Source organism: Dankookia sp. GCM10030260, from assembly GCF_042666655.1.
In the GTDB taxonomy this organism is placed as follows: Bacteria; Pseudomonadota; Alphaproteobacteria; order Acetobacterales; family Acetobacteraceae; genus Paracraurococcus.
In genome coordinates this window covers 1-48,223 of the sequence record NZ_JBHTDE010000017.1, presented here as the reverse complement: position 1 = coordinate 48,223, position 48,223 = coordinate 1, and the positions used below count along the sequence as shown (strand labels likewise).

At 67.6% G+C, this 48,223-nt stretch carries 45 protein-coding genes and 1 pseudogene; 20 read left to right on the top strand and 26 right to left on the bottom strand.

Annotated elements, in window-relative coordinates; genetic code table 11:
• Positions 1 to 328: 328 nt before the first annotated feature.
• The 5 genes from ACFQS7_RS27135 to ACFQS7_RS27115 all read right to left on the bottom strand — a co-directional run bounded on the left by ACFQS7_RS27135 (position 329) and on the right by ACFQS7_RS27115 (position 5,607).
• Complete coding sequence (locus tag ACFQS7_RS27135) at positions 329 to 550, bottom strand: YdcH family protein (protein WP_380070281.1); 222 nt, start codon at positions 548 to 550, stop codon at positions 329 to 331.
• A 285-nt stretch (positions 551 to 835) separates the two neighbouring features.
• On the bottom strand, positions 836 to 2,164 hold the full coding sequence (locus ACFQS7_RS27130) for a GAF domain-containing protein (protein ID WP_380070280.1): 1,329 nt from the start codon (positions 2,162 to 2,164) through the stop codon (positions 836 to 838).
• A 173-nt stretch (positions 2,165 to 2,337) separates the two neighbouring features.
• The gene (locus ACFQS7_RS27125) at positions 2,338 to 2,544 is read right to left on the bottom strand and encodes a hypothetical protein (protein WP_380070279.1); all 207 of its coding nucleotides are present in this window, start codon (positions 2,542 to 2,544) and stop codon (positions 2,338 to 2,340) included.
• 882 nt (positions 2,545 to 3,426) lie between these two features.
• A complete protein-coding gene (locus ACFQS7_RS27120; protein WP_380070278.1) occupies positions 3,427 to 4,152 on the bottom strand; it encodes a Crp/Fnr family transcriptional regulator in 726 nt (241 codons plus the stop codon).
• A gap of 24 nt (positions 4,153 to 4,176) precedes the next feature.
• The gene (locus ACFQS7_RS27115) at positions 4,177 to 5,607 is read right to left on the bottom strand and encodes a sensor histidine kinase (protein WP_380070277.1); all 1,431 of its coding nucleotides are present in this window, start codon (positions 5,605 to 5,607) and stop codon (positions 4,177 to 4,179) included.
• Positions 5,608 to 5,971: 364 nt separating this feature from the next.
• Between ACFQS7_RS27115 and ACFQS7_RS27110 the strand changes: the two genes are divergently transcribed.
• Positions 5,972 to 7,024 (top strand): chemotaxis protein CheB, encoded by a 1,053-nt coding sequence (locus ACFQS7_RS27110; protein ID WP_380070276.1) that lies wholly within the window; start codon positions 5,972 to 5,974, stop codon positions 7,022 to 7,024.
• Between the two features lie 168 nt (positions 7,025 to 7,192).
• A complete protein-coding gene (locus tag ACFQS7_RS27105; protein WP_380070275.1) occupies positions 7,193 to 9,442 on the top strand; it encodes a CheR family methyltransferase in 2,250 nt (749 codons plus the stop codon).
• 36 nt (positions 9,443 to 9,478) lie between these two features.
• Here the strand turns inward: ACFQS7_RS27105 and ACFQS7_RS27100 are convergent, their stop codons facing one another.
• Positions 9,479 to 10,495: a chemotaxis protein CheB gene (locus ACFQS7_RS27100; protein WP_380070274.1), complete on the bottom strand. Its 1,017-nt coding sequence runs from the start codon at positions 10,493 to 10,495 to the stop codon at positions 9,479 to 9,481.
• Between the two features lie 224 nt (positions 10,496 to 10,719).
• Between ACFQS7_RS27100 and ACFQS7_RS27095 the strand changes: the two genes are divergently transcribed.
• Positions 10,720 to 11,166, top strand: coding sequence for a hypothetical protein (locus ACFQS7_RS27095; RefSeq protein ID WP_380070273.1), 447 nt, complete (start codon positions 10,720 to 10,722; stop codon positions 11,164 to 11,166).
• Between the two features lie 221 nt (positions 11,167 to 11,387).
• Here the strand turns inward: ACFQS7_RS27095 and ACFQS7_RS27090 are convergent, their stop codons facing one another.
• Complete coding sequence (locus tag ACFQS7_RS27090) at positions 11,388 to 12,458, bottom strand: HWE histidine kinase domain-containing protein (RefSeq protein ID WP_380070272.1); 1,071 nt, start codon at positions 12,456 to 12,458, stop codon at positions 11,388 to 11,390.
• A 590-nt stretch (positions 12,459 to 13,048) separates the two neighbouring features.
• On the opposite strand from ACFQS7_RS27090, the gene ACFQS7_RS27085 reads away from it, so the two are divergent.
• A complete protein-coding gene (locus ACFQS7_RS27085; RefSeq protein WP_380070271.1) occupies positions 13,049 to 15,031 on the top strand; it encodes an AsmA family protein in 1,983 nt (660 codons plus the stop codon).
• Between the two features lie 217 nt (positions 15,032 to 15,248).
• Here the strand turns inward: ACFQS7_RS27085 and ACFQS7_RS27080 are convergent, their stop codons facing one another.
• The gene (locus ACFQS7_RS27080) at positions 15,249 to 16,163 is read right to left on the bottom strand and encodes a hypothetical protein (protein ID WP_380070270.1); all 915 of its coding nucleotides are present in this window, start codon (positions 16,161 to 16,163) and stop codon (positions 15,249 to 15,251) included.
• 192 nt (positions 16,164 to 16,355) lie between these two features.
• Here ACFQS7_RS27080 and ACFQS7_RS27075 point away from each other — a divergent pair, with 192 nt between their 5' ends.
• The 3 genes from ACFQS7_RS27075 to ACFQS7_RS27065 all read left to right on the top strand — a co-directional run bounded on the left by ACFQS7_RS27075 (position 16,356) and on the right by ACFQS7_RS27065 (position 18,999).
• Positions 16,356 to 17,306 (top strand): YihY/virulence factor BrkB family protein, encoded by a 951-nt coding sequence (locus ACFQS7_RS27075; RefSeq protein WP_380070269.1) that lies wholly within the window; start codon positions 16,356 to 16,358, stop codon positions 17,304 to 17,306.
• Between the two features lie 194 nt (positions 17,307 to 17,500).
• Entirely contained in the window at positions 17,501 to 18,346 is an 846-nt protein-coding gene (locus tag ACFQS7_RS27070; RefSeq protein WP_380070268.1) for a YsnF/AvaK domain-containing protein, read from the top strand.
• A gap of 59 nt (positions 18,347 to 18,405) precedes the next feature.
• Positions 18,406 to 18,999 carry a YidB family protein gene (locus ACFQS7_RS27065; RefSeq protein WP_380070267.1) on the top strand — a complete coding sequence of 198 codons (594 nt, stop codon included), beginning with the start codon at positions 18,406 to 18,408 and terminating at the stop codon, positions 18,997 to 18,999.
• Positions 19,000 to 19,293: 294 nt separating this feature from the next.
• On the opposite strand, the gene ACFQS7_RS27060 is transcribed toward ACFQS7_RS27065, so the two are convergent.
• Positions 19,294 to 20,223 carry a YsnF/AvaK domain-containing protein gene (locus ACFQS7_RS27060; RefSeq protein ID WP_380070266.1) on the bottom strand — a complete coding sequence of 310 codons (930 nt, stop codon included), beginning with the start codon at positions 20,221 to 20,223 and terminating at the stop codon, positions 19,294 to 19,296.
• Complete coding sequence (locus ACFQS7_RS27055; RefSeq protein ID WP_380070265.1) at positions 20,220 to 20,669, bottom strand: DUF2382 domain-containing protein; 450 nt, start codon at positions 20,667 to 20,669, stop codon at positions 20,220 to 20,222. The genes ACFQS7_RS27060 and ACFQS7_RS27055 overlap by 4 nt, the downstream gene beginning before the upstream one ends.
• 275 nt (positions 20,670 to 20,944) lie before the next feature.
• Between ACFQS7_RS27055 and ACFQS7_RS27050 the strand changes: the two genes are divergently transcribed.
• The 3 genes from ACFQS7_RS27050 to ACFQS7_RS27040 all read left to right on the top strand — a co-directional run bounded on the left by ACFQS7_RS27050 (position 20,945) and on the right by ACFQS7_RS27040 (position 23,132).
• Positions 20,945 to 21,772, top strand: coding sequence for a hypothetical protein (locus ACFQS7_RS27050; RefSeq protein ID WP_380070264.1), 828 nt, complete (start codon positions 20,945 to 20,947; stop codon positions 21,770 to 21,772).
• 120 nt (positions 21,773 to 21,892) lie between these two features.
• A complete protein-coding gene (locus ACFQS7_RS27045) occupies positions 21,893 to 22,102 on the top strand; it encodes a hypothetical protein (RefSeq protein ID WP_380070263.1) in 210 nt (69 codons plus the stop codon).
• A 103-nt stretch (positions 22,103 to 22,205) separates the two neighbouring features.
• Positions 22,206 to 23,132, top strand: coding sequence for a LysR family transcriptional regulator (locus ACFQS7_RS27040; RefSeq protein WP_380070262.1), 927 nt, complete (start codon positions 22,206 to 22,208; stop codon positions 23,130 to 23,132).
• On the opposite strand, the gene ACFQS7_RS27035 is transcribed toward ACFQS7_RS27040, so the two are convergent.
• From ACFQS7_RS27035 to ACFQS7_RS27005, 7 genes are all read right to left on the bottom strand, one after another.
• Positions 23,129 to 23,581: an OsmC family protein gene (locus ACFQS7_RS27035; protein ID WP_380070261.1), complete on the bottom strand. Its 453-nt coding sequence runs from the start codon at positions 23,579 to 23,581 to the stop codon at positions 23,129 to 23,131. The two genes, ACFQS7_RS27040 and ACFQS7_RS27035, sit on opposite strands and share 4 nt — an antisense overlap.
• 228 nt (positions 23,582 to 23,809) lie before the next feature.
• A complete protein-coding gene (gene dinB, locus ACFQS7_RS27030) occupies positions 23,810 to 24,850 on the bottom strand; it encodes a DNA polymerase IV (RefSeq protein ID WP_380070283.1) in 1,041 nt (346 codons plus the stop codon).
• Positions 24,851 to 24,962: 112 nt separating this feature from the next.
• Complete coding sequence (locus ACFQS7_RS27025; RefSeq protein ID WP_380070260.1) at positions 24,963 to 25,628, bottom strand: SOS response-associated peptidase; 666 nt, start codon at positions 25,626 to 25,628, stop codon at positions 24,963 to 24,965.
• 82 nt (positions 25,629 to 25,710) lie between these two features.
• Entirely contained in the window at positions 25,711 to 29,022 is a 3,312-nt protein-coding gene (locus ACFQS7_RS27020; RefSeq protein ID WP_380070259.1) for an error-prone DNA polymerase, read from the bottom strand.
• Between the two features lie 14 nt (positions 29,023 to 29,036).
• Positions 29,037 to 29,300: a hypothetical protein gene (locus ACFQS7_RS27015; protein WP_380070258.1), complete on the bottom strand. Its 264-nt coding sequence runs from the start codon at positions 29,298 to 29,300 to the stop codon at positions 29,037 to 29,039.
• Positions 29,301 to 29,514: 214 nt separating this feature from the next.
• Positions 29,515 to 29,880 (bottom strand): hypothetical protein, encoded by a 366-nt coding sequence (locus tag ACFQS7_RS27010; RefSeq protein WP_380070257.1) that lies wholly within the window; start codon positions 29,878 to 29,880, stop codon positions 29,515 to 29,517.
• Positions 29,881 to 30,013: 133 nt separating this feature from the next.
• The gene (locus ACFQS7_RS27005; RefSeq protein WP_380070256.1) at positions 30,014 to 30,295 is read right to left on the bottom strand and encodes an HU family DNA-binding protein; all 282 of its coding nucleotides are present in this window, start codon (positions 30,293 to 30,295) and stop codon (positions 30,014 to 30,016) included.
• Between the two features lie 80 nt (positions 30,296 to 30,375).
• On the opposite strand from ACFQS7_RS27005, the gene ACFQS7_RS27000 reads away from it, so the two are divergent.
• Positions 30,376 to 30,885: a helix-turn-helix transcriptional regulator gene (locus tag ACFQS7_RS27000; RefSeq protein WP_380070255.1), complete on the top strand. Its 510-nt coding sequence runs from the start codon at positions 30,376 to 30,378 to the stop codon at positions 30,883 to 30,885.
• A gap of 152 nt (positions 30,886 to 31,037) precedes the next feature.
• Here the strand turns inward: ACFQS7_RS27000 and ACFQS7_RS26995 are convergent, their stop codons facing one another.
• Positions 31,038 to 32,027 carry a Bug family tripartite tricarboxylate transporter substrate binding protein gene (locus ACFQS7_RS26995; RefSeq protein ID WP_380070254.1) on the bottom strand — a complete coding sequence of 330 codons (990 nt, stop codon included), beginning with the start codon at positions 32,025 to 32,027 and terminating at the stop codon, positions 31,038 to 31,040.
• A gap of 196 nt (positions 32,028 to 32,223) precedes the next feature.
• On the opposite strand from ACFQS7_RS26995, the gene ACFQS7_RS26990 reads away from it, so the two are divergent.
• From ACFQS7_RS26990 to ACFQS7_RS26975, 4 genes are all read left to right on the top strand, one after another.
• Positions 32,224 to 32,781, top strand: a complete 558-nt coding sequence (locus ACFQS7_RS26990; RefSeq protein WP_380070253.1) for a recombinase family protein — start codon at positions 32,224 to 32,226, stop codon at positions 32,779 to 32,781.
• A gap of 260 nt (positions 32,782 to 33,041) precedes the next feature.
• On the top strand, positions 33,042 to 33,653 hold the full coding sequence (locus ACFQS7_RS26985) for a hypothetical protein (protein ID WP_380070252.1): 612 nt from the start codon (positions 33,042 to 33,044) through the stop codon (positions 33,651 to 33,653).
• A gap of 269 nt (positions 33,654 to 33,922) precedes the next feature.
• The gene (locus ACFQS7_RS26980) at positions 33,923 to 35,314 is read left to right on the top strand and encodes a DUF1254 domain-containing protein (protein ID WP_380070251.1); all 1,392 of its coding nucleotides are present in this window, start codon (positions 33,923 to 33,925) and stop codon (positions 35,312 to 35,314) included.
• Between the two features lie 160 nt (positions 35,315 to 35,474).
• Positions 35,475 to 36,413 (top strand): DUF1254 domain-containing protein, encoded by a 939-nt coding sequence (locus ACFQS7_RS26975; protein WP_380070250.1) that lies wholly within the window; start codon positions 35,475 to 35,477, stop codon positions 36,411 to 36,413.
• Positions 36,414 to 36,567: 154 nt separating this feature from the next.
• Here the strand turns inward: ACFQS7_RS26975 and ACFQS7_RS26970 are convergent, their stop codons facing one another.
• The gene (locus ACFQS7_RS26970) at positions 36,568 to 38,412 is read right to left on the bottom strand and encodes a PAS domain S-box protein (RefSeq protein WP_380070249.1); all 1,845 of its coding nucleotides are present in this window, start codon (positions 38,410 to 38,412) and stop codon (positions 36,568 to 36,570) included.
• 93 nt (positions 38,413 to 38,505) lie between these two features.
• Between ACFQS7_RS26970 and istA the strand changes: the two genes are divergently transcribed.
• Both istA and istB read left to right on the top strand, forming a co-directional pair.
• Positions 38,506 to 39,558 (top strand): IS21 family transposase, encoded by a 1,053-nt coding sequence (gene istA / locus ACFQS7_RS26965; protein WP_380070282.1) that lies wholly within the window; start codon positions 38,506 to 38,508, stop codon positions 39,556 to 39,558.
• Positions 39,555 to 40,337: an IS21-like element helper ATPase IstB gene (gene istB, locus ACFQS7_RS26960; RefSeq protein ID WP_380070248.1), complete on the top strand. Its 783-nt coding sequence runs from the start codon at positions 39,555 to 39,557 to the stop codon at positions 40,335 to 40,337. The genes istA and istB overlap by 4 nt, the downstream gene beginning before the upstream one ends.
• Before the next feature lie 81 nt (positions 40,338 to 40,418).
• Here istB and ACFQS7_RS26955 read toward each other — a convergent pair whose 3' ends face one another.
• From ACFQS7_RS26955 to ACFQS7_RS26940, 4 genes are all read right to left on the bottom strand, one after another.
• Positions 40,419 to 40,940 (bottom strand): PAS domain-containing protein, encoded by a 522-nt coding sequence (locus ACFQS7_RS26955; RefSeq protein ID WP_380070247.1) that lies wholly within the window; start codon positions 40,938 to 40,940, stop codon positions 40,419 to 40,421.
• 7 nt (positions 40,941 to 40,947) lie between these two features.
• Positions 40,948 to 41,652, bottom strand: coding sequence for a hypothetical protein (locus ACFQS7_RS26950; protein ID WP_380070246.1), 705 nt, complete (start codon positions 41,650 to 41,652; stop codon positions 40,948 to 40,950).
• Between the two features lie 464 nt (positions 41,653 to 42,116).
• Positions 42,117 to 42,848: an ImuA family protein gene (locus tag ACFQS7_RS26945; RefSeq protein ID WP_380070245.1), complete on the bottom strand. Its 732-nt coding sequence runs from the start codon at positions 42,846 to 42,848 to the stop codon at positions 42,117 to 42,119.
• Between the two features lie 77 nt (positions 42,849 to 42,925).
• Positions 42,926 to 43,387 carry a hypothetical protein gene (locus ACFQS7_RS26940; protein WP_380070244.1) on the bottom strand — a complete coding sequence of 154 codons (462 nt, stop codon included), beginning with the start codon at positions 43,385 to 43,387 and terminating at the stop codon, positions 42,926 to 42,928.
• Between the two features lie 300 nt (positions 43,388 to 43,687).
• Here ACFQS7_RS26940 and ACFQS7_RS26935 point away from each other — a divergent pair, with 300 nt between their 5' ends.
• The 3 genes from ACFQS7_RS26935 (at position 43,688) to ACFQS7_RS26925 (ending at position 45,636) form a co-directional block, all read left to right on the top strand.
• Positions 43,688 to 44,608: a Ku protein gene (locus ACFQS7_RS26935; protein ID WP_380070243.1), complete on the top strand. Its 921-nt coding sequence runs from the start codon at positions 43,688 to 43,690 to the stop codon at positions 44,606 to 44,608.
• Positions 44,571 to 45,287 (top strand): SOS response-associated peptidase family protein, encoded by a 717-nt coding sequence (locus tag ACFQS7_RS26930; RefSeq protein ID WP_380070242.1) that lies wholly within the window; start codon positions 44,571 to 44,573, stop codon positions 45,285 to 45,287. Before ACFQS7_RS26935 ends, ACFQS7_RS26930 begins: the two co-directional genes overlap by 38 nt.
• Positions 45,288 to 45,360: 73 nt before the next feature.
• Positions 45,361 to 45,636 (top strand): hypothetical protein, encoded by a 276-nt coding sequence (locus ACFQS7_RS26925; protein WP_380070241.1) that lies wholly within the window; start codon positions 45,361 to 45,363, stop codon positions 45,634 to 45,636.
• A 1-nt stretch (position 45,637) separates the two neighbouring features.
• On the opposite strand, the gene ACFQS7_RS26920 is transcribed toward ACFQS7_RS26925, so the two are convergent.
• From ACFQS7_RS26920 to ligD, 3 genes and pseudogenes are all read right to left on the bottom strand, one after another.
• Complete coding sequence (locus ACFQS7_RS26920) at positions 45,638 to 46,522, bottom strand: alpha/beta hydrolase (protein ID WP_380070240.1); 885 nt, start codon at positions 46,520 to 46,522, stop codon at positions 45,638 to 45,640.
• 199 nt (positions 46,523 to 46,721) lie between these two features.
• Positions 46,722 to 47,468, bottom strand: a complete 747-nt coding sequence (locus ACFQS7_RS26915; RefSeq protein WP_380070239.1) for a DUF72 domain-containing protein — start codon at positions 47,466 to 47,468, stop codon at positions 46,722 to 46,724.
• Between the two features lie 8 nt (positions 47,469 to 47,476).
• Positions 47,477 to 48,118, bottom strand: a pseudogene (gene ligD / locus ACFQS7_RS26910) (non-homologous end-joining DNA ligase); the annotation flags it as partial.
• Between the last annotated feature and the right edge of the window lie 105 nt (positions 48,119 to 48,223).

Genomic DNA, 48,223 nt, shown 5'->3' with positions numbered 1-48,223 from the left:
GTGCGGCCGGACTTCGTTGATCAGCGGTTCCAACGCCGCCCACCGCGCGTCGCTCAGAACGTGAATACCAGGGTTCTCCGTCATCCCTAACAGTTAGGAATGTACCTCAGGAGCTAACAGACCTTAGTGTGGTCAGACTGGCCGGGATAAGCGCCTGAAGTGTTGGTACCGGCCGTGCGGTCAAACGCGCGGGAGGCAGCCGTACCAGGCGGGTTGTCCGGCGTGCCGTCCGGACGGCCGTCATTATTCATTGGTCGCCGGAGATCTCCCACAAGCGCTGGGCAGGAGCTACCGACCCTGTTTGAACCAGTGCGCATGTCAAAACAGGTTACGATTCGATGCGTCGTTCAGGGAGTGGTACTTCTCCAATGTGCAAGCTGGCGGTCGGCAGCGGTTTCATCAGCAGCGCCATTTGGTCCTTCAAGCGAAGTTTTTCTATTTTGAGCCGGGAAATATCTATTTGGTTCGGATGAAGACGGGTCAACTCGACATTTAACCTTTGGTCAAGCTGGGCATGGCGCTGGCGGAGCGACTCCAAGCGATCGAGCATGTAAGACCTCGTTCCATATTCGCAATGCGCACTTCCCGAGTTCGAGTACGCATCTTATTAATTCTTTACGATACGGCGAGTTTCTAATCTGAACCAAATATTTCTTATTTGTTTTCTAAATGGCGTGAGCTAAGTTATCTCTAATGCGTCCAAACATCTTACCTGAATCAGAATCTGTTTTTGTTTTAGAAATTACTTCGGTTCGATGTTTGCGCGTTCAGTGTGAATTTTCGTACTTTCTTTGCTGACTGAACGATGAGCTGGGTGATCGGCAGCTCGGCGTGCTCAACTTCTCGCTCCACCTGACCTTCGACAATCAGCAGGCTCGGCGACTTCCACCACAGGCACCCACAGCGCGATCGTACTCCCGATCCCTGGCCTGTTCTCCCAAGCCAGCCCGCCGCCAGCCTGCTCGGCGAAGTTGCGGACCAACGCAAGTTCAAACTGCGTGCCCAGGCTGGGCAACCCGGCTGTGGAGGAAGAGTTCTTGGCCTCCGCTTGCCCCTCGCCGCCCAGGCCCGTCCCGGTGTCTGCGACGGAGAGCCGGATGTAGCGGCCGGGCTGGAGCCGGGCAGGATGCCCCGGACCCGGGGCGATCTCGTCGACGGCCGCCCCGAGCGTGAGGGTGCCGCCCTCTGGCATCGCGTCCCGCGCTGCCGCAGCCAAACCCAGCAGGACGGCCTTCAGCTCCTCGAGGTCCGCCAGGACCAGTGGCAGGTGCGGGTCCACGTCCATCTGGACCCGGAGAGGAGTGCCCGGGATGTTCGCCAGCACCCTCCCTACCTGCTGTATCGGCAACGCAACGTTTACCCACTCGGGCCGGAGTTCCCCGCGAGGAGCGAAGGCGAGAAGACGCGCGGTAAGATCGCCGCCGCGTCGGGCCACGTCGTCAATCAAAGCAAGAATGGATTGCACCGACGCGGGATTGTGCCCAAGCCGCGTGCTTGCCAAGCGCATCCCGCTCTGTACCGCCTGCATCACGCCGGCCAGGTCGTGTGCGATACCGTCTGCTAGCTGCCTCAGCGCCTCAAGCCGATGCTCCCGTGCCAGTATTGCCTTGTGGGCCGCATCCACTTCAGCGGCGCGCTCCTGCATCTCCAGAGACAGCCGCTGCAGCGTCACCTCGCTCATGGTCACCGCGGCTAAATCTCGCAGCGCCGCTGCGTCCTCAGTAGTCCAGGTGCGCGGCTCGGGACCTATGGCGCACACCGCGCCGAAAATGCGGCCGTCGGCAGCGATGAGCGGCATGCCGAGATAGGCCACGACGCCGAGGTCGGAAACGGCACGGTTATCGGACAGAACCGAGTGCTGGCCTGCATCCTGGATCACTAGGGGTGCGCCCGTGGCTACGACGTGCTGGCAAAAGGAGTGCAGGAGGGACGTCCTCCGCCGGAGCAGCCAAGGCTGCGGCAAGCCAGTGGCGCTCTTGAGGAATTGGCGATCGGCCTCGACGAGCGAGACCAGGGCTGTTGGTACGCTTAGCAGGCGGCACACGAGGCGCGTCAGGCGAACGAACGCTTCCTCGGGTGGGGTGTCCAGCAGGCGTGTTCGCCGCAGCGCCTCGAGATGGTCCTCGTCCCGCAGTACCGGCCCCAGGAGAGTTTGGCCCAACATCGGACTACCTCTTTGCTTAAAGGATCGAGGACCGGCGTTGCCGCTGATACAAAGCAGAGCTGAGCAGGAGGGTGTGGAAGGCGGAGGTGCGATCGAGTTCCGCGCGGAACGCTGCTGCATCCATGCGAAGGATGGTGCCAAGTTTCTGCACCATGGCTTCGCAGTCGTCGCTGTCATCCCCAAGCAGGACCGGCAGCCCGATGATCTTCGTTGCCGACGACTCCGACTTTGATGGCGTCACCTTTCTCCAAGTAAGCCAGCATGGAAACATAGCCGGTTTTGGGAAAGTAAACGGCCGCGATCGGCTTGCCCGGCGCGGAGAGGACCTTGCGCAACGGCAATGAGACAGCTTCGAGCTGAGCAAGGTCGGCAGGCGGCATGGCCGCAAGCGGGCGGTTACAAGGGATGAGTGTGTGTGGTCACCGAGGGGCATGATGGCTCCTAGCCCAAAGGGATGCGGCATGAGCGGGCGCAGCGCCATTTACCCGTCCAGCGTCCGCCCAAGTTCGATTACTACCCAGCGTCCGAGCGACCGCCTAAAACCTGACCAGAATCGAGACCAAAAAGAATGGCGGTGCCCTTGGGCACCTCCGAGTTTAGGGAGGAAACAATCAAGGTCACCAAGCACCACTGACTGTCGTAATGCACAGCGTCGCCGAGCCACAGACGTTTGCATGCAAGCGGCCTTGTGCGCCGCACAAAATCGTAGTGGCATATGTCAGCTTTCTGACACTCCAAACGAGTTGTCGACATTGATTGCCTGTTGCTGCGTTTGCCGTCAGGCAGAAGGCTGAGGAGGAAACGTCTATTCAGTCCGCCCAGAGGTCGCCGTTGTCAGTCTCGACGGATGCGGCGACCAAAGGGGCGAGCACACTGACAATACGGACACGGCGCAGAGTGTGGCGAACGGCACGAACGGGCGGCAGGTGGCCGACGTGGCGAGCGCTTGAGCGTCTCTTGCGGCTGCCAGTGCTGTTCATTACCGGCTAGGCTGGACCTCGCTGTCATCCGGGGTCGAGGTGATCGGCAAGCCCTTCGAGCCCAATGCCCGCCGCGGCGGGTCGAAGCACGCCTGGATCCGGCGTTATGGCCGAGCGTCGGGGAGCCAGGCGCTTAGCGCGCGGATTGCACGAGCAATAGGGCAGCCCTGCCGCATCAGCTCATTTCGCGTGCAGACCTTAAGCGTGATGCTCCCCAGGAGCCGTAGCGGCCTTGGTGTGTGAGAACCCAGGCGTGACCTCGCACGCAGTTGGCGAAGGTATTCAAGCCTTGCCGAATGAACCCGGAAACAGCCGCTCCTGTTCTTTACGGGCCATCCAGTAGCAGGGGCAGGATGCCGCTTCCAATCGAGCCCGGTCGGCCACGGCGATATGACCACGCATGGAACGGATCAGGCCCGCCTGTCGCAAACCGACCAACACTCGGTTCAGAGTGGGACGGTGGGTACCCAGCATCGTTGCCAAGAACTCCTGGGTAATCGGAAAGCCTGACCCGACCCGGTCTGCCACCGACAGCAGCCAGCGAGCGGTACGTTGTTCCAAAGGATGGGCGGCGTTGCAAGCCGCAGCGCAGCTAGCCTGGAGTAGTGCGGCGCACGCGCAGCGCATCAGCACACTGTGCAGGTTGTGGCTGTTCCGGGCCCATCGGGCGAGTGGAGTGGCCTCGACGCGATGCCCATGGCCGCGCACCTGGACGACGGCACGGACACTGGCGACTGCGTCGCCGAGCAGCGCGTGCAGCCCGACCACACCCTCGCGTCCGACAAGGCCCACCTCGACGCCATTCTCGCCGGGGATGTCGACTAAGAGCGACACCAAGCCAGCGGCGGGGAAAATGACGTGCCTGACTTCGTCACCAGGGACGAACAGGGTCGCGCCGGCAGGCAATTCAACCGGCTCAGCCGCGCCTTGCGCGAGCGCTCTCTCTGTCCGGCTCAAGGCAGCCAGGAAGCGGTTGCCGCCGACATTCGGCGCGGACCGCGAGGACATGATGGCCTGCTCCGGTGTGGTCCGTTATTGCGCGATGACGCCGGCCGCAAAGGGCAAGCGGATGCGGCATTCAACACCCTCGCGCGGGAAGTCGAGCCGGACCTCGGCGCGGAACTCCCTGGTCAGGGCCTGCTCGACCAGACGCGAGCCAAAGCCGCGGCGTTCAGGCGGACGCACCGGCGGCCCGCCGCGCTCGCGCCAGATAATGTCGACCACGGCTGCATTATGGTCCGCCCGATCGACCCTCCATTGGATCTCAACTTCGCCTTCGGGGACGGAGAGCGCCCCATACTTGGTCGCGTTGGTCGCAAGTTCATGAAAGGCGAGATTGAGGGACAGCGCAGCCGAAGGCGTCAACAAGAGAGGTAGGCCGTCCATGGTGACCCGCTCCGCCTTATGCCCGGCGATGTATGGGTCCATGGTCCGCTCGACGATGTCGCGCAGCGAGGCTCCCTCCCAGCCACCCCGCATCAGCAAATCGTGGGACCGGGCGAGCGCCGCGAGCCGCGCCCCAAAGGTCCGACGGAAGTCGTCCGGCGTCGCGGCATGGCGCTGCGTCTGCACGGCGACCGTCTGAACCACAGTCAGCGTGTTCTTGATCCGGTGGGCCATCTCCTCAAGCTGTACCCTGCGCCGCTCCTCTTCGGCACGCGGCGCGGTGCGGTCGCGGAGGATCTTCAAGAAGCCCTGCAGTTGTCCTTCCTCGTCGCGGAGCGGCATCATGGCGCCATTGGCGAAGAACCGGGTGCCATCCCCCCGTAGGTGCCATCGATCGTCTTCGGCGCGGCCGTGCTCGCCGGCCTGGCGCATTTCGAGCTCGGGCAGCCCAGCGGCGCGGTCCTCAGGGACGAATAGGGTGTCGGTGGTACGGCCGAGGACCTCGGCTTCCGGTTGCAGGAACAATTGCTCGGCGCCGGGATTCCAGCTGGTCACCCGGCCTTCCTGGTCGATGGTGAAGATCGCGTAGTCGGTCGCGCTCTCGATAATCATGCGCAAGCGGCGCTCACTCCCGCGCAGTGCCGCATTGGTCGCCGCCAGCTCCGCCGTGCGCTCCGCGACTTCCTGTTCGAGTCGTTCGTTGGCCTGAGCGAGTGCGGCATTGGCCTCGGCCAGTTCCTCGCCGGTGACCTGCAGCTCCTCAAGCGCAACCTTCAACTCTTCTTCCGCGACTTGCGAACCCAGACGACGTTGCGACAGCTCTGAAATGGCGGTTTCAAACCGTTGCCGCACCACGTCGGCAACTGCATCTCTGCGCGCGTGTCGGGCCCGTTCTTTAGCCAGCACTGCCCGCATTGCGCGGAGTTCGGTGACGACCGTGTCGCGCTCAAGTGTGAGAACCGCCGCCTCCTCGCGTGCATCCTCGGCCGCAACGGTCGCCTGTTCGAGTTCGTCCTCGCGGAGGTCCTCGCAAGGTCTTTGGGTATGGCCGGCGGGGAAGCCAGGATCCTGCGGCATAGCCTGTGCTCCTGGGGCATCGGTGCCTGACTTGCGTCTCGGGCATAAAGCGCTCACAGCCGAGTTGAGTGGCTCAAACTTGCGTGTTTCTTCTCGAGACGCAGCACTCGATCAGGCGTGCTCGGCAAGACAGATGTAGCGGTCGGACGTAGCACCAGTGCCTTGGTGCAGTGCCGAACCCAACCCTGCGGTTGTTGTCTCGGCTTCGACATATCGATGAACGAAAGAGATAAGCCATTTTTCCGGGCTGGCACGTCGGCCCAGCGGATCGCCTACGGCCGTCCCAGTGCTGCCAATGACTCCTGCTACCTCAACTCCGCGTGTGATCCACGACGTGGAGCAGTGATGAACCGTTCGCGTCCGCATGCGCAAGGGCGGAGACCGACCGACGGCCGTGGTGATTGGCGCCTCCGCAGGTGGGGTCGAGGCGCTGCAGGCGCTTGTCGCTCAACTGCCCCATGAGTTCGGTGCCGCTCTGCTCGTCGTTTTGCACATTGGCATTCGGCGCAGCGCGCTGCCGGGAATCCTCGCCCGGGCGGGGCAGCTGCCTGCCGCTTGGGCTGCTGATGGCGAACCGATCCGGCCAGGACGAATTTATGTCGCGCCCCCCGACCGGCACCTGCTGATCGCACCGGACGGGCTGAGTCTGTTGCTTTCCCGCGGCCCTGCCGAGAACCGCACCCGCCCCGCCGCCGATCCGCTGTTCCGCTCCGCCGCTCGTGCCTTTGGCCCGCGGGTAGTGGGCGTGGTGCTCTCAGGCGCGCTCGCCGACGGCACCGCCGGCTTGGCTGAGATCGTGCGCCATGGCGGCATCACGGCTGTACAGGAGCCGAACGAGGCGGAGTACCCGGACATGCCGCGGAGCGCCCTGCGGCATGTTTCGGTGCGCCACCGCCTGCCAGTGACTGGCATTGCGGATTTGCTGATACGCTTGTGCGGCCCAGCGCACTTTGTGGTGCCGGAAAACCTCAGGAGCATGAGTGCGGCTCCCGCCCCGCAACGGGAGGAAAATACACCAATGGAAGGTGAGCACACACTCAAGCGGCCCATCACCCTGACCTGTCCGAGCTGCGGCGGGGCTGTCGCGCAGTCTTCGGTGGACAGCCTGCCTTACTTCGAGTGCCATACCGGCCACCGTTTCGCGGCCCCCGACATGGGCGAGGCGCAGTTCGTGCAAATGGATCAAGCGCTGGAGGTGGCGCTACGGGCGCTCAATGAACGGGCCGAGCTGTGTCGGCGCCTCGCCGAGGCGGCGCGTGGCCGCGGACAGGTTCTGTCTGCCGGCCGCTGGGACGCGGCGGTCAGCGAGGCGGAGCAGCGGGCGAGGGTCATGCGCAAATTCATCGAGCAAGGGTGGGAGCGGCCCGTCGACGACGAGGACGAGGGTGGCTTAGCCGGCACACCAAGTGTTGGCTAAGCCATTTGTCCGGTAGCGTTATGGAGCCTGGACGCATGCTCGGACCTGTGGGCTCGGTAAAGCCTCGCAGCACTAGGCAAAAGGCTGCAGCCGGGTAGTCCGGCCGACATGTTCTGATTCCCACCGCCGGGTCTGCTATGCAGGAACGAAGCACAACGTGGACGGACGATGACCGGCACTGAAGGCGCAGAACCCGAGTTCGAGGCCCTGATCCGCTTCGTCCAGGAGCACCGTGGGATAGACTTCCGCGGCTACAAGCGGGCCAGCCTGCACCGGCGCACCGCCAGGCGCATGAAGGCGGTGGGTGCCGAGAGCTTTGCCGCCTACCACGCCCTGCTGGAAGCGAACCCGCAGGAGTTCGCCGCCCTGCTCGATACGGTGCTGATCAACGTCTCCTCTTTCTTCCGCGACCCTGAAGCCTGGGAGGTTCTGCGGCATGAGGTGGTGCCGCGTATCCTCGCGCAGCATCGGGAAGACGGCAAAGGCATCCGCATTTGGAGTGCCGGCTGCGCCACTGGTCAGGAGCCCTACAGCCTGGCCATGCTCTTCGCCGAAGCTATGGGCGGCGCCGAAGCATTCTGCCGTGCGGTAAAAATCTACGCCACGGATCTCGATGAAGCAGCGCTGCAGGTCGCGCGTCAGGCCACTTACACCGACGCCGAGGTAGAGAGCGTGGCACCCGAGCTGCTGGAGCGCTACTTCGAGCGGAACAATGACCGCCACACGCTGCGGCGGGACCTGCGGCGCTGCGTGATCTTTGGCCGTCACAACATCATTCATGATGCGCCGATCAGTCATGTCGACCTGACCCTCTGCCGCAATCTGATGATTTACCTGGAGGCCACCACGCAGGAGACAGTGTTGCCGCGGCTGCACTACGCTCTCCGTGAGGGCGGTTATCTTTGCCTTGGCAAGGCTGAAACCCAGCTTGCCCGCTCCAGGCTGTTCGAGCCGGTGAACTTGAAGCAACGCGTTTTCCGCAAGGTTGCGAACGGCCGGCACCGCACCCCCGGCGGCAGCCTCGCCTTCACTCGCGGTTTCGACGCCGAGCAGGCGTTGTCGCCGCAAGTCAGGTTGCAAGAGGCCATCGTTGACGGCACTGCTACCGCCTATCTCGCAGTTGGCCTGGACGGCCATTTGATCTTCGCCAATCCTGCGGCCAAGCGGCTTTTGGGGCTGGGCGAGGCCGATCTCGGCCAGCTGTTCCAGGACCTCTCGGTCTCCTACCGGCCAGTGGAACTGCGCGGCCGCATCGAGGAGGCGCAGCGCCTAAGCCGCGCCGTGCGGCTGGAGCACCAGGAATTCCTCCGGTCACCGGCTGACCCGGTCCGGCTCACCATTGAGGTGACGCCGCTCTTCGGCCCCGACGGGCAGCCGTTCGCAACTCTGCTCACCTTCGCCGATACCACCCGTGCCTACCAACTCGGCCAAGAACTGCAGGCCGTGCAGGAGGGGCTTGAGACCCACGTCGAAGAACTGCAGTCCTCGAATGAAGAGCTGGAGACCACCAACGAGGAGCTGCAATCCACCCGCGAGGAGCTGGAGACCACCAACGAGGAGCTGCAGAGCACCAACGAGGAGTTGGAGACTTCCAATGAAGAACTTCGCTCCGCTAATGACGAGCTGGAAGCCGCCAACGATGAGCTGCGGCGCCAGTCTGAGGTGGCCATCGAGTTCCGCCACCACGCCGAGGCGGTGCTGCGCAGCATGGACGCCGGCGTCGTGGTGCTGGACCGGGACCTCAAAGTTAGGTCCTGGAATCGTTGGTGTGAGAACGTCTGGGGGTTGAGAGCCGAGGAGGCGGTCGGGGACGAATTCCTCGTGCTCGATATCGGTCTGCCGGTGCAGCGGCTGCGCACCGATTTGCACCGCATCCTTGCCGCCGAGATGCCACAGTCAGCGCCGGAGCTGGAGGCGGTGGACCGCCGTGGCCGTCGGGTCCGCGTTCGTACTCGCATCCTACCGCTGCTGCGCGAAGCCCGAGCTCCGGAGGGATTGGTACTGGTCATGGAGGACGTGACCAAGGCAGCCGGCATCGAGGATGACATCGGCCACCTCGGTCGCGTGCTTGGGCAGTCGCTGAATGAGATCTACTTCCTCGACCCCGAGACACTGTGTTTCACCCTGGTCAACCGTGGTGCGGAGGAGAAGCTCGGCTACCCTCTTACGCAACTCCAGCGAACCCCGATCACCGACCTCATGCCAGGCGTGCAACCCGATGCGGTGCGCGCTTTGGTAGCGCCACTGCTGACAGGCGAGCGTCAGGAGGTGGTGTTCGAGACCGTCTTACGTGCCGCTACTGGACGTGAATACCCGGCGGAGATCTGCCTGCAGCACTTCGTCAACGAGCAGCCACCGATTCTACTCGCCATCGTGCACGACACCTCCGAGCGCCGGCACTTGTCTGCCGTCAGCTGAGGTTTCGCCGCCCCGCCCTCTCGGGCAGGGAAGCCGCTATGCGTCGAGCCCCGGAGAGGAGCGCAGCTTTTCGATTGCGCCGCTAATCAGGGCGGCGGCTTGCTCGGCCTCCTCGGCCGCATGTTGCCAGCGGGCGGCAGCGTGCTGCAGGCTGCGCTCTCGGGCATTCGCCTCCATGCGGCGGAACAGGGCCATCCGGTCCCGGTGGGTGCGCACCGCGACGGCCAACGCATGCTCCAGTGCGTCGGCCTGAGCTGCCACCAGCGATTCCGGCCCGAAAGCATGGCCGATTTGGCAGCGAAAGCGGGGGACCTTGCCGTCCCGGATCTCGTTCAGCACGCCACCGCAATCGGGACAGCCGAACGGCGAAGGTGCACCTATGGTCCCGATCTCCTCAACCATACCTGCCAGCTCCTGCTCGGCGATCCGCACCTCAGCGCGCATTGTAGGGGGAACCGTAACAGCGCTACCGGCCGGGCGGCGTGCCAGCTGGTCGAGCAGAGCTGCCATCTTCACCAGCGCCACGCTATGATCCGGGCTGTCTCCCTGCAGGGCATTGCGTGGCATGTCCGGCCAGAGTGCATCGCTCGGGTCCTGCACCACGCTGATTCCCCCACATTGCTTGATGGCGACCAGCCCGGCGGTGCCGTCATCCAGCGTGCCGCTCAACACCACGCCCACCACGCGGGGACCGCAGGCTACGGCCGCCGAGCGGAACAGCGCGTCCGCTGCGGGGCGGGTCCGGTTCTCGTACGGTCCTCGCCGAAGCAGGAGGTCCTGCCCGTTCGCCGCCACCAGCAGATGGCGATCGGGTGGTGCGACGTAGATCCGGCCCTGGCGGAATGATTCTCCGTCCACTGCGTGGGCCGCAGGCAGTGGCCCGCAGCGAGCGAGCAGGTCGGGTAGAAAACTACGGGCAGAAGGCGCCACATGCTGCACGATCAGCACCGCCGCGGGTAGATCGGCGGACAGCCCGGCGCATAGTCGTTGAAGCGCCTCCACGCCCCCGGCCGAAGCTCCTATCGCGATGACGTCGTGTCCTAGCTCAGCCATACCTGCCTCGGGGCCCTGGATGGGCCTAGCCCAGGCAGTATCATGAGCCGTCTCGGCAGACGCCGGTAAGACAAAAGTACCCTGGCCATCCTTTGCCGGCCGTCTGAAGTGGGGTTTGCCGTTTACCCGGCACCTTCCATTTGGCCCTGCCAAAGTCGGGCCCAAGCTCCAGCCGGCTGGGCACCAGGGGATGAGACTGCGAGACGGAGCGAGGATGTCGGGCCATGTCGGACAAGGTGAATGACGACAAGGGACAGGTCGCATTAGAGGACGCCGAGGAATGGCGGCGCCGCGGTGAGGTCCAGCGGCGCCGGAGCGAGGGCCAGCGTGAGACGGCCGAGGCACGCCGAGAGGCAACGGCGGCGGGGCAGGTCAACGCCGAAGCCGAGCGGACCGCCAACGAGGATCAGCGCCGGATCAATGAGGAGCTGCGCGCCACGGCCGAGGAAGTTCGCGCCGCCGCCGAGGTAGCAAGGGCGGCGGCGGCCGAGGCCGTCGCCGCGCGCGAGGAGACGCGCAAGCTGGCCGAGGAGGTGCGGCAGCTAACCGAGCAGTTGCGGGCCAGGGACGCAGATGAGCGTGGCGCGGCTGACGAGCAGCGACAGATCCGCGAGGAAATGCGGAGAACGGCAACGCCGGACGGATTTCCGCCCGGGAGCGTAGATGACTGATAACCCGCCACAGAAAAATGCTGCGCCGGCGCCATTTCAGCCTGCGCCATCAGGCTGCCGAAGCTCTTGCGCATGTCGGTCACGTCACAAGCGAGGGATGTCCGCCGTCGGGTAGAGGAGGCCCAATCGGTCTTGCGCCTTCGGCACCGTGTCCGCGGACCAGCTTGGTCTTATCCTCTTCCTGCACTCGCGTCGTAAGATTCTTCCCGACCCGGCAACCGTCAGCGCATCGTGCTCGCAAGGGGGTCCAGTGGCGCGTCCACCTCGCAGCGCAGGCCCGAACGCTCGAACAACAAACGCACCCTGCCATGTATCCCATGGGCCAAGCCGCGCTCGACTATCCGCGAACCAAAGCCAAGGCGCGGCGGCGAAGGCACCAGCGGTCCGCCCTCCTCGAGCCACCGGAGCCGCAGCCATCTGGTTTCGCCCTCCAGCTCGACCGACCAGCGAAGCTGGACGTGGCCGCCAGGCGAGGACAGGGCGCCGTGCCTCGCCGCATTTGTCGCCAGCTCATGCAGAGCCATTCCGAGAATCACCGCAGCGCCGGACCGAAGACGCAGCTCCGGGCCACCGATGTCAATGCGTCCAGCATTGCCGTCACGGCGAGGCATCAACTGCCCCTCGGCGAGTTCCTGAAGCGACGCGCCTTCCCAGTACCCGCGCGCGAGGAGAATGTGCACCCGGGACAGGGCGAGCAACCGGTCCCGAAAAGTGTCCCGGATCTCCCCGACACTCTTCTGCTCGTCCCGGAAAGTCTGGGCAGCGACCGACTGCACCGCAGAGAGCGAGTTGTTGACCCGGTGATTGAGCTCATTGAGCATCCGCGTCTGGCGCTCCTCGGCGCGCCTGCGCTCCGTCACGTCGCGCTGCGCCGCGATCCAATGCGTGACGCGCCGCCCGTCAAGAACGGGGGTGATAAGCCACTCGACTAGGTACTCAGTGCCGTCCTTGCGGTAGTTGACGGCCTCGCCTCGGAAGCTATGGCCCGCACGGAGGGCCAGATTGAGACGGTCCAGCACGGCACGGTCCGTGTTTGGTCCTTGCAGAAAGCGGGGCGACCGTCCCACAACCTCGTGCGCGGCGTAACCGGTCATGCGCTCGAAGCCGGGATTGACGTACTCGATGAGCGGGCCTGATGGATCGAGCGCAGGGCCTGTGACGATAATGGCTTCGCCGATCGCCCCGATAACCGAGCGCAGAAGCTCAAGCTCCTCCTTGTCTTCCCACCCCGCCATGATTTGGGAATGACCAGTGTCTTCAGGCCCGTCGTCGTGGCCGACCTTATCCGTCATAGGAGCCCTGTCCGGGGTCGTAGCTCTGTGCGTGCTGCCACAAGACCCGTCGGCAACCGAACCCGATGCAGCCTCCCAAGTTTCTCGGCGTTTTCAGTATCATTCATTAGCATGGTCGCGTTGGCATTCTGCAGCCGTAAGTTCATCATCGAACGCTCGGTAGGACGGGACGAGTTATGGATACGGTACGTTTATTTGGAGGTATCCGCAGGGTTTCTCCTTCTTTCCCGCGGCGCTGCCGGCGCGAAGCCGGTCATATGGTAAAGGCGTATCCCTCGCCCAGTCGGAAGCCAGACCGACACGTCTAGGTGCAGAGCCGCCTGGTGCCCCCCCTGTGTTGGGCGGTTTCTATTTGGCGGTCCTCGCCGATGTGACGACCAACACTGCTGAGATGTGCGTGCAACCATATGAGTCGTTGGATCTGGACCCCAGATCGGCCGTCTATGCCGAAACACACCGTCGCTCCAAGCGAACGAAATCAGCAGCCATCCTGGGCATGTCTGCTTAAGCAGAAAGGGGCGAACCGCCGGGCCGCTGCCGCGTCTTATCCGCGTAATGACGCAGCGAGCGTCACGCCGTTGGGAGGGACGATGGCCGGACGTCGGTCAAAGCGCTGGCTGCTGTGGCTAGGCGCGCCGCTGCTGGCGGTGGCATTGCTGGTCGCATTCTGGTCATGGGACTGGTTCATTCCCCTGATCGAGGCCAGGGCGAGCGCAGCGGTCGGGCGCCCGGTGCACATTGAACACCTCCACGTAAAGCTGGGTCGCGTTTCCACCGTGACCGCGGAAGGGCTGCGTGTCGGTAACCCGTCCGGCTTTCCGGACGACCCGCCTTTCGCAGAAGTCGGCCGCGCCACGGCGCAGGTTGACGTCGGCGCCTTTCTACGCTCGCGCGAGGTGGTCATACCTTCTGTCGAGCTGGACCGGCCGGTGGTCAATGTGATCGGTCGCGACGATGGCAGCCGCAACTACGAACTAAACTTTGCCGCACCTGCGGGCGAGGGCGCCGAAGCAAGCAAGGCGTCCGGGCCGCACATCGGCGCGCTCCGCATCAACGACGGCAAGGCGCGGGTCGTCATCGCATGGCTGCGCTCGGACTTCGAGGTCGACGTGAAGACGCAGGACCGGGATGGGCAGGAGCCTGCCTTGGTCGCCGAAGCGCGCGGCACCTACGCCGGCCAGCCGATCGAGGCACAGATGATCGGCGGGGCCATCCTGAACCTCCGCGACGAAAGGGAACCCTGGCCGGTCGACCTACACCTGCGCAACGGCGACACCTCGTTCGCTTTGAAAGGTACGCTGCGCGAGCCGCTGAAACTGCGCGGCGCCGACTTGCGGGTGGAGTTCGCCGGAAAGGACATGGCGGACCTGGTGCCGCTCACCGGCGTGCCCTTCCCGAAGACCCCGCCGTTCAGACTCGAAGGCAGGGCGGACTACGCAGACGGCCGGGTGCGGCTGCTCGACGCGGCAGGGAAGGTCGGGCGCAGCGACATCGGCGGCAGCCTCACCGTTTCCACCGCTGGCAGCCGGCCGGATGTTACCGCCGATCTGCGCTCGCGCAGCGTCGACCTTGCGGATCTCGGCGGCCTCATCGGCGCCCAGCCTGGGCGCGCCAACACGCCGGGACAGACGCCGCAACAGCGCGCTGCCCAAGCCCGCACGGCAGCGAACCCGAAGCTGCTCCCAAACACGCCCGTCAACATGCCGCGCCTGACCGCGGCGAATGTGCACCTCCGCTATCGGGCGGAGCGCATCCAAGGGAAGGGGATGCCCTTCGACAGCCTGAACGTGGAAACCGACATTGTGGACGGCACCGTTTCCCTTCATCCGGTGTCCTTCGGCATCGGGCAGGGGCGGTTGACGGTTGCCGGCATGCTGACGCCTCAGGAGGATGGCGGCCTACGCGCCAAGATCGAGGTGGAACTGCGCCGTGCCGACCTGTCCCGCCTGCTCGGCGCCGCGGGCGCGGGCGGGGCCGGCACACTGGGCGGGGTCGCCCGCCTGGAGGGCAGCGGCAAGTCCCTGTCCGAGATCCTCGGGCGCGGCAACGGCGAGGCCACGGTAGTTACGGTGGGTGGCAATATCAGCTCGTTCCTGGTGGACCTGTCCGGCCTGCAGTTCGGCAATGCTCTCCTATCCGCGCTCGGCATTCCGGCCCGGGAGGGGATTGAATGCCTGATCGGGGACTTCGCCCTGCAACGCGGCACGCTACGGAGCCGCACTCTGTTGCTCGACACCGACGCCCACATAGTGACGGGCGGCGGCACGCTCGACTTCGGGCGCGAGCAACTCGACCTCCGGCTGCGCACGGACGCCAAGCGGCCGACCATCGCGTCCTTGCCGACGCCGATCCGCATCGGAGGGACCCTGAAGAACCCGGCCATACAGCCGGAGCTGGGGGAAGCGGCGGCACGGGCAGGCGCGGCTGTGGGGCTCGGCCTGCTGTTCCCACCATTGGCCTTGCTGCCGACGATCCAGCTCGGCGTGGGCGAGAACAGCCAATGCGAAACGTTGCAAGCGGCGGGTGAGCGGCGGCGGCGGCAGCAGGCGCCGGAAGGAGCTAAGCAGCGCTAGGCTCAGCCCCTACCGGCGGCTTAACCGCGCAGCGCCTCAGGAGATGAACGGGGTGGACCTGGGGCGCGAAATCCGGCGGAGATGGCCGGACCTCCCGGCCATCCTGACCAGCAGCTACAGCCATTTGCTGGCGATCGGCGGAGCGCGGGATCCCTGCGCCCGGGCCGCCACGGCAGTTTGACGACTGCCGAGGCGGACGGGGGCGCGACTGCCCGCCTCAGAAAGCGCGCCTGGTTCCGACCAGCGCCGTCTCCGGCCGTGGCGTACCGACACCGCCGCCGAACCACGCCGCCATCGCGCCGAGCACCAGGGCGACGAAGCCGAACAGGCCAGCGCGGGACGCACCCTTGCGCGCCACCTCGGCGGCCTGGGTGGCCTGCTGCTTGGCTTGGTCCATTGTCTGTCGGTATTGCTGCTCGACCTGGCCGAGCCGGGTCCGCGCCTCGTCAGGGCTGATGTTGGCCATCCGCGCCAGGCTGTCTACCGCGCGATCCCGCGCCTCGTTCGCAGCACGCTGGTCGCCACCCGCGCTGGCCCGGACGTAGGCGACGATGTTGTTCTGCACGCTCTGCGTGTCCGAGGGGTTCACCAGCGACCGCACCTGCGCCTCCAGCCCGCCCGTGTCGGTGGCCTGGGCGACGCCGCTGGCCGCGGATGCCGCGGTGCGGCCCACCCCACTGAGCGTGCTGCCAAGGGCGCTGAAGGTGCCGCCGACGATGCTGCCGAGCACAGTGGTGAGCAGATAGAAGATCACCAGCGTCGTCGCGCACCAGGTGACCAGGCCATGCCAGCGCGCGGTATTGGTCTGCGCCGCCCCGCACAGCCGCCCAGCGACCACGCCGCCGAAGAAGGATGCGATGATGCCGGACAGTGTCCACCAGATGCCCGCCCCGATCGAGAAGGTGCTCGCGTCCGGGTTGTCGGCGGTGTTGGCCACGTTCACGGCCGACAGGCCGACACCGATGCCGAGCAGGTTGATCAGCAGCTGGGCGACCAGGGCGGCGACCACCCCGGCAATGATGGCGCCCCAGGAGGCCCTGTTGAAGAGGTAGGTGCGCTGGTCGTCCGGGACGACCGCCGCTGCCGCTGTGGTGCTGACGGCAGGTGTGGGCTGCGTGGGGGCGGTGGCCATGTGCCTACCTCCTCTGATGGATGCGGAAGCTGCGGAACATCCGGGGAAACCAGGCGCGGGCCAGGGGTTCCCCGGCGCAGGGTCACACTTCCAGACCTCGCTCGGGTCGGCGGGGACCATCCTAGCGTGTCCCCGCAGCTGATTTCGCTCCAGGTGTGGTGCCAGTCTGCCCTCCCTCGCGTTCCGGTCGGCATGCCAGAAGCCCACGAAAAGAGCACCGATTTCCCCGCAGCCGGCGCCTGGGCGCTGGCGGGCGAGGGGCAGGGAGCGGCCACCCCCGCCTGCATCCCGGGGCGCGGCTGGCAGCAGGTGTTGCGCCGCTGCGCCTGGCGCATGTTCGATGACCGCCTACTCGGTGAGGCCGCGGCGGTGGCGTTCTACGCCCTGCTCGCGGTCTTCCCTACACTCGCCGCTCTGGTCACGCTCTGCGGTCTCGTCGTCGACCCGGAGGCGGCAGCAGCAAGCCTCCAAGCCCTGGTGGGCATGCTACCTGCTGGGACGGCGGAGGTAGCACGAGACGCCCTGGGACGCATGGCGGCCGTGGGTGGAGGGCGGGTCGGCCTCGCGGCCGCTCTCGCGGCTGCGGCGCTCTGGAGCGCCGCAGCCGCCGCGCTGCAGCTGTTTGGGGCGCTGAACGTCGCCTATGGCGAGCGTGAGACGCGCGGCCTCGTCCGGCGCTGCGCCACCGCGGTGCTGGTCGCGCTCGGCGCCATGGCCTTCGTCGCCCTCGCGCTCGGGGGCGTGCTGGGCGTGCCCCTCGCACTCGGCGCCGCGTCCGGGCCGGGCGGTGCTACGGACTGGCTGCTTCGGTTTCTGCGCTGGCCGGTGCTGCTCATCGTGGTGTCCGTCGCCCTTGCATTGGTCTACCGCCACGGCCCTTGCCGCGCCTGCCCGTGCTGGCACTGGGCGAGCTGGGGCGGTGCGGTCGCAGCAACGGCTTGGCTGCTCGGCTCGATGTCGGTCTCCTGGTACATGCGCCAGGTCGGCGGCTACGATTGGCTCTACGGCTCGGTTGGCGCCGTGCTCGGCTTCATGCTCTGGGCCTGGGTGTCGGCCGCGGCTGTCCTGGTCGGCGCGGTGCTGAATGCCGAGTTGGAGCGGCAGGCGATGCCCGAAGCGGAGGCCGTGCTGACCCGGCCCTAGGCGCCCGGACCTCGTCCGTCGTTCAGGCGGGCATCGGTCCGCTATCCCTAGCAACCATCGGCATCCCGTGGTCGTTTGGTCGGGCAGCGCGCGTGGTGGCGACAAACGGCACCACCTGGAGAGGACTTCCCTTTGTTCTCCGCGGCGCACCGCAACACCCGAGCAGTGAACAGAAATCCACAGGAGGTCCGAGCATGAAGACCATCACCGCCTACTTCGACTCCGTACAGGTTGCAGAGAAGGCCGCCTTCGATCTGGCCAAGGCGGTTCCCGGCGTGCGGGGTCAGGTCGTCGACACGCGGAATGCCGCTAGTCTCGACGAGCTCTCCCTGCCGGAAGGGGATGCCGCCCTCGTGCGGGAAGGCTTTGGCCGGGGTGGCGGGGTCGTGCATGCCGAGGTGCCGGACGGGCGCTTCGACGAGGTGGCGAATGTGCTCGAGGCGAGCGGCGCCGTCGACCTCGACGCACTCGAGGCGGGGTGGCGCAAGGAGGGGTGGACCGGGTCCACGACGGGCGCCGCTAGCGGCACGACGACAGCCACGACGGGAGTGTCCACGGGCGCATCCGGTGCCACGGGGGCTCTCTCCGGCACGTCGACAGGCGGCGAGACGCAGCGGCTCGGGGCGGCTGGGGAGGAGCGGATCCCAATCGTCGAGGAGCGCCTGCGCGTCGGCAAGCGAGAGGTCGGGCACGGCCGCGTGCGAATCCGCAGCTACGTTGTGGAGACCCCGGTGCAGGAGCAAGTGACGCTGCACGAGGAGCGGGTGAACGTCGAACGCCGCACCGTTGACCGCCCACTGACCGCCGTCGACGAGGCACTCTTCCAGGAGCGCGTCATCGAGGCGACTGAGACTGCCGAAGAGGCGGTCGTGGCCAAGGAAGCGCGGGTGGTCGAAGAGGTGGCCCTCCGCAAGACCGCCGAGGAGCGCACCGAGACCGTCCGCGACACCGTCCGTCGCACCGAGGTGGAGGTCGAAGACGACCGCACCGCCGCGAAGACCTCGACCAGCACGCCGAAGCGTGACCCCGGCGCGGTCTGAGGCTTGAAGGCACGGAGCGGTGTTCCCCGAAAGCCGGTGGAAGAACGGGAGACAACGGTATGAGCGGCTTGTTCGGCGGAGGCTCTAACAGTGGCGGCATCGCAGGCGGTCTGCCAACCGGGGTGAAGCTGGCGGCGATAGCGCTGCTGGCCCACCAACTCATGAAGCACGCGCGAGCCGAAGGAGGTACAGCCAGCGGTGGGCCGACCGGCGGGGGCGGCCTGGGCGGCATCCTCGGCGGCCTGCTCGGCCAGGGCGGCAGCTCGCCGTCGAGCTTCGGCACGGAAGGTGGTGGCCTGGGCGGCATGCTGGGTGGGCTGCTCGGGGGCGGGGCGGTCGGCGGCCTCGGTGGGCTGCTCGACGGCCTTCGCGGCCGGGGGCTCGGGCGGCAGGTCGACTCCTGGGTTGCGCCTGGCGAGAACCACCCCGTTGCGCCGCACGAGCTGGAGAACGCCTTTGAGCCGTCCGAGCTCAACGAGGCCGCGCACCACGCGGGTACCGACCGCGACACGCTGCTGAACGAGCTCAGCGGGATGCTGCCCGGGATGGTTGACCGGATGACGCCCGGCGGTCGGGTTCCGCAGCGCGAGGAGGACCTCGGTCAGGGCGGCATCAGCGGCCTGCTCGGCCACCTGCTCGGCTGCGGCCGGTAGGGCGACCTGATCAAGGGCTGCGCCTCTCCGCGCAGCAAGGCGACCCATTTTGGCGAGAAACCCGCCCGGTCTCGCAAGCCTTCCTGCGTGCAGGCTGGGAAATATCCCACCGGGCAGGTTGACTTTAATTCGCTCCACCCGCTCACCGGCAGGTGGGGGCGGCCGTGTCGTACCTTAGGAGCCCGCTCGCGGATGGTGCGCATCACGCCTAGGCGCCCGAACTGCCGAACAGGATCGTGGGGGAGGCGGTCTGATCCCGTCTCCCCCAGCTGCGCTGGTGTCGGCTTTGAGCGGCTAGCGGCTGGACGCGGGGTCCAGCGGTTTGCCGGGCGTCGTGACACTGCCAGTGACCGCCCCGGAAACATTTGCCGTGCGGGCGGAGGTGCGGTCGTCGTCCACTTCGACCTCGGTCCGCCGCACGGTGTCGCGTACCGTCTCAACACGCTCCTCAACGCCCTTGCTCACGACGACCTCCTCGGTGACGTGGGCAGTCTTTGACACCACGGCCTCCTCGGAGGTGGCGGTCGCCTCGATCGTCCGTTCAACAAACGCCGCCTGGTCAGCGTCGGTGATCGGCCGGTCGACGGTGCGACGCTCGATGGAGAGGTTCTCCTCGTGCAGTGTTACCTGCTCCTGCACCGGGGTCTCGACCACGTAGCTGCGGACCCGAACGCGCCCACCTTCAACTGCGCGCTTTCCGACGCGAAGTCGCTCCTCGACAAGGGAGATAGTCTCGTCCTGCCCGGCAGCAACGGCGGCCGCTGCCGTAGTGGGTGCCACTGTCGCGGCCGTGGCTGCGGTTGCGACCACGGTGCCGTCTGCGAGGGTCTGTGCGCCCGTCGTGCCCTGGGGACCGCCCCAGCCCTCGGCGCGCCAAGTCTCCTGGCGACCGTTGAGGTCCACCGCGCCGTTCTCCTCGAGGATGTCCATCGCGCGCTCGGAGCTGGCCTGCTCAACCTGCGCGGTCAGCAGGAAGCCGCCGCGCCGGATCGCCTCGGAATAAGCGTGGCGATCGTCGTCAGGCATGAACATCGATTTCAGGGAGGCGAGAAAGCCCGTGCCCTCGGCGGGCTCGCTCGCCGCAACACCGCTGGAAGCAGTGGTCTCCTGGGCCATCACGGTGACGTTCGCCGGAGCGACGCCCGCTTCGCGCGTCAGCCGCTCGACTGCCTGATCGGCTTCGCTTCGGGTGTCGTACAGAGCAGTCAGGGTCATAGTGGTCATGTCTTGTCTCCCGCGCCGCGAGGGCGCGCATTGGGTTCAGGTTTGTCGTCTGGCTGCGCTGGCACGCGCTCCACCGTGGCCGTCTGCCGTCTCAGCGGCACAGTCTGCTCGCTGGTCCGGTTGGTGGAGACGCGGCGAATCCAGAGCTCTTCCTTGAGAACGAGCCGGCGTTCCACCACCAGCACCTCCTCCAGCACGGGCACGACGAGGACCGCGCCATTTTCCTCCTCCCGTACCGCAGGTGCTGTGGCCACTTCGCGGCCGATTGGCACCCGCTCAACCTCGACGCGTTCCTCACGCAAGACCTCGCGCACTGCGGCGTCTTCGGTCGTGGTCGTGAGGTGGACGCGTACGCGCCCGGTCTCCACTTCGCGCCGTTCGACGACAAGCCGCTCCTCGAGCAGCGGAATGATCTGGGCTGCTTCGGGGTCTACGCTCTCAGCCAAGGTGCATCTGCTCCATTGATCGGCCCGGCTTCACTCGACCGATCCGTCCTGTGGTGGCTCAACGCCGCCTGCGGCAGTGAGAGCCGGGCCGCTTCACGCACAGCCGCTATGCAGGAATGCTCCGCCGCGTTCTTCGGCTCGCCCGCGTTGCCCGGGCGGATCACAACCGATCGGACCCCGCCACCATGCCTTCAGACACAGTCATTCCCGCCCGGCCCGCAGCAGCGCTCCCCGAGGGGGGACCTGCGCTGCCCCCCCGCATCTCCTGGGGTGCCGTGCTCGCCGGCGGCATCATCGCCGCGGCCCTTGCGGCCATGCTCAACATCCTCGGCGCCGCTATCGGCGCAACGACGGTCGACGCCGTCGGCCGGGCCTCGCCCGGCGCGGCCAGCTTCGGGATCGGCGCCGCGATCTGGCTGGTCGTGGCCAACACGCTTGCCCTGGCGGTGGGCGGCTACACCGCAGCCCGCCTCTCGGGCACTTCGGACGACACCGACGGCGTGCTGCACGGCTTGGCGGTGTGGGCAATTGCCTTCTTGTTCTCCGCCGCCCTGCTCGGCAACATGGTGGCCGGCCTGGCGTCCGGTGCCGCATCCGCGGCCTCGAACGTGGCTGGCGGCGCGGCTAGCGGGGTCGGTTCTATGGTCTCGACCGCGGCCGGCCAAGTCAGCCCCAGTGCCCTGATGGACCGTGCAAAAGACGCGCTGCGAGGCACCGGCGGCGAGCCGCGGGCCATGACCACGGAACAGCGCGGCGCCGAGATCACCTCCCTGCTGGCCCGCCGGGTTGCAGGGAATGAGTTCGCCGCTCCCGAGCGGACGCGGTTGAACGCGCTGGTCGCGGCCGAATACGGCATCGCCCCCGAGGAAGCAGCGCGGCGGGTGCAGGTTGTCGAGGCGGAGGCCCAGCGCACCGCAGCCGAGGCGGCACGTAAGGCTCGCGAGGTGGCCGATGCGGCCGCGCGGACGACATCGATTGGCGCCTTCGGGGCCTTCGCGGCCCTGCTGCTGGGCGCAATCGCGGCGGTACTCGGCGCCCGCCGGGGCACCCGCGACTGGGTGACACGGATGGCGCTGCCGACGACGCTGCGCCGTCCGGCCTGAACAGTCACTCTTCCCGGGGCAGCAATGTCCCGGGATGCCTGCGGGCGGACACCCGCATGTCTCGTTCGCGTCCTCCCCAACCGGCGGGGACGCGGCGCGGCGGAGCAAGGAGACCACTCCATGCGACCAAGCGAGATCGATGTTGACCTGGTGGCGCGACTGACGCCGCGACTGCGTGCCTTGCACGAAGCGAATGGCGGCGATTGGACCGGCACGCTGCGGGATGGCCTGGCTCTGCTGCGGCAAACCCACTCGGTCGAGCCGCGCGACGTTTCGATGGCCGACCAGCACGGCGCCGAAACCCTCGACACGCCGCGCGAGGATGATTGATGGCCGGCTGACGGAGACAGGGTGCGCCGAACCGAGCGCATCCCGGCTCGTTGCCCCATTATCCTGCCGATGAACGGCGGGCTGGGATACGTGGATCAGGCCGTTGCTGGATTGGGACGACCTTCGCTTTTTCCTGGCTATTGCCCGGACCGGCAGCCTCTCCGCCGCAGCGCGTGAGCTGCGTGTCACCCAATCCACCGTAGGCCGCCGCCTTGCGTCGCTCGAGAGCGGTCTCGGTACCCGGCTCTTGCATCGCACGCCGGATGGCTATGTCCCGACGCTGGCGGGTGAAGCGATCCTCGGCCAAGTGGAGCGCGTGGAGACAGAGGTGCTCGCGGTGGAGCGGACGACCGGTGGCCATGACGCTCTGCTGGAGGGTGTGGTGCGCGTGACGGCGGTCGAGACGCTCGCCAGCCACGTCCTGATACCCGCCTTCTGCGCACTCCAGCGTGGCACCCCCGAGATCGGCATCGAGCTGCTAGCAGATGTACGGCACCTGAGCCTTGCCATGCGCGAGGCCGACATCGCGCTGCGCCTCACGCGTTTCGAGCAGCACGACCTGGTCACGCGGCGGATCGGCACCATGGCACACGGCCTTTATGCCAGCCCGGCCTACCTGAATCGCTATGGCGCGCCGGACTTCGCGGCCGGCTGCCCGGGCCACCGCCTTGTCACTGGGCTGGACGGGGCCGAGGTAACGCAGGCCGCCCGCTGGATGACGGAAGCGGCCCCGCGCGCCGCCGTGGCGTTGCAGACCGACAGCCCGGAGGCGCAGCTGCAAGCCGCGCTGTGCGGCGAGGGAATGGCATGCCTGTCCAGGCTGCGCGGCGATGCGTTTGGGGCGGCGCTGTTGCGCCTACGGTCACCCTGGCCGCAAGCCGTAGTGGAGATCTGGTTGGCCGTGCACAAGGACAACCGCAGGACGCCCCGGATCCGGCTGGTGCTGGATGCGGTGACCGCGGCTGTCCGCGACCGAGCTAGCGATTTGGACCCGCCGGAGAGCCCGGGTCCTGTGGAACTCGTGGCCTAGCTACCTTCGGCTGTCGCCAAGGCGACGTTGAGCTGAGTTCCGTCATGCAGCGTGTTGGCGACCGGCGAGCGCAGGGTGGCACGTGTGACCAACGCCGCCAGCGCCTCCCGCGGCGCATCGGCCGTGATGTGCACGGCGACGCGTACTTCCTCGAGGCCGAGCGGCGCCGGTTGTGGCATGTCCATCGGGGCAGCGGCAATGTCCGCCTCCACATTGAGCACCAAGCCCGAAAGGGAGATGCCACGGGCGGTCGCGGCAGCCCGTATGCCGATGGCGAGGTCGGAGCCGAGTGCGGCGAGCAACAATTCTAGCGGCTCCAACGCCGGCTCGGTGCCGGGAAGCCCGCTCGGTTCATCCACAACCACGGCCGGCAGATCGCGGATATGCGTGCGCTGGCGTATTTGACTCCCCGCCACGGTTCGAGATCGCAGGGTTCGGAGCAAGCTCATGCAGGCCTGCCATTAGGTCGCGGTTTCAGGATACGCAACGCCGGTCTCCTTGCGTCTGTCGGCCAACACGTCGGGCTAAGCCGACATGGATCTGACACATGGTGCGTCCAGGGACCAATGGGACGATGCGAATTCGGCGATCCGCTGTGCGCGGATGTGCAGGCATCTCTGTGGTACGTGTGCCCCTAATCAAGTCCACAAATTGTTGGCAGCACGTGCGTCACGCCGTCATACCGATAGCCGCAACTGCGCTTCGGCCATCTCCGATCCATCGTCGAGCGACGACAGGATTACACCCAGCAGCCGTATGCCCCTTTGCGGTGGAAACAATGGCTCAAGCAACGCGAGGCTAACCTGGTCAAGCTCCGCCTGGTTGGCGACAGGGCCGAGACCAGTCCTGCTCCGCGTGACCTGGCTGAAGTCGGCATACTTGACCTTCAGCGTCACCGTCCGGCCACGAATGCCAGCGCCCTCGCAATACCTCCACACTTTCTCGATGATCGGCAGCAGGGCCGCGCAGGCTGCGTCTAGGGTGACCAGGTCGGTGGCAAAGGTGTTCTCCGCGCCGACAGATTTGCGAATCCGGTCTGGCCGAACTGGGCGTTCGTCGACGCCGCGGGCGATCCAGTAGTAGTAGGCGCCGGCCTTGCCGAAGTGCTGCTGCAAGAACGCCATGCTGTGCGCCCGCAGGTCGATGCCGTTGTGGATCCCGAGGCGGTTCATCCGCGCCGACGTGGCTGGGCCGACGCCGTGGAACTTACCGACGGGCAAAGCCTCAACGAAGGCTGGCCCCATTCGCGGCGTGATGACGAACAGCCCGTCCGGCTTGCGGTGGTCAGAGGCCAGCTTGGCCAGGAACTTGTTGTAGGAGATCCCGGCAGAGGCGGTCAGCGCCGTCTCGGCCTTGATGCTGGCCCGGATGCGCTGCGCGATCTCGGTTGCAGAGGCGATACCCTGCAGGTTCTCGCTAACGTCGAGATAGGCCTCGTCGAGCGAGAGGGGTTCGATCAGCGGCGTGTGCTCGGCGAAGATCGCCCGGATCTGCAGCGATACTGCCTTGTAGACATCGAAGCGCGGAGGCACGAAGACCAGCTCGGGACATTTCCGCCGGGCCGTCACCGACGGCATGGCCGAATGCACGCCGAATTTCCGGGCCTCGTAGCTCGCGGCGGCGACGACGCCCCGCTCGCGCGAGCCGCCGACCGCGACCGGCCGGCCGCGCAGCTCCGGGTGGTCCCGCTGCTCCACCGATGCATAGAAGGCGTCCATGTCGATGTGGATGATCTTGCGTATCGGCCGAACACCTGCCGCGGCGATTGGGCTCTCGGCCGCGCCGGCTATCGTTTCCTGGTCGGAATCGGCGTCGGACAAGGTCGCACCGTCAGGACGCGGCGGGCGCCCCGTCCTGCCTCTCGCCGCGGGCCACGATGACCAGCGACGCGTCCGGCAACGGCCGCTGCAGCGCGAGCGCTTCTTCCGTCGGCCCACTCATCCAGATATCGATCTCCTCCGACGTGGTCAAAATGACCGGCATAGCCTTCGGGTGGATAGCGCCAACCTCGCGGTTCGGTTCGGTGGTGAGGAAGGCAAAGAGGTCATTGGTCGTCTCGCCTTCCTTGACCTTCCGCACCGAGCTCCAGCGCGTCCAGATGCCGGCGAAGCAGGCCAGCGGTCGGCTCTCATCGAAGGCGAACCAGACCGGCGGCCGCGTGCCGTCGGGCATGATCTCGTGCTCGGAGAAGCTGGTGAAGGGCACGACGCAGCGATGCTCGACGCCAAGCCAGCGCCGCCAGTGCGGTGACTTGACGTTGCGGACATTGGTGACGCCCGGGTCGGACTTCCTGCCCTTCAGGGCGAAGGCCGGCGAGGGCATGCCCCAGCGGGCCATCGTCAGCTCGCGGCCCTCGGGCTGGTTGCGGACGATCGGCGCGGCATAGTCGGGGAAGACCCCGGGCAGCGGCGGCAGGTTGCCGGTCCGGTCGCTCATGGCGCGCGCCAGCTCGCGGATGGCCTGCTGGCCCTTGGTGATGCTGTACAGGTTGCACATGGCGTGACCGAGCCTCCTTGCGGGCCAGGGGAGGGCTGCCCGCAGACGATCGAACGGGCCGGGGCGCGGGGCAAGCCGGGCATCAGCGAAAGTCCCGGCTGCCGGGCAGCTTCGGCTTCGGGTGCTGGCTGCCGGGCTCGGGGCGCCGCACCTCGTCGGCGCGGCCGAGCGCTTTCTCCGTCCAGTCCCGGTCCTGGGTGGCGCCATCGATCTCGACCAGCCGGTTGAGCAGGTCGGAGCGGTCCAGGAGCCGGTCGACGATGAGATGGGTGATCGGCACCTCGGCCTGCGCGACCTCCCGCTCCACCCGACCCTCTGCGATCAGCAGGCGCCCCGACACCAGCGCCGTCCGGTCCCGCGCCGCGATCCGCTCGAAGACCACGAGGTTGGCCACGCCGTGCTCATCCTCGACGGTCAGGAAGACCACTCCCTTGGCCGAGCCCGGGCGCTGGCGGATCAGCACCAGCCCGGGCAGCCGGATCTTGGTGCCGGCGCGGAGGGCGTTCAGCTGGCGGGTGTCGCCGCAGCCCAGCGCCTCCAGGGCAGGCCGCAGCAGCGCCAGCGGGTGGCGCCGCAGGGTCATGCCGGTCGCCAGATAGTCCTCGACCACCGCCTCGCCCTCGGTCTGGTCCGGCAGGGTGACGGCGGGCTCCGGCACCAGTGGCGCCTGCGCCGCCATCGCGGCCGCCTCGGTCCCGGCGGCGACGGCGAACAGCGGCAGGTCCTGCGGCCCGTTCGCCACGCCGCGGGCCTCCCAGCCCGCCCGGCGGCGGCTGGCGCCAGTACCGGCGAAGGCGTCCGCCCCGGCCAGCGCCTCGAGCGCCTGCCGCCCCACCTCGGCCCGCACCGCGGCCTCCTCGACCGAGGCAAATGGCGCGCCGTTGCGGGCCCGCCGGGCCGCCAGGATGGCCCGCGCCTCGGCCTCCGGGAGACCTGCCACCAGCCGCAGCCCGAGCCGGAGGGCCAGGCTCCCGGCACTGGTGGGGTGCGGCTCCAGCGCACTGTCCCAGTCGCTGGCGTTCACGCAGGCCGCCAGGATGGCCACCCCGTGCTCGCGGGCGTCGCGGACGATCTGCGCCGGGGCGTAGAAGCCCATCGGCTGGCTGTTCAGCAGGGCGCAGGCAAAGACCGCGGGGTGGTGGCACTTCACCCAGGCCGAGGCATAGACCAGGTGGGCAAAGCTGGCGGCGTGGCTCTCGGGAAAGCCGTAGCCGCCGAAGCCCTCGATCTGCTGGAACACCCGCTCGGCGAAGCCGCGCTCATAGCCGCGCCGGACCATGCCCTCGACCAGCCGCTCCTGGTGGCGGGTGACGCCGCCCGACAGCTTGAAGGTCGCCATGGCCCGGCGCAGCTGGTCGGCCTCCTCCGGCGTGAAGCCGGCGGCGACGATCGCCAGCCGCATCGCCTGCTCCTGGAACAGCGGCACGCCGAGGGTCTTGCCCAGCACCCGCTCCAGCTCGTTCGGCGGGCCATGCTCAGGGGAGGGGGCGGGGTAGCGCACCGGCTCTTCGCCCCATTTGCGCCGGAGATAGGGATGGACCATGTCGCCCTGGATCGGCCCGGGCCGGACGATCGCCACCTCGATGACCAGGTCGTAGAAGCGCTCGGGGCGGAGCCGGGGCATCATGTTCATCTGTGCCCGGCTCTCGACCTGGAAGACGCCGAGGCTGTCGGCCCGGCGCAGCATGGCATAGGTGGCCGGGCAATCGCGCGGCAGGCTGGCCAGGTCGTGCTCGAGGCGGTGGTGCCGGCGCAGCAGGTCGAAGGCCCGGCGCAGGCAGGACAGCATGCCCAAGCCCAGCACGTCGACCTTGAGGATGCCGAGCGCGTCGATGTCGTCCTTGTCCCATTCGAGGACGGTGCGGCCCTCCATGGCGGCGTTGGTGACCACGGCCAGCTCGACCAGCGGCCCGCGGGTGATGACAAAGCCGCCGACATGGGTGGCGGCATGGCGGGGGAAGTCGAGGATCTCCTCGGTGAGCTCCAGCGCCATGGCGAGGTGCGGGTCGGCGGTGTCGAGCCCCTCGGCCGCGGCGAGCGCCGGCAGCCCCATCTCATGCCCGGGTCCCCAGCTACCCTTGGCCAGCCGGGCGGTGACGTCTTCCGAGAGGCCCATGGCCTTGCCGACCTCGCGGACGGCGCTGCGGGTGCGGTAGCGGATGACGGTGGCGCAGATCGCCGCCCGCTCGCGGCCATAGCGGTCGTAGAGGTGCTGGATCACCTCCTCGCGGCGCTCGTGCTCGAAGTCGATGTCGATGTCGGGCGGCTCGCCCCGGCTGGCCGAGACGAAGCGCTCGAACAGCAGGTCGTGCTTGGCCGGGTCCACCGCGGTGATGCCCAGCACGTAGCAGACCGCCGAGTTGGCGGCCGAGCCGCGGCCCTGGCAGAGGATGCCGCGGTCCCGTGCAAAGCGGACGATCTCGTGCACGGTCAGGAAGTAGGGGGCGTAGCCCAGCTCGGCGATCAGCCGCAGTTCGTGGGCGATGCGCGCGGCGATGCCGGGCGGCGTGCCGCCCGGCCAGCGCTCGGTCTGGGCCGCGGCGACCCGGTCGGCCAGGGTCTCCTGCGGCGACCGTCCTGGCTCAAGCACCTCGTCGGGGTATTCGTAGCGCAGCTGGTCGAGGGAGAAGTCGCCGCTGGCCTCCAGCGCCGCCAGGCTGTTGCCCAGCGCCTCCGGGTGGCCGGCGAAGAGCCGGGCCATCTCGGCGGCCGGCTTGAGGTGGCGCTCGGCGTTGGCCTCGGCCGCGTAGCCCAGGGCGTCCACGGTGGTACGCAACCGGATGGCGGTCAGCACGTCGGCGAGCCGGCGGCGGTCCGGGTGGTGGTAGCGGACGTCGCCGATGGCGAGCAGCCGGGTGCCCGTCGCGGCTGCCAGCCCGGCCAGGACATCGAGCTGGTGCCGATCCTTGCCGCGGAAGGTGCAGGCGGCCGTGAGAAGGAGGGGCAGGGCGAGCCGGTCTCGCAGCGCCGCGGAATCCCGCCGCAACTGGGCCATATCGGCAGCTTCGGGCCGAGCTGGCGGGATCGCCGCCAGCACCCAACCCTCGGCGGCGGCGAGCATGGCCCGCCGGCTGATCCGGCACTCGCCCTTGGGTGCATGCATGCGGCCGCGCGACAGCAGGGCGGTCAGCCGGCCATAGGCGGCGCGGCTGCCGGGCCAGACCAGCCATTCGGAAGCATCGTCGAGCCGGAGGCGGCAGCCGACCCGGAAGGCCAGCCCCGTCTCCTTGGCCGCGACATGGCCGCGGACCACCCCGGCGAGGCTGTTCAGGTCGCAGATCCCGAGCCCGGCGAGGCCGAGGGCCTGCGCGGTCTGCGCCAGCTCCTCCGGGTGCGAGGCGCCGTCGAGGAAGCTGAAGTTGGACCGGGCGGCCAGCTCGGCGAAGGCAGCCACAGCAGGCCGGCGGGTCAGGTGCTGTGCGGCGGGCGGGGCGGGTGCTTGAGGACCACGAACCGGGCCCGCTCGAGCTGCGCCACGAGTTGCTCGGCGAGCAGGGTGGCGGCCATCTCCCAGGCGGCGCCGCGCCGCGGCCGGCCGCGCTCGTCGAACCGCAGGCCATAGGCGAGGGCAGACGCGAGCTCCGCTTGGTCGACCGGCAGCAGCGGGCCGGTTAGCGGGACAGGGGCTTCGGCAGTGGGATCGGGCGGTTCGGGTGTGGGCGATTCGGACATAGGCCGACGATGCTGGGGCATAGTGAACGAATCAAGAACAAAATCGTCGTACTATGCCGAGTCATGATCTTGTCCCGATCATGTTCCGAGCCGTGGTGTGGGAGTGGCGCGCCCTGGAGAGCTGAGCCTTCGTGTCATCCGGCCATGTTGGGTAACTGAAGGCGGTAGCGGCAGAACCTCGCTATCGTCCCTGTACCTTCGAGGCGCCGACAGATCAGCTTGTCTGCGCGGGGTCGCGGCGCGCGAAGACGTACCCGCGCCCCTGAGCGCCCGCGAGCTTTCGAAGGTCTTCCGCTACATTGGTCAACACCTGGGCGGCATCCCCGACTGCGGAATGCAGATGCTTCCCGGTCATCCCGGAAGGCCGCTCCGTGAGGCGTTGCACGGTGATGGAGCCGCCGTCGTACCCCAGCCACCAGTGCCAATAGGGCCGACCATCACCTGACCCGTGCGATGCCCAGGCCTGCGGGTCTTCCAGCGAAGCCACAGCCGCCTCGACATTCTTGATCATGGCCCGTTCCGGATCCATCCAGAGGACCCGCACGAGCGCTTCCCGCACGCCCTCGATCCCTTCGACCACGCCGGCTCAGGGCTGGGCGTCCTGAATGATCAGCACGAAGCAGCTTCTTGCCTCGGGTATTGCTGTCATGTCCGGCGTATCCCGTTGATGGGCTCGACCCTGGCGGGCTCCAGCCGGGCGCGCTGCAGTTGGCCTATGACGCCCCGTTGAGCCGATCTTTCAGTGCTTTTGCGGGGGTGAACTTTGCGACTTTCGACGCAGCGATCTGGATTGCCGCGCCCGTCTGGGGGTTGCGACCTTCGCGCGCGGCACGCTCCGTCGCACTGAAGATACCGAAGCCGTTCAGCCGCACGTCCTTGCCGGCCATGAGCTCGTCAGACACGGCGCTAAGAATCACATCGATCGCCTTGGTGGCATCAGCCTTCGACAGGCCGGCTGCATCGGCGACATGGGCAATGAGGTCGGCTTGATTCATGGGTGATCCACTCGCGTTCGCTAATGAGAGGCTCGGCTACAACTTCGCGACCGAACGGGCAAGTGTGACAGGGACACCTGTTGCATCATGCAAAGGCGGTTCACAAGCGCCATCTGCAGGACAAGCTGAGCAACCTCGTCTCTTTCAATAACTCTCAAGGAATGCACTGGATGGCTAAACGCGTGAAAAAATCCAAGTTGCGCGATGCGCGTCTGCAGCTTGGTTTGTCGCAGGCCGAGGTCGGCAATCAGCTGGGCGTCACCGGCGCTGCAATCGGCCACTATGAAACCGGCCTCTCGAAGCCTTCGCCTGATCGGGCCGCTCAGCTTGCCAAGTTGCTTGGCCTAAAGCCGAACGAGGTTGACGCTTCCCAGCGCGGCTCCATCGAAACGACGACTGATCGTCGGCGACCGGCTGTTGCAAGACAGCGCGCCAACCATGCGCGTGATGTGCAGGGTCCGAGCCGAGAAGAAGGTGCGGTGCTCGATGCGCTTCGGGCAATGCCCGCTGCGGAGCGACGCGTGGTGGTGAAGCTGGTACTCGCCTACAAACGCACAGGCCCGCGCACTGCGGCAGGACAACATCGCTAGCCCGTACGCGATCCAGCTTTATCGGCACTGTCGTAGGCTTAGCCTTCGGCAACCCGCGGATGACAAGCGCCGACCTGCTTCAGGAAACTGTGTCGTGTGCGATGACCAAGCGCCCCGGCACGACCACTCGGCCGCGGGTCGCGCTGGCCGGATTACTCGAGCCGCAGGCCGATCCGCTGGACGACCTCGCGGTAGAGCTCGAACTGCCGATCGAGGAAGTCCCGGGTCATGGCCGGGCTGCTGTCCAGCTCCGGCACGGTGCCCGTCGCTTCCAGCCGGCTGCGCACCGTAGGATCGGCGATCGCCCGGCTGGCCGCCCGGCCGATGGCCTCGACGATCTCGGGCGGCATGCCGGCCGGGCCGGCGAGCACCGTCCAGCTGGCCATCTCGTAGCCCGGCACGCCGGCCTCGGCGATGGTCGGCACATCCGGGAAGTTCGGATCGCGCTTCGCCGTGCTGACGGCCAGCAGGCGGAGCGCGCCGTCGCGGATCTGCCCGATGTTCGAGCCGATCGTGTCGATGGCGAAGATGCATTCGCCCTTCATGATCGCCTCCGCCGTCTGCGAGCCGCCCCGGTACGGCACATGCATCGCCTCGACGCCCGCGGACTTGGTGAAGTGCTCGCTGGCGAGATGGGCGACGCCGCCGACGCCGGAACTGGCGAAGGCAAGCGCGCCGGGGTTCGCGCGCAGCCGGGCCAGCAGGGCCTGGACGGTATCGATGCCGCTGTCGCGCGACACCAGCAACCCCATGGTGCTGATGCCGAAGAAGGCGAGCGGCGTGAAATCCCGGGTCGGATGGTACCGGGCGGCCGAGGCGCCGGCGGCCGGCGCGACGGCGAGGGTGGAGGCCGATCCGACCAGGAGGGTGTAGCCGTCCGGCCTGGCGCGGCGGACGGTGTCGGCCCCGAGCGCACTGCCGGCCCCGGGCCGGTTGTCCACCACGGCCCGGCTGCCCTCGGCGAGGAGCGGCCCGAGCTTGTCGGCCAGCAGGCGGCCGGCGAGGTCGGTCGCGCCGCCGGCCGCGAAGGGCACGACGATGGTGATGACCCGGTCCGGATAGGCGGCCAGGGCCGGCCGCGCTGCGGCCGCAAGGGCAAGTCCTGCGAGGAGCCTCCTGGTCAGGGGGCGGCGATCGATCATGGTCGTTTCCTGTCTTGTGCCGCAGCGCCAGCATGCAGAGGCGGCGACTGTCCGCCCATCCAACGCTGTGACGTCGGGTACGGCTGTCCGTCAAACGAACCCCAGCCGGCCAGCCCGGGAATGTCCGGCAACCCTGGTGGGGTAACGGCAAAGCGGACATGCTCAATTCCGGACGGCAAGCCGGACAGGAGCGGCCATGACAGCGGTCGGTTACGCCCGGGTGAGCACGGCGGATCAGGACCCAACTCTGCAGCTCGACGCACTGTGGGCTGCGGGCTGTGCCAGGGTGTTCGAGGACCACGCCTCCGGCGCCCGCGCCGACCGGCCCGGGCTGCTCGCCGCCCTCGATTATGCGCGTGAAGGCGACGTGCTGGTCACCTGGAAGCTGGACCGCCTCGGCCGCAGCCTGCCGCACCTGATCGAGACGGTGGCCGCCCTGAAGGGGCGCGGGGTGGGGTTCCGCTCGCTCACCGAAGCGATCGACACCACCACGCCCGGCGGGCGGCTGGTGTTCCACCTGTTCGCCGCCCTCGGGCAGTTCGAGCGCGACCTCATTCGGGAACGCACCCGTGCGGGGCTCGCCGCGGCGGCGGCGCGCGGGCGCATAGGCGGGCGCCGGCCGGTGGTCACCGAGGAGAAGCTGCGGCGGGCCAAGGAACTCATCGCCCGCGGGTTGACAGTGCGCGAAGCCGCGACACGGTTGAAGATTGGCAAGACAGCCCTGTACGGCGCTCTGGGCGAGGGGGTTCGGTGATGCCGCGGGCGACTACACTGGATGCACTTCGACTGCCATTGCGGGGCAGGACGTCCATCGCGCCCATCCGTCCAGTCGGCCGCGATGCGCGAGGGCGGCGGCTTATAGAGGGCGCTTTGATCGGTCTTGTCGCCTGCCTCCTCGCCCCGGCAGCGGCGGCGCAGGTGCCAGGCGTTGCCCGACCGGGTTGGAGCTTTGACCTCACCTCCTACGGTTGGCTGACTGCGACATCGGGCACCGTCGGTGCGGGTGCTGTCCAAGTGGGTATCGACAATAGCTTCGTGGATACCCTCCGGCAGGCGGACAGCGCCTTGTCCTTCATGGGACGCGGCGAGCTGCGTAGGGGCCGGCTCGGGCTGTTCCTCGACGGGATCTACACCCGCTTGGCCTATGACGACGTTCGGGCAGGGCCGCTCACCCTGGACGCGACCAGCGTCCTTGGCGTGCTGGAATTCGGCGCGGCCTACGAGGTGGCGGACGGCCCCTGGCGCATGGGCGGACGGGATGACTGGGCGCTCGACGTGCTGGCGGGTGGGCGCTGGACGCATCTGAAGACCGAGGTTTCTCTCGCTCGCTTCCCTTCCGGCGTATCCACGACGGACTGGGTCGATCCCTTCGGCGGGCTCCGACTGCGCGGGCAACTGGGCGAGCGCTGGGAGGTCTCGCTGCGTGGCGACGTCGGCGGTGGCACCGGAGGGTCGCGCTTCGCTTGGCAGGCGGGCGCCTTCGTCGGCTACCGCTTCGAGATGTTCGGATTGCAGAGCGCGGCTGTGCTCGGCTACCGCGCTCTCAGTCAGGATTTCCGCAGCGCGAAGCTGGTCTGGGACACGACGTTGTATGGGCCCGTCCTGGGCCTCAGCATCCGCTTCTAGGGCGCTAACCCAGGCCGCTTACTCCGGGGACGCCGATCGCCCGGGGTAGTCCCCAAGCCATCTGACAATTTTGTGAAGAAATGCAGCCGAGCGTCTCGGTTCGGGTAAATCCGATACGGTCCGTTTGCCGACTTCCCGGCGCTGGGCGCGTCGGGGCGGACCATACTTGGCGTCTGCAAAAGGCGCGAGCCGATCGCCCCTGCCATGGTCATTCAGGCGTCATGCGAGTGGAGGACGAGATGCAAGATCGCCCGGCGAGCCGACGGACCATGATCGCCGCCGCCCTTGGCGCCACTGCAGGCGCCCGACTTCCCAGCCCCAGTCAGGCCCAGGCTCCTGCGCCGCCTCCTGCCGCAGCTGAAGCGCGTCAGATCGCGCACGACGCCTATTTCTACGCCTATCCGCTCGTGAAGAACTATCTGAGCATTTACCAGTTCGCGCTCGATCCCGGCGGCAGCCAGTACAAGGGGCCGGTCAACCAGGTGAACAACGTCGCTCGCGTGTTCACGCCGGCCGACACCGGGGTCATCACCCCGAACTCCGACACGCCCTATTCCTTCCTGATCCTCGACCTCCGGGCGGAGCCGATCGTCGTCACGCTGCCGGAGATCGAGCCCGGGCGGTACTACTCCCTACAGGTCGTCGATCTTTACACCAACAACGTCGATTACCTTGGTACGCGGAAGGACGGGAATGGCGGCGGCCGCTTCCTGATCGCCGGGCCAGGCTGGGAAGGCGCGGTGCCGCCCGGCGTCCGGCGCGTGGTGCAGCTGTCCACGCTGCTTGCCGAAAGCCAGTTCCGGACACAGCTCCTGAGGCCGTCCGACCTTGACCGGGTGAAGGCGATTCAGGCCGGCTACCGCGCCGAGCCGCTGAGCGCGTATCTCGGGCGGCCTGCACCGCCCGCGGCGCCCAGCATCGCATACCCGCCGATCAGCGATGCCAGCTTCGACCCGCAGTTCTGGCAGTACGCGAACTTCCTGCTGCAGTTCTGCCCGCCGATCCCCGCCGAGGCAGCGCTGCGCGCACGCTTCGCCACGATCGGCATCGAGGGTGGCGGGCCATGGCCGCCGGCAGGCTTGGCACCTGAGGTCCTCGCCGCGGTCGAAGCCGGTGGGACGGAGGCGCGTCAGGAAATCGCGCAGAGCCTTGCCAAGGTGACGACCTCCGTCGGCCTGTTCGGGACACCGGAGGCGATGGCCGGCAGGTACCTCCAGCGTGCCATGGGCGCCATGGGCGGCATCTACGGAAACAGCCCTGAGGAGACGGTCTACCCGAACTATGCGCTCGACGAGGCCGGGCAGCGCCTGGACGGGAGCCGGTCGAACTATACCCTCACCTTCCCACCCGGCCGGCTGCCGCCCGTCGACGCTTTCTGGTCAGTGACCATGTACGACGCCCGGACCCAATTCCTGGTCGACAACTCGCTGCGCCGCTATCTGATCAACTCGTCCATGCTGCCGGATCTGAAGCGGGACGCGGATGGCGGTATCACGCTTCACCTGCAGCACGCCTCGCCGGGCGCCGACAGGGAAGCCAATTGGCTGCCCGCCCCGGACGGGCCGATAGGCGTGGTGATGCGCCTCTACCTGCCGAAGCCCGAGGTGCTGGACGGCAGCTGGCTGCCACCGGCGATCCGAACCGCCGGCCCAGCCCGTTAGCGCGCCGCCCGTGCCGAAGCTGTAGTCCATCGTAAAAGCAAGAGGTGGTCCTTCGATGCCCCCATGCCGCTTACCTACTCCCTACGTGGCGTTCTGCGCGGCGCTCAGCCTGGTTCCACCGGCGTTTGCCCAGCCCGGTCCACCGCAGAGCAGCATCCCCGTGACGCCGGACAATTTCGCCCGGGCGGAGTCAGACCTCTACTTCGGCGGCGTGGTGAAGAACGGCGGGTTCGGCCGGTTCGACCACACACGCGAACCCGCGCCGCTCGACAAGCAGACGGTGATCCGGCTGAACCGCGATACGCTCTACTCCGCGGCAGTCTTCGACCTCGACGCCGGGCCGGTGACGATCACCCTGCCGGACGCCGGCACGCGCTTCATGTCGCTGCAGGTCATCAACGAGGACCAGTACACGCACGGTGTCCACTACCGGCCGGACCCCTATACCCTCACCCGCCAGGAGATCGGGACACGCTACGTCGTGGCCGCGGTGCGCACGCTTGTCGATCCGCAGGATCCGGGTGACCTTCGCGCCGCCCACGCTTTGCAGGACGCAATCAAAGTCTCGCAGGCCGGCACCGGCAGGTTCGAGATCCCGGCTTGGGATCAAGCCAGCCAGAAGAAGGTGCGCGATGCGCTCCTCGTGCTTGCTTCGACCCTTCCAGACACCAACCGGATGTACGGGCGCCGGGACGAAGTTGACCCCGTGCGCTTCCTGATCGGGGCTGCGTACGGCTGGGGCGCCAATCCCCCGCGCGAGGCCCTCTACCTGAACGTGGTGCCAAACAGGAACGACGGCCGGACGGTCTACCGGCTCACGGTGAGAGACGTGCCGGTGGACGGGTTCTGGTCCATCAGCGTCTACAACGCGGCGGGCTATTTCCAGTCGAACCCACAGAACGCCTACTCGCTCAACAACGTCACAGCCAGGAAGGCTGGGGATGGCTCCATCATGGTTCAGTTCGGCGGCTGCGACGGCGGCGTGCCCAATTGTCTCCCGGTGCCTGCTGGCTGGAACTACATGGTCCGGTTGTACCGGCCTCGGCCGGAGATCCTGACGGGCGCGTGGACATTCCCCGAGGCGCGTCCCGTAGACTGAACCTGCAGGTGCGCTGGGGCCGATGCGCCGCGCTTCGCAGACGTATGCCCTACCCGACGGCGGAACGCCGCGGTGCACCACTGTCAGCAGGAGTTCCGCTTCCGTTCGCGCGAACCGGACACTCAGCGCAGTTTCGTGTCCGGACCCCCAAACCTTATCGTCTCGACCGCAACGCCCGCGACAGCCCCTCGACCGAGTAGGGCTTGTGCAAAAGCTCGAAGTCCTGTGCCCCACCATCCGCCAGCACCTGGCTATAACCGCTGGTCAGGATGACTGGAAGGTTCGGCCACCGGCGTCGGATCTCGCGTCCTAGCTCCACCCCGTTCATGCCGGGCATGACCACGTCCGAGAACACCACATCGAACCGGCTCGCGTCCTCATCCAGGAGTTCGAGAGCCGCTTTGGCGTTCGGCGCCCAGGTGGCGCCATTGCCGAGATCCTCTAGCATCTGCCGAGCGAATTCGCCGACCTGGGTGTTGTCCTCCACCAGGAGCACCCTTCGCCGTCCTGCCGCGGGCATATCGGCGCCAGCTTGGAAATCTGACGGCGCCATGGCCGCCTTGGCCTCCACCCGGGGCAAATAGAGGGTGAAGCTGGTGCCGTGGCCGACCTCGCTCTCGACGGCAACCTCGCCGCCGGACTGCTTGGCAAAACCGTAGACCTGCGACAGTCCAAGGCCGGTGCCCTTACCCACCTCCTTGGTCGTGAAGAATGGCTCGAAGATCCTGTCCAGCATTTCCGGCGCGATACCTGAGCCGGTGTCGGTGACCGACACCGCGACGAAGGCGCCCGGTGCGCTCGCGTGTCCCCGGGTGGACGGCACTCCGCCGGCGAGCCAGGTTCTGAGCATCAGGCGGCCCTCACCATTCATCGCATCACGCGCGTTGACGGCGAGGTTCACCAGCGCTGTCTCGAACTGGTTCGGGTCGGCCTCGACGGAGCAGCCCTCACACTTAATAGCCGTCTCGATTTCGATGCGAGCGCCCACCAAGGGGCGGACGAGGTCTGCGACCGCCTGCAGGCGTTCGCTCACGGGGAACACCTCGGGCTTGAGCGGCTGGCGCCGCGCGAAGGCCAGGAGTTGGCCTGTCAGCTTGGCCGCCCGGTTTGCCGTGTCCGAGATGGCTTCGATATAGCGCTGCCGCCGCTCCTCGGGCAGGTCGGGGCGGCGCAGCAGGTCGGCGGCGGAGCGAATGACGGTGAGCAAGTTGTTGAAGTCGTGCGCCACGCCCCCGGTGAGTTGCCCCACAGCTTCCAGCTTCTGGCTCTGCCGCAGCGCCTCCTCCTGCTGTCGCAACTGCTCGGCCCGGCGCGCCACCTCGACCTCGAGGTGCTCGTTTAACTGCCGCAGTTCCTCCTCGGCCTTCTTGCGATCAGTGACATCCAGCACGAACTCGACGACTTCCTCCCCGATCCTGCGCGCCGCGAACAACCCCCACCAGCGCGAGCCATCCTTCCGGATGTACTGCTTCTCGTAAGGCGTGGTCTCACCCACCGTGGTCACCTCGGCCACCGCCCGCAAGGACAAAGGGTAGAACTCTGGCGGAGTCAGGTCCTGCCAGGTCTTGCCGACCGCTTCCTCGCGGGTGAACCCGGTCATGCGCAGGAAGGCCTCGTTTATTTCCGTCAGTCTGAAGCTAGCGCCCCAGAACATGACGCCCACCGTACTCATGGAAAGGGCAGCTCGGAGCCGTGCCTCACTCAGCCGCACAGCATCCCGAGAGCGCTCGCGTTCGGTCACGTCGCGCGACGAGACCAGCAGGAGTTCGGGCTGTCCCGCGGCATCGGGGACCGCGGTGAACTGCGTGTCCCACCACTTCGGCGTGCCCTGGACGGTAGGAGCATAGCCCTCGAAGCGGCCCACCCGCCCGGCAGCGGCCTCGGCCAGAGCCGTCTCGATCTTGCCCCGCTCCTCCTCTGGCCAGAGCTCCGCGTAGCGCTTACCCCTGACCGCCTCGAGGCTGCCGATCCCCATCATGCGCAGACCGGGACCGTTCATGAAGGTTGTAGCCGCCGCTGCGAAACTGACCCACCTGCCGGATGAAATCTGACCCACGCCTAGGGTTGCCCTGTCGTGGTGATGGGGGCCCGGATGGTTGGGGGAGAGGCGGCATTGGAGATCCGGGTATTGGCCAAGCATGGCCTGGGCGTGCGGGAGATCGCGCGGCAGGTGGGCGTGTCGCGCAACACGGTGCGGCGCTACCTGCGTGAGCCGGAGGCGGTGCACTACCGCGAGCGGCCACTACGGCCCGGCAAGCTGGCGGTCTTCGAGGAGTACGTCGTCGCGCGACTGGCCTCGGCGCTGCCGGAGCGGTTGGCGGCGAGCGTGCTGCTACGGGAACTGCACGAGCGCGGCTACACGGGCGGCTACACCATCCTCAAGGATTTCGTGGCGGCGCGGCAGGCACCCGCGGCGGCGGACCCGGTGGTGCGGTTCGAGACGGCGCCGGGCGAGCAGATGCAGGTTGATTGGGCCTCGCTGCGACGCGGGCCGGATCGGCTGTCGGTGTTCGTGGCGACGCTGGGCTGGAGTCGGGCGGCGTATGTCGAGTTCGTCACCGACGAGCGGCTGGAGACGCTGCTGGCGGCGCATGAGCGGGCCTTCCTGGCGTTCGGCGGGGTGCCGCAGAAGGTGCTGTACGACAACATGCGCACCGTGGTGCTGGCGCGCGACCATTACGGCCCGGGGCAGCACCGCTACCATCCGGGCTTCCTCGACTTCGCCGGGCATTGCGGCTTCCGGCCGCGGCTGTGCCAGCCCTACCGGCCGCGCACGAAAGGTAAGGTCGAACGCTTCATCCGCTACCTGCGCGGCAGCCTGTGGGTGCCGCTGGCCAGCCGGATGGCAGCCGAGGGCGTGGTGGTGGACCGGACGGCGGCGAACCTGGCGGCGGGCCGCTGGCTGCGCGAGGTGGCCAATGCCCGGGTGCATGCGACCACGGGCGCGGTGCCTGCGGCGCGGCTCGAGGAGGAGCGCCGGGCACTGCGGCCGGTACCGGCACCCTATCGTGGTCTGGTGCCGCGCGATGCTGCCCCCCGGCTGTCGCCGGAGCCGCGGCCGATCGTCGGGCTGCAGCACCCGCTGGCGATCTATGACACGCTGTTCGTCCCGCCGGTCCTGGCCTTGCCCGAGGTGGTGGCATGACCGGGACGCAGCATGCCCGGATCGTCGAGCTCTGCGCCGAGCTGCGGCTGACGGCGGTGGCGGACCTCTACGGAGCGACGGCGCAGGCCGCCGCGGCAGGCGATGCCTCGTTCAGCGACTTCCTCGAGGAGACCCTACGTGGCGAGCGGGAGGTGCGGCGCGGCCGGGCACGGGAGATGTTCGCTCGCACCGCGGGGTTCCCGGCGGTCAAGACGCTCGACGGCTACGACTTCGGGTTCGCCACCGGCGCACCACGGCAGCAGATCACCGAGTTGGCCAGCCTGGCCTTTGTCGAGCGGGTGGAGAACGTGGTGCTGCTCGGGCCGAGCGGGGTGGGCAAGACCCACCTGGCGATCGCGCTCGGCTACCTGGCGACGCAGCGCGGCTGGAAGGTCCGGTTCACCACCGCGGCCGACCTGGTGCTGCTGCTGGAGACGGCGCAGCGGCAGGGGCGGTTGAAGGAAGTGCTGCACCGCGCGGTCAACATCTACCGCCTGCTGATCATCGACGAGATCGGCTACCTGCCGATGGGCCGCGAGCAGGCCAACCTGTTCTTTCAGGTGGTGACCAGGCGCTACGAGCGGGGCGCCATGATCCTCACCTCGAACCTGACCTTCGGCAGCTGGGACCAGGCCTTCGCGGGCGAGACGGTGCTGACGGCCGCCATGCTGGATCGGCTGCTGCACCATGCCACCGTCGTGCAGATCAGCGGCGAGAGCTATCGGCTGAAGGACAAGCGGCGCGCGGGCGTCATGGCCAAGCCGAAGCCTGCATCGTGAGCGGCGCCGCCCGGGGTGGGGCTCGCCCCACCCCGGGCGAAGGTGGGTTAGGTTTCAACCGGCGCCTCGCGCCAGACTGGGTCAGATTTCAACCGGCGTTGACAAGGTCAGGTGCCCGCCCGGTGTGAGGAGCTTGATGCAGTCCGCGCTGCTCTCGAGCACGCTGCGCAGCACCGCCTCGCTTGCCCGAAGCCGCTTCCCGGCCAGGTGCTGCTCCGTGCGGTCACGGACGATTTTGGCATAGCCGAGGTGCTCGCCTGTCCCCTCGTCGCGGAGCGCCGTCATGGAGCCCGCGCCCCAAAATCGGGTGCCGTCTTTGCGCATGTGCCAGCGCTCGTCGACGGCGCGACCTTCGGTGCGGGCTCGCGCCATCTCCGCCGCGCAGGTGCCTTCCTCTTGATCCTCAGGTGTGAAGATCATAGAGGCGTCCTGGCCGACCGCCTCGTTGGCAGACCAGCCCATCACTCTTTCAGCCGCCGCGTTCCAGCTGGTGATCGTGCCGTCGAGGTCGGTCGTGAGAATGGCGAAGTCGGCCGAGCTCTCCAGGACGAGTTCAGCGATCCGGCTGCGGCTCGCTTGGCCGCCCTGGGAAGTATCGAGCATGACCTGTTCACCGGTGCCGTTCGATGTTGAGACGTGACGCCGAGGCTGGCGCGAAAACGATGCATGCGGCAGCGCCTCCACTCTGCCGGTTGGCCATTTCGGTGACCCGCGCGGGCGAAAAGCCCGCCACTCGGGCGGACAGTACATCGAGCGCCACCCGGAGCTCGGCACCGCCGATGGCGCCCTCCGCCACCCAGGCTGCCAGCATGCCCTCTAGCGTCTCGCGCTCCGACGCCATCCAGCCCGCCGCGCCGCCACCGCCGTGGCACGCGTCCCACTGTCCATACCAGAGCCGCCAGCGCGTCCTGGCCGCGTCGGCCCGGGGCAGCCCGGCGAGGCAGCCGCGCGGGAAGAACCCTACGGCGACGTTCTCGTGCCGGGGCGCCGCGCCGGACGACTCTGGCCGCAGGTCCCACACCAGGACCGCGTCCTCGGGCCGGATCATGCCATCCACGAGCCGCTCCGGGCACATGGCCAGCGTTGGGCAGGTCTCCGATGCCTTGCCCAGACCACGCCAGCGCTCGGGCCATTCGGTGGGGGGAAGGCGCTCGAGCAGCTCGACTGTGGCTCCGAGCGCACCACTCGGGACCTCGCCCGCGCCGATGTCGCGCGCCCTTCGCCGCGACATGATGCCCGCATGGTCGAGCGCGGCCTGCCACACGCCGCCAAACAACGCCTCCAGCCGCGGCACCAACCCATCACGGCGCGACATCCTACCCCCAACGATTAGCTGGGCGAGAGATGTAGGCAAAAAGTTCCTAGGAACTTAAGATCGAGTTTGGCCAATGTAGTAGCGCTCGAGACTACAGTCCCGCTGTTAGAACCCTCGCCGACGAGCGACCCCAAGGAAGCGGGCCGGTGCCGGCGGGGTCCGTACCGTGCTGTACGAGGTACGAGGCGGCGGCCACTGCCTGTTGGCCGGCCGACATCGACCCTGGCGCGCTGTTGCTGGAGTTGGTCCTCAAGCCTGGACATATCCCGGGGCTGGGGCAGGTATCCTTTCGATGAACACCGATGATCCGACGGATGCACCTTTATCCACCTGATGAGACGGCGTAGCCGATGAAGCTCCACACGAGCCGTGGCTGGCAACTGAACGTCCCGATTGTCGGTATCCACAACGACATAAATGTCGGCTTCAGACGGGCGGTACGCTCGCCGGCCGCACATCAAGTGTTATGGGAGAGCTCGGGCGGGCTGCACGGCTGCGGGCTGGGCCGCGCGTGGTAGCAAGACCTGATCTTCCTCGTCCCAGATCAGCGTCCACTCGCCTTGTCGTCCACCGACGGCCTTCACCAGCTCAAGCTGCCAAGCCGCCTGGCCCAGATCGTAGTCCCGCATACCCGTCCCGGGCGCACTGGCGATGCGCCATCGCGTGCGTGCCGCTGAGGGTTGAGCTAGCGCCTCGGGTCGCACCAGCACGAGGCCGATCCCGCCGCCCGCCTCGGCGGCTAGTTGCAGGCGGCGCGAGGCCGGCAGATCGAGCGGCTTCGGGTGAACCAGACAGGCAGCCCCTACGGCAGGACATCGTAATGCCTCTTCCGCGGCCCAGAGGCTGTCCACGCCACTGGCAGCCACCACCACCAGGGTCTCCGGCCGCATCCCGAAGCGCAGCGCGCCAGCAGGCCATATCGACGGCTCCGGCTCGATCCAGAAGGTCGTCTGAGGCTCTGGGCCGGCACAGGCACGGGCCGCCAGCATCGAAGCAAAGCCGAAGGCCGATCCGCTATCGCCCTCGGCGGCAGCGACCTCGTGCGACGCACCCCGGGGCAGGCCCTTGCCGCCCGGCAGCGCAGCGTCGACCGGCCTGGCTACCGGCACCGCGTCGGCTGCCGTTCGCCCGCCACCCTGGATGCAGGCGAGGCGGGCACGCAGGGCGGCGAGGGTGGCGGCGCGGTCGATTGCCATGGGATGCCTCTACCCGATGTTCGCTAAATGTTCCACGCGCCTTCAACGCAACACCCAGCAATGCGATCACCACCATCCTACATCTTGGCGGCGGCGACCGGTCTGGCCTCGGCAATGGCGGGATCACCAGAGGCAACCAGCCGGGCAATGCGGCCGTCCGGGCGGCGCTCCACGGTAAGGATAAGCGTGGCATGCCCAGCGCCGCCCGGGGCGCCAGCCAGGGCCCGACCGTCTAGCAGGAGCACCTCCTGCGTCCCCTCTGCCAACTCGCCATGGATCGTCGGTGTGGCCAGGCTCGGCAGTGCCAGAACCACCATGACGGCCTCGCGCGACTTCATCTCGAGTTCGAGGATCGCGCCCAGCGCTTCGCGGCCGGCATCGTCGTGGGGCAGGGGAAAGGCCAAGACGGTGACGACGCCTGCCGCGTCAGCCGCATAGGCCCGAGGCGCCAGGTTTGCGCGGCCCCACGCCCAGCGCTGCAGATGCGCCTGAACATGGTTGAGGAATGCCGCGAATGTGAGGTTCGGAATGCGGATCATGCCGGCGTGCCTGGGTCGCTTTGGCAACGCTCCAGACCCACAGGCGGCTGCGTGGGTGAGACGCTTGTTTTCCGGTCGAATCCGTCTCCTGTCCACATATCCACAGTTCTTGGGCCGCAACGGTGCGGCATGTATTACGGCTCCGCAGTAGCTAGGCATTCCTACACCGAATCCAATGCTGTAGCGGCCGTTCCAGTGTTTGCAGATGAGCCGGCCATCTGCCGCTAAGCCCTGGAAGTTACACAGAAACTCCCCGATCCCGCTTTTCGTTCTGAATTCGTACATCGGGAGACGTGTGGCATGGCGAGCAGGCCCGTCTGGGAAGGGCATCTACGGCTGTCGCTGGTTGCCTGCCCAGTGCGGCTGTTCAAGGCCACCGGCGAAGGCGACGCCGTGCACTTCCACCTCCTGCACCGGCAGACGCTGAACCGGGTGAAGCAGCAGTACCGCGACCCCGAGGACGGCGTCGTCGAGCGTCGCGATATGGTCAAGGGCTACGAGATCGAGCGCGACCGCTACGTGGTCGTCGAGGATGACGAGCTGAAGCGGCTCAAGGTCGAGAGCACGAAGGTCATCGACATCGAGCGCTTCGTCGATCGCGGCGAGATCGACAGGCTGTACTGGGAAGAGCCCTACTACCTCGTCCCGAGCGGCAAGCCCGCGCAGGAGCCTTTTGCGGTGATCCGCGAGGCCATGACCGGCGAGGACAAGGTCGCACTCGGGCGCTTGGTGATGTCGCAGCGCGAGCGGGTCGTGGCCATCGAGACCCGAGGCCGCGGCATGCTGCTGACGCGGCTGCGTAGCCACGACGAGGTACGGGACGAGGACGAGTTCTTCGACGCCATTCCCGACGTGACGATCAGCCCGAAGATGGTCGAGATCGCCAAGCAGATTATGGCCCAGCAGCACGGGAGCTTCGACTCCGCCGAGTTCCGCGACCGCTACGAGGAGGCGGTGCGCGAGCTGATCGAGGCCAAGGCGGACGGCGCCAAGCTGGTCACCCGGCCGCAAGAGCCGGAGGAGAGCAACGTGGTCGACCTCATGGAGGCGCTCCGCCGCTCGCTGAAGGCACCGAATCCCCAGGCGCGGGAGCACGAGACAACGGGGCGCGAGACACGCGACGGCAAGCCCGCGGCGAAGCAGACCGGTAAGGCACCACCCGCGCCGCGAAGGGGAGGCAAGGATGCCAGCCGCACCGCCCGCCGACGCGCCGCAGGCTGAGCCGGAGCAGAGCGGCATCCTCGAGCTCGGCGAACGGGCTCCGGGCGGGCTGAGCCTTGTGGTGCTGCGCAATCCGGAGACCGATGACCGCGTCATGGCGACAATGCGCTGGGGCCTAGTAGAGACGGAGGACGACAGCAAACCGGTGCTCTACGTCCGGGCCGAGACTATCGCCAACCGCGGCCCCCTCCGCGAGGCACTGCGCCGCCGCCGCTGCATCGTGCCGATGGACAGCTACGTCCAGCAGGCCGGCCCCGAGGGTGCTGTGGGGCGCTATGAAATCTCACTCGCGGACGGAGCGCAGATCGCAATCGCGGCCATTTGGCAGGAGACTGGGGACGGGCCGCATTTTGCCATCGTGACCTGCCAGGCGAATGAGGCGGTCGTCATGATCCATGACCGCATGCCGGTGATCCTGCCGCCTCAGGCTTGGCAGGCTTGGCTCACCGCCGGATTGGTCAGCCCGCTTGAGGTCTGGGACCTGCTGAAACCCTGCCGCAGCGACATGCTGCGCATCCGGAAGATCCCAGGAACACCGTGGCGGAGATTTGCGTCCACCGAGGTTGGACAGCAGCTCGAGCTCATCGCTCCCGGGGCATCCCTGGTACACCCGGGTCAGCAGCTTCGCCGCAAGTGGCCGGAGCGATCTGCCAGGAGTGCGCGCCGTGCCCTGGGGTGATGGTCCAGGCCGGCTTCCACCGCTGCGGGTGGTGGATGGGCCCACGCTCCTGCGGCTTGTCGTGCAGACGCGGGTGCACGAGATCACGGCGGCGGATAAGGCAGGCGAGGGTGAGGCGCGGGAGACCTGGCATGACTTTGCCGATCTCATGCGCGACCTAGGTGACAGCGCGGCGGATCTTGCCGAGACGGACCGGGTGCCGCTCACGGGGCAGCTCGATCAGCTGATTGCGGAGCTGCGGCGCCATGGCTTCCGTGTGGTCGCGGGTGCGGCCGGTACGATCCTCTATGTGGCGGTGTTGCCGCGTGGATACCGGAAAGACGTGAGGGCGCTCTTCGCCGTCTCCTGATTCAGCTCTCAGCCGCCGCGTCCGCGGCCTGAGAAAGCCGCGTCAAGAAACTGCGCACGGCGGCGGCGCCATGCCCGGCATGATCGTTGCCCAGTACGGGGTGGCCGATGCCGGGTAGCAGGACGAACTCGGCTGGGCCACCCGCCGCCGCAGCAACCCGTCGGCCGTGCTCGGGTGGGATGAGGTGATCCGCCGCGCCATGCACTACCAACAGCGGCGCTCGGACCGAGGGGAGGCAGGACAGGGTGTCGAAGGGATGACGCAGCAGGGCCCGTGCAGGCAGCCAGCGGTACATCGCCGCGGCCAGGTCGGCGACCGAGGTGTACGGCGCGTCCAGCAGGACGGCGCGCACCGGCTGCTCCATGGCCATCCGCACAGCGACACCCGAACCGATGCTCTCACCGCAAAGAATTGGTGATGGTTCCTGCCAGGTCGTCGCAACCCATCCGAGGTAGGCCCGTGCATCCTGGAGAAAGCCTGTTTCGGAAGGCTGGCCCAGGTTGCCGGCATAGCCGCGGTACTCCGCGAGGACCACGCCGTAGCCGGCCGCCGCGAAGGGCGCGAGCGGCGGGGCACGGTCCGCCGCATTGCCGGCATTGCCATGGAACAGCAGCAGCGTGGGCATTCCGGGCAGTGGCTCGGCTGCCCAGAATGCGAGTTCGAGGCCGTCACGGGTCCTGAGCCGGGCCTGCCGAAACCGAACAGCACTGAGGTCTGCTGGCACCTCACCCAGTGGCCGTGCGTCGGGCCGGAAGATCAGCCTCTCCTGCCGACCCCAGATGGTCGCCACAGCACACAGCCAGAGCACCGCAGCGACCAAGGCGAGAGCCAGCATGCCATCCAGCAGCGAGCGGGGGCCTAGGGTAGAAAACGCATCGGACGGCACGCGGGCGGGCCTCCTGCCCGCAGGCGTATGAGGCAGTCGTCGTCAGAGCGACGGCTTGCCGGCCAGTGTGCCGACGCGGGCCCGCGGCAATACTGGGCTCAGGAGTAAACGAAGCGCCGGGCAAACCCTGCTCGCTATGCAAATGCTTTTGAGGTGGTGAGACGCCAACCTGTTATTCCGCCGACTGTGGCTGCAAAGCCTAACTCCGGTCGGCCGAGCTCCCTGTGCCGGCACGGTGCAGGATGTCAGCGAGTGTCATCGCCTCGTGCGTGGCTGCACCCTCGGCGGTGTTGTCGAAGATGCACCATGCCGCGCCGTCGTGGCCGGCCAGCCGCTGCGCGAGCGCGTCAAGGGCGCCGCGCCCGTAGGCGGAGTAGTACATGCGCGGCGATCCGTGCAGACGGTAGTAGCTTAACCCCTGCCAGCCGCCAGGTTCGGCTGCGCGGGGTACGACGGCTGGGTCGGCAGCGACGCGCGCGATGCGGAATTCTGCAAGCTGGTGATCGACTTCGCCGGTGAACCAACTCCGGTGCCGCGGCTCACAAGCAATGTCGCCCTCGAAGCGGGTACGGAGATCGTGAAAGAAGTTGGCGAGATCCGGCTTGAAAGCCAGGCTCGGCGGCAACTGTACCAGTATCGGCCCGAGCTTCTCGCCAAGGGCTCCGGCCTCGGCAAGAAACCGCGCAAGCGGCTCCGCCACCTGGGCAAGCCGCCGGGTATGGGTGATCTCCTTCGGCATTTTCACCGCGAACCGGAAGTGCGCGGGCACGGTCGCCGCCCATCGCTCGTAGGTACTGGGACGATGCGGGCGGTAGAAGGAGCTGTTGATCTCGACCGCCGATAAGCGACGGCTGTAGCGCTCGAGGTGGCTGCCCTCGCTCGGAAAGGCAGCGGCATGCTGGGCCGGTATGCTCCATCCCGCCGTGCCGATCATCGGATTGGCCATCTTGATGCCTAACGCAGCTTGGGCAGCGGCACGGCGGCCTGCTCAAGATCGGCCCAGGGGTCTTTCCGCCGCAGCAGTCCCGGTGCCGAGGTAATGGTGAAGCGCTTTGGGTCGAGCGTCGGGATCACCTCGCGCCAGGCAAGCGGCATGGAGACCGTCGCGCCGGGTCGCGCCCGGGGCGACCAGGCCGCGACCGCCGTGGCGCTGCGGTCGTTGCTGAGATAGTCGAGGAAGATCCGGCCCACCCGCGCCTTCTTGCTCAATGCCGTGGTGAAGCGGTCCTTGGCGTCGGCCGCGACCACGTCGCAGAGGGCCCGGCAGAAGGCCTTCGCTGCCGGCCAGTCCGCCTTCGGGCGGAGCGGCGTCACCACATGCAAGCCCTTGCCGCCGGTGGTCTTGCAGAAGGCGGCGAGGCCCAGCCGCTCCAATCTCTCCCGCATCTCCAACGCCGCCGTGACCACCTGGGCGAAGGTCACATCCTCGGCGGGGTCGAGGTCAAAGACGAGCCGGTCGGGGCGCTCGACATCCTCCGCCCGCGCACCCCAGGGGTGGATTTCCGTCACCCCCATCTGCGCCAGCGCAACCAACCCCTCGCTGCTGTCGATAGCGAGGTAGGGCGCGCGCTCGCCTGTAGTGCGGCCGGTTGTTGAGACAGCTGGCTGCGCTGTTCAGGCGGCCAAGGGTAGGTTGGCCAGTTGGCATCGAGCAAGGCCGCGTTGCTCGGCGCGGATCTGGTTCGGGGTGCGGTAGCCGTG

Excerpts from the sequence above, each read along its gene's own strand:
- ACFQS7_RS27070 (WP_380070268.1), top strand. The coding sequence starts at position 17,501 with ATGAAGACCATCACCGCCTACTTCGACTCCGTACAGGTTGCAGAGAAG.
- ACFQS7_RS26970 (WP_380070249.1), bottom strand. The coding sequence starts at position 38,412 with ATGAACGGTCCCGGTCTGCGCATGATGGGGATCGGCAGCCTCGAGGCG.
- ACFQS7_RS26935 (WP_380070243.1), top strand. The coding sequence starts at position 43,688 with ATGGCGAGCAGGCCCGTCTGGGAAGGGCATCTACGGCTGTCGCTGGTT.
- ACFQS7_RS26915 (WP_380070239.1), bottom strand. The coding sequence starts at position 47,468 with ATGGCCAATCCGATGATCGGCACGGCGGGATGGAGCATACCGGCCCAG.
- ACFQS7_RS27105 (WP_380070275.1), top strand. The coding sequence starts at position 7,193 with ATGACCGGCACTGAAGGCGCAGAACCCGAGTTCGAGGCCCTGATCCGC.
- dinB (WP_380070283.1), bottom strand. The coding sequence starts at position 24,850 with ATGGACGCCTTCTATGCATCGGTGGAGCAGCGGGACCACCCGGAGCTG.
- ACFQS7_RS26990 (WP_380070253.1), top strand. The coding sequence starts at position 32,224 with ATGACAGCGGTCGGTTACGCCCGGGTGAGCACGGCGGATCAGGACCCA.
- ACFQS7_RS27125 (WP_380070279.1), bottom strand. The coding sequence starts at position 2,544 with ATGCCGCCTGCCGACCTTGCTCAGCTCGAAGCTGTCTCATTGCCGTTG.
- ACFQS7_RS27100 (WP_380070274.1), bottom strand. The coding sequence starts at position 10,495 with ATGGCTGAGCTAGGACACGACGTCATCGCGATAGGAGCTTCGGCCGGG.
- ACFQS7_RS27120 (WP_380070278.1), bottom strand. The coding sequence starts at position 4,152 with ATGTCCTCGCGGTCCGCGCCGAATGTCGGCGGCAACCGCTTCCTGGCT.
- ACFQS7_RS26945 (WP_380070245.1), bottom strand. The coding sequence starts at position 42,848 with ATGGCAATCGACCGCGCCGCCACCCTCGCCGCCCTGCGTGCCCGCCTC.
- ACFQS7_RS27025 (WP_380070260.1), bottom strand. The coding sequence starts at position 25,628 with ATGTGCAACCTGTACAGCATCACCAAGGGCCAGCAGGCCATCCGCGAG.
- ACFQS7_RS26940 (WP_380070244.1), bottom strand. The coding sequence starts at position 43,387 with ATGATCCGCATTCCGAACCTCACATTCGCGGCATTCCTCAACCATGTT.
- ACFQS7_RS26995 (WP_380070254.1), bottom strand. The coding sequence starts at position 32,027 with ATGATCGATCGCCGCCCCCTGACCAGGAGGCTCCTCGCAGGACTTGCC.
- ACFQS7_RS26980 (WP_380070251.1), top strand. The coding sequence starts at position 33,923 with ATGATCGCCGCCGCCCTTGGCGCCACTGCAGGCGCCCGACTTCCCAGC.
- ACFQS7_RS27085 (WP_380070271.1), top strand. The coding sequence starts at position 13,049 with ATGGCCGGACGTCGGTCAAAGCGCTGGCTGCTGTGGCTAGGCGCGCCG.
- ACFQS7_RS27090 (WP_380070272.1), bottom strand. The coding sequence starts at position 12,458 with ATGACGGATAAGGTCGGCCACGACGACGGGCCTGAAGACACTGGTCAT.
- ACFQS7_RS27035 (WP_380070261.1), bottom strand. The coding sequence starts at position 23,581 with ATGAGCTTGCTCCGAACCCTGCGATCTCGAACCGTGGCGGGGAGTCAA.
- ACFQS7_RS27080 (WP_380070270.1), bottom strand. The coding sequence starts at position 16,163 with ATGGCCACCGCCCCCACGCAGCCCACACCTGCCGTCAGCACCACAGCG.
- ACFQS7_RS26930 (WP_380070242.1), top strand. The coding sequence starts at position 44,571 with ATGCCAGCCGCACCGCCCGCCGACGCGCCGCAGGCTGAGCCGGAGCAG.
- ACFQS7_RS27110 (WP_380070276.1), top strand. The coding sequence starts at position 5,972 with ATGCGCAAGGGCGGAGACCGACCGACGGCCGTGGTGATTGGCGCCTCC.
- ACFQS7_RS27015 (WP_380070258.1), bottom strand. The coding sequence starts at position 29,300 with ATGTCCGAATCGCCCACACCCGAACCGCCCGATCCCACTGCCGAAGCC.
- istA (WP_380070282.1), top strand. The coding sequence starts at position 38,506 with ATGGTTGGGGGAGAGGCGGCATTGGAGATCCGGGTATTGGCCAAGCAT.
- ACFQS7_RS27135 (WP_380070281.1), bottom strand. The coding sequence starts at position 550 with ATGCTCGATCGCTTGGAGTCGCTCCGCCAGCGCCATGCCCAGCTTGAC.
- istB (WP_380070248.1), top strand. The coding sequence starts at position 39,555 with ATGACCGGGACGCAGCATGCCCGGATCGTCGAGCTCTGCGCCGAGCTG.
- ACFQS7_RS27065 (WP_380070267.1), top strand. The coding sequence starts at position 18,406 with ATGAGCGGCTTGTTCGGCGGAGGCTCTAACAGTGGCGGCATCGCAGGC.
- ACFQS7_RS27130 (WP_380070280.1), bottom strand. The coding sequence starts at position 2,164 with ATGTTGGGCCAAACTCTCCTGGGGCCGGTACTGCGGGACGAGGACCAT.
- ACFQS7_RS27095 (WP_380070273.1), top strand. The coding sequence starts at position 10,720 with ATGTCGGACAAGGTGAATGACGACAAGGGACAGGTCGCATTAGAGGAC.
- ACFQS7_RS27045 (WP_380070263.1), top strand. The coding sequence starts at position 21,893 with ATGCGACCAAGCGAGATCGATGTTGACCTGGTGGCGCGACTGACGCCG.
- ACFQS7_RS27075 (WP_380070269.1), top strand. The coding sequence starts at position 16,356 with ATGCCAGAAGCCCACGAAAAGAGCACCGATTTCCCCGCAGCCGGCGCC.
- ACFQS7_RS26950 (WP_380070246.1), bottom strand. The coding sequence starts at position 41,652 with ATGTCGCGCCGTGATGGGTTGGTGCCGCGGCTGGAGGCGTTGTTTGGC.
- ACFQS7_RS26955 (WP_380070247.1), bottom strand. The coding sequence starts at position 40,940 with ATGCTCGATACTTCCCAGGGCGGCCAAGCGAGCCGCAGCCGGATCGCT.
- ACFQS7_RS27115 (WP_380070277.1), bottom strand. The coding sequence starts at position 5,607 with ATGCCGCAGGATCCTGGCTTCCCCGCCGGCCATACCCAAAGACCTTGC.
- ACFQS7_RS27005 (WP_380070256.1), bottom strand. The coding sequence starts at position 30,295 with ATGAATCAAGCCGACCTCATTGCCCATGTCGCCGATGCAGCCGGCCTG.
- ACFQS7_RS27060 (WP_380070266.1), bottom strand. The coding sequence starts at position 20,223 with ATGACCACTATGACCCTGACTGCTCTGTACGACACCCGAAGCGAAGCC.